Annotated in this window: 49 protein-coding genes (2 of these 49 cut by a window edge); 17 read left to right on the plus strand and 32 right to left on the minus strand. The window is 31.6% G+C overall.

What is annotated here, in order from left to right; genetic code table 11:
• From Q9969_RS09275 to Q9969_RS09400, 26 genes are all read right to left on the minus strand, one after another.
• On the minus strand, positions 1–1,154 hold the 5' portion of the coding sequence (locus tag Q9969_RS09275; protein WP_305557086.1) for a hypothetical protein. The gene continues 385 nt to the left of window position 1, outside the view; 1,154 of the gene's 1,539 nt are visible here — the first part of the coding sequence; the start codon lies at positions 1,152–1,154; the stop codon falls past the left edge of the window.
• Positions 1,155–1,172: 18 nt separating this feature from the next.
• Complete coding sequence (locus Q9969_RS09280) at positions 1,173–2,114, minus strand: glycosyltransferase family 2 protein (RefSeq protein ID WP_305557089.1); 942 nt, start codon at positions 2,112–2,114, stop codon at positions 1,173–1,175.
• 428 nt (positions 2,115–2,542) lie between these two features.
• Positions 2,543–3,139, minus strand: coding sequence for a transposase (locus Q9969_RS09285; RefSeq protein ID WP_305557091.1), 597 nt, complete (start codon positions 3,137–3,139; stop codon positions 2,543–2,545).
• Positions 3,140–3,720: 581 nt separating this feature from the next.
• The gene (locus Q9969_RS09290; RefSeq protein WP_305512559.1) at positions 3,721–4,716 is read right to left on the minus strand and encodes an NAD-dependent epimerase/dehydratase family protein; all 996 of its coding nucleotides are present in this window, start codon (positions 4,714–4,716) and stop codon (positions 3,721–3,723) included.
• Positions 4,717–4,732: 16 nt separating this feature from the next.
• Positions 4,733–5,368 carry a CBS domain-containing protein gene (locus Q9969_RS09295; protein ID WP_305557093.1) on the minus strand — a complete coding sequence of 212 codons (636 nt, stop codon included), beginning with the start codon at positions 5,366–5,368 and terminating at the stop codon, positions 4,733–4,735.
• 14 nt (positions 5,369–5,382) lie between these two features.
• Complete coding sequence (locus Q9969_RS09300; protein ID WP_305512555.1) at positions 5,383–6,213, minus strand: 4Fe-4S binding protein; 831 nt, start codon at positions 6,211–6,213, stop codon at positions 5,383–5,385.
• A 26-nt stretch (positions 6,214–6,239) separates the two neighbouring features.
• Positions 6,240–7,199, minus strand: a complete 960-nt coding sequence (locus Q9969_RS09305; RefSeq protein WP_305557095.1) for a carbohydrate kinase family protein — start codon at positions 7,197–7,199, stop codon at positions 6,240–6,242.
• A 10-nt stretch (positions 7,200–7,209) separates the two neighbouring features.
• Positions 7,210–8,100, minus strand: coding sequence for a formylmethanofuran--tetrahydromethanopterin N-formyltransferase (locus Q9969_RS09310; RefSeq protein ID WP_305557097.1), 891 nt, complete (start codon positions 8,098–8,100; stop codon positions 7,210–7,212).
• 9 nt (positions 8,101–8,109) lie between these two features.
• Positions 8,110–9,153, minus strand: a complete 1,044-nt coding sequence (locus Q9969_RS09315) for a hypothetical protein (protein WP_305557099.1) — start codon at positions 9,151–9,153, stop codon at positions 8,110–8,112.
• Between the two features lie 3 nt (positions 9,154–9,156).
• Positions 9,157–10,527 (minus strand): 4Fe-4S binding protein, encoded by a 1,371-nt coding sequence (locus Q9969_RS09320; RefSeq protein ID WP_342766071.1) that lies wholly within the window; start codon positions 10,525–10,527, stop codon positions 9,157–9,159.
• Positions 10,524–11,552, minus strand: a complete 1,029-nt coding sequence (locus tag Q9969_RS09325) for a 4Fe-4S binding protein (protein ID WP_305512545.1) — start codon at positions 11,550–11,552, stop codon at positions 10,524–10,526. The genes Q9969_RS09320 and Q9969_RS09325 overlap by 4 nt, the downstream gene beginning before the upstream one ends.
• The gene (locus Q9969_RS09330; RefSeq protein ID WP_305557103.1) at positions 11,553–12,677 is read right to left on the minus strand and encodes a nickel-dependent hydrogenase large subunit; all 1,125 of its coding nucleotides are present in this window, start codon (positions 12,675–12,677) and stop codon (positions 11,553–11,555) included. It abuts the gene before it with no gap.
• Positions 12,674–13,123 (minus strand): NADH-quinone oxidoreductase subunit B family protein, encoded by a 450-nt coding sequence (locus Q9969_RS09335; protein ID WP_292792156.1) that lies wholly within the window; start codon positions 13,121–13,123, stop codon positions 12,674–12,676. Before Q9969_RS09335 ends, Q9969_RS09330 begins: the two co-directional genes overlap by 4 nt.
• Positions 13,124–13,165: 42 nt before the next feature.
• A complete protein-coding gene (locus tag Q9969_RS09340) occupies positions 13,166–13,567 on the minus strand; it encodes a DUF1959 family protein (protein ID WP_305557105.1) in 402 nt (133 codons plus the stop codon).
• Positions 13,564–13,872, minus strand: coding sequence for an energy-converting hydrogenase subunit EhaL family protein (locus Q9969_RS09345; RefSeq protein WP_305512535.1), 309 nt, complete (start codon positions 13,870–13,872; stop codon positions 13,564–13,566). The genes Q9969_RS09340 and Q9969_RS09345 overlap by 4 nt, the downstream gene beginning before the upstream one ends.
• 7 nt (positions 13,873–13,879) lie before the next feature.
• Entirely contained in the window at positions 13,880–14,134 is a 255-nt protein-coding gene (locus Q9969_RS09350; RefSeq protein ID WP_305557107.1) for a hypothetical protein, read from the minus strand.
• Positions 14,131–15,003, minus strand: a complete 873-nt coding sequence (locus Q9969_RS09355; RefSeq protein WP_305512532.1) for an NADH-quinone oxidoreductase subunit H — start codon at positions 15,001–15,003, stop codon at positions 14,131–14,133. Before Q9969_RS09355 ends, Q9969_RS09350 begins: the two co-directional genes overlap by 4 nt.
• 9 nt (positions 15,004–15,012) lie before the next feature.
• Positions 15,013–15,228 (minus strand): DUF788 domain-containing protein, encoded by a 216-nt coding sequence (locus Q9969_RS09360; protein ID WP_305557109.1) that lies wholly within the window; start codon positions 15,226–15,228, stop codon positions 15,013–15,015.
• Between the two features lie 5 nt (positions 15,229–15,233).
• The gene (locus Q9969_RS09365) at positions 15,234–15,905 is read right to left on the minus strand and encodes a hypothetical protein (protein WP_305512528.1); all 672 of its coding nucleotides are present in this window, start codon (positions 15,903–15,905) and stop codon (positions 15,234–15,236) included.
• Positions 15,906–15,913: 8 nt separating this feature from the next.
• On the minus strand, positions 15,914–16,597 hold the full coding sequence (locus Q9969_RS09370; RefSeq protein WP_305557111.1) for an EhaG family protein: 684 nt from the start codon (positions 16,595–16,597) through the stop codon (positions 15,914–15,916).
• On the minus strand, positions 16,597–17,190 hold the full coding sequence (locus Q9969_RS09375; protein WP_305557113.1) for an EhaF family protein: 594 nt from the start codon (positions 17,188–17,190) through the stop codon (positions 16,597–16,599). The genes Q9969_RS09370 and Q9969_RS09375 overlap by 1 nt, the downstream gene beginning before the upstream one ends.
• Positions 17,187–17,447, minus strand: a complete 261-nt coding sequence (locus Q9969_RS09380; RefSeq protein WP_305557115.1) for a DUF2107 family protein — start codon at positions 17,445–17,447, stop codon at positions 17,187–17,189. Before Q9969_RS09380 ends, Q9969_RS09375 begins: the two co-directional genes overlap by 4 nt.
• Entirely contained in the window at positions 17,440–17,709 is a 270-nt protein-coding gene (locus tag Q9969_RS09385; RefSeq protein WP_305557117.1) for an EhaD family protein, read from the minus strand. The genes Q9969_RS09380 and Q9969_RS09385 overlap by 8 nt, the downstream gene beginning before the upstream one ends.
• 6 nt (positions 17,710–17,715) lie before the next feature.
• Entirely contained in the window at positions 17,716–17,964 is a 249-nt protein-coding gene (locus Q9969_RS09390; protein WP_305512515.1) for a DUF2109 domain-containing protein, read from the minus strand.
• Positions 17,965–17,968: 4 nt separating this feature from the next.
• Positions 17,969–18,466, minus strand: coding sequence for a hypothetical protein (locus tag Q9969_RS09395; protein WP_305557119.1), 498 nt, complete (start codon positions 18,464–18,466; stop codon positions 17,969–17,971).
• Positions 18,459–18,848 (minus strand): energy-converting hydrogenase A subunit A EhaA, encoded by a 390-nt coding sequence (locus Q9969_RS09400; protein WP_305512511.1) that lies wholly within the window; start codon positions 18,846–18,848, stop codon positions 18,459–18,461. Before Q9969_RS09400 ends, Q9969_RS09395 begins: the two co-directional genes overlap by 8 nt.
• A gap of 114 nt (positions 18,849–18,962) precedes the next feature.
• Between Q9969_RS09400 and Q9969_RS09405 the strand changes: the two genes are divergently transcribed.
• Both Q9969_RS09405 and Q9969_RS09410 read left to right on the plus strand, forming a co-directional pair.
• A complete protein-coding gene (locus Q9969_RS09405; RefSeq protein WP_305557122.1) occupies positions 18,963–19,895 on the plus strand; it encodes an NAD-dependent epimerase/dehydratase family protein in 933 nt (310 codons plus the stop codon).
• 9 nt (positions 19,896–19,904) lie between these two features.
• Positions 19,905–20,714 carry a type II CAAX endopeptidase family protein gene (locus tag Q9969_RS09410; protein WP_305512508.1) on the plus strand — a complete coding sequence of 270 codons (810 nt, stop codon included), beginning with the start codon at positions 19,905–19,907 and terminating at the stop codon, positions 20,712–20,714.
• 14 nt (positions 20,715–20,728) lie between these two features.
• Here the strand turns inward: Q9969_RS09410 and Q9969_RS09415 are convergent, their stop codons facing one another.
• Positions 20,729–21,100 carry a hypothetical protein gene (locus Q9969_RS09415; RefSeq protein ID WP_305557125.1) on the minus strand — a complete coding sequence of 124 codons (372 nt, stop codon included), beginning with the start codon at positions 21,098–21,100 and terminating at the stop codon, positions 20,729–20,731.
• 226 nt (positions 21,101–21,326) lie between these two features.
• Here Q9969_RS09415 and Q9969_RS09420 point away from each other — a divergent pair, with 226 nt between their 5' ends.
• From Q9969_RS09420 to gatE, 7 genes are read left to right on the plus strand one after another with little or no spacing between them, the layout of a single operon-like run.
• Positions 21,327–21,878, plus strand: coding sequence for a cupin domain-containing protein (locus tag Q9969_RS09420; RefSeq protein WP_305512504.1), 552 nt, complete (start codon positions 21,327–21,329; stop codon positions 21,876–21,878).
• A 19-nt stretch (positions 21,879–21,897) separates the two neighbouring features.
• Positions 21,898–23,565 (plus strand): AMP-binding protein, encoded by a 1,668-nt coding sequence (locus tag Q9969_RS09425; protein ID WP_305557128.1) that lies wholly within the window; start codon positions 21,898–21,900, stop codon positions 23,563–23,565.
• Between the two features lie 13 nt (positions 23,566–23,578).
• Positions 23,579–23,863 (plus strand): 4Fe-4S dicluster domain-containing protein, encoded by a 285-nt coding sequence (locus Q9969_RS09430; protein ID WP_305557131.1) that lies wholly within the window; start codon positions 23,579–23,581, stop codon positions 23,861–23,863.
• Entirely contained in the window at positions 23,864–24,979 is a 1,116-nt protein-coding gene (locus tag Q9969_RS09435; protein WP_305557134.1) for a 3-methyl-2-oxobutanoate dehydrogenase subunit VorB, read from the plus strand.
• Positions 24,980–24,991: 12 nt separating this feature from the next.
• Entirely contained in the window at positions 24,992–26,437 is a 1,446-nt protein-coding gene (locus Q9969_RS09440) for a 2-oxoacid:acceptor oxidoreductase family protein (RefSeq protein WP_305557137.1), read from the plus strand.
• A 10-nt stretch (positions 26,438–26,447) separates the two neighbouring features.
• Entirely contained in the window at positions 26,448–27,758 is a 1,311-nt protein-coding gene (gene gatD, locus Q9969_RS09445; RefSeq protein WP_305557141.1) for a Glu-tRNA(Gln) amidotransferase subunit GatD, read from the plus strand.
• A gap of 12 nt (positions 27,759–27,770) precedes the next feature.
• Entirely contained in the window at positions 27,771–29,636 is a 1,866-nt protein-coding gene (gene gatE / locus Q9969_RS09450) for a Glu-tRNA(Gln) amidotransferase subunit GatE (RefSeq protein WP_305557144.1), read from the plus strand.
• A gap of 236 nt (positions 29,637–29,872) precedes the next feature.
• Here gatE and Q9969_RS09455 read toward each other — a convergent pair whose 3' ends face one another.
• From Q9969_RS09455 to Q9969_RS09470, 4 genes are read right to left on the minus strand one after another with little or no spacing between them, the layout of a single operon-like run.
• Positions 29,873–30,145, minus strand: a complete 273-nt coding sequence (locus Q9969_RS09455; protein WP_305557147.1) for a transposase — start codon at positions 30,143–30,145, stop codon at positions 29,873–29,875.
• 20 nt (positions 30,146–30,165) lie between these two features.
• Complete coding sequence (locus tag Q9969_RS09460) at positions 30,166–30,675, minus strand: hypothetical protein (RefSeq protein ID WP_305557149.1); 510 nt, start codon at positions 30,673–30,675, stop codon at positions 30,166–30,168.
• A complete protein-coding gene (locus Q9969_RS09465) occupies positions 30,662–31,201 on the minus strand; it encodes a hypothetical protein (protein WP_305557152.1) in 540 nt (179 codons plus the stop codon). Before Q9969_RS09465 ends, Q9969_RS09460 begins: the two co-directional genes overlap by 14 nt.
• Positions 31,162–31,374 carry a hypothetical protein gene (locus Q9969_RS09470; RefSeq protein WP_305557155.1) on the minus strand — a complete coding sequence of 71 codons (213 nt, stop codon included), beginning with the start codon at positions 31,372–31,374 and terminating at the stop codon, positions 31,162–31,164. The genes Q9969_RS09465 and Q9969_RS09470 overlap by 40 nt, the downstream gene beginning before the upstream one ends.
• Before the next feature lie 374 nt (positions 31,375–31,748).
• Between Q9969_RS09470 and Q9969_RS09475 the strand changes: the two genes are divergently transcribed.
• The 8 genes from Q9969_RS09475 to Q9969_RS09510 all read left to right on the plus strand — a co-directional run bounded on the left by Q9969_RS09475 (position 31,749) and on the right by Q9969_RS09510 (position 41,982).
• Positions 31,749–34,727, plus strand: coding sequence for a hypothetical protein (locus Q9969_RS09475; RefSeq protein ID WP_305557159.1), 2,979 nt, complete (start codon positions 31,749–31,751; stop codon positions 34,725–34,727).
• A 146-nt stretch (positions 34,728–34,873) separates the two neighbouring features.
• Complete coding sequence (locus Q9969_RS09480) at positions 34,874–35,221, plus strand: hypothetical protein (RefSeq protein WP_305557163.1); 348 nt, start codon at positions 34,874–34,876, stop codon at positions 35,219–35,221.
• 1,481 nt (positions 35,222–36,702) lie between these two features.
• The gene (trxB, locus tag Q9969_RS09485) at positions 36,703–37,617 is read left to right on the plus strand and encodes a thioredoxin-disulfide reductase (protein ID WP_305557166.1); all 915 of its coding nucleotides are present in this window, start codon (positions 36,703–36,705) and stop codon (positions 37,615–37,617) included.
• Between the two features lie 440 nt (positions 37,618–38,057).
• Positions 38,058–38,615, plus strand: coding sequence for a GMP synthase subunit A (locus Q9969_RS09490; RefSeq protein WP_305557169.1), 558 nt, complete (start codon positions 38,058–38,060; stop codon positions 38,613–38,615).
• A gap of 8 nt (positions 38,616–38,623) precedes the next feature.
• Positions 38,624–38,884, plus strand: a complete 261-nt coding sequence (locus Q9969_RS09495; RefSeq protein ID WP_305512565.1) for a hypothetical protein — start codon at positions 38,624–38,626, stop codon at positions 38,882–38,884.
• A 1-nt stretch (position 38,885) separates the two neighbouring features.
• The gene (gene guaA / locus Q9969_RS09500) at positions 38,886–39,812 is read left to right on the plus strand and encodes a glutamine-hydrolyzing GMP synthase (protein WP_305557172.1); all 927 of its coding nucleotides are present in this window, start codon (positions 38,886–38,888) and stop codon (positions 39,810–39,812) included.
• 48 nt (positions 39,813–39,860) lie between these two features.
• Positions 39,861–41,042, plus strand: coding sequence for a hypothetical protein (locus tag Q9969_RS09505; protein WP_305512568.1), 1,182 nt, complete (start codon positions 39,861–39,863; stop codon positions 41,040–41,042).
• Complete coding sequence (locus tag Q9969_RS09510) at positions 41,035–41,982, plus strand: DegT/DnrJ/EryC1/StrS family aminotransferase (RefSeq protein WP_305557175.1); 948 nt, start codon at positions 41,035–41,037, stop codon at positions 41,980–41,982. The genes Q9969_RS09505 and Q9969_RS09510 overlap by 8 nt, the downstream gene beginning before the upstream one ends.
• On the opposite strand, the gene cgi121 is transcribed toward Q9969_RS09510, so the two are convergent.
• On the minus strand, positions 41,966–42,329 hold the 3' portion of the coding sequence (gene cgi121, locus Q9969_RS09515) for a KEOPS complex subunit Cgi121 (protein WP_305557178.1). It continues 137 nt past the right edge of the window; 364 of the gene's 501 nt are visible here — the last part of the coding sequence; the start codon falls outside the window, past its right edge — the gene reads right to left on this strand; its stop codon occupies positions 41,966–41,968. The two genes, Q9969_RS09510 and cgi121, sit on opposite strands and share 17 nt — an antisense overlap.

The following is a 42,329-nucleotide window of genomic DNA, read 5'->3' on the forward strand; positions in this document are numbered from 1 at the left end:
ACTCCACCTATGGATAAAATTAATATAACTATTAGAACCATTATGATATTTTTATTATTATCTATTTTTCCTATTGATATAGCAAATACCAACCATAAAACACCAATTGATGGTAAAAGATATCTATCAATAATTATAGGTTGAGAAATTAATGAAAACCCAATTCCAATAAATATTACACCTAAAAATACACAAATTCCGGTTATAATATAAAAGTTTTCATCTTTTTTATTTTTTTTGTATTGAAAAATTACTAAAGATAAAATAATAATTAAACAAAATATTGCAAGACCATTGTCACTATATGAATTAGTTATCGCAAAAATAAAAAAGTTAATAGTTTCATCAACACCTATCGGTTTTATCCAAAAACTATCATTTACATTAATCATCTGTTGTAATAATATTGGAATCCAAGGAATATATAATATTATTAATGCAATAACCGAAATTATCCATTTCTTAAACTCATTTTCTCTTAATTTAGGTACAATATTATTTATTTTTCCTTTAATATCAATTCCACCATTATCTTTATTTATTTCATCATCTTTAATAAATAAAATGTATACTAATAACAGAAAATAAATTATACTTGAAGATAATGCTACAAAATAATGAGTATATGCCCCTAAAATTGTGAATAATGTAAGAAGTACCCAAGATTTTTTATTGGATTTCAACATGACATCTTTTAAATATATAAAAGACAACACAAAAAATAATAATGCCCAACTATACATTCTCATTATCATATAATTTATAAAAAAATCAGACATTACTCCTATAACAAATATAAAAATCCCTGCTGTAAACCAATCATAATCTTCTCTTATTTTTGTTCCAGAAATAATTAATAATATGAAATAAGGAATTACTGAAACAAATTTTGAAACAAAAATACTTTTTAATGGAATTTGTAATAAACTTACAATTTTTATTGAAAATTTTAATATTATATAATAAAGTGGAGGGTGAACATCACTAGAAGTGATTGATATTAATTGAAATATTGATGTATTAACTAATCCTAATGTAAAATATTCATCATACATGACAAAAGGATGTTTTATCAAATAAACCATAAAACTTAATATAATCAGACTTATTAAAAATAAACTTATCCCTACCCAATCTTTTTTAATCTTAATCATAATTTTCCCATTATATATTTAATTACTCTTAAAATTTTTTTCTTTAACTAAATAAATCGGCCTTTTTTTAGTTTCAATATAGGTTTTTTCCAAATATTTACCTAATATTCCAATAGATAACAATTGAATACCGCCTAATAATAAAATAACACATATTAAAGAAGTCCAACCTTGAACAGCATCACCAAAAACTAAATTTTTAAATACAACAACACCTATTAAAATAAAAGAAATTATTGAACATAAAATGCCCATAAATGTTGAAATTGATAAAGGAAGGGTTGTAAAAGCAACGATAGCCTCTATGGAATATTTAAATAGTGACCAAAATGACCAGCTTGTCTCACCATTTATCCTTTCAATATTTTCATATTCAAGCCATTTATTTTTAAAACCGACCCATTGAAATATTCCCTTAGAAAAACGATTATATTCATTTAATTCCAGAACAGAATTAACAACTTGTCTTTTCATCATCCTATAATCTCTTGCACCATCGACCAAATCCACGTCTGAAAAACTCATTAATTTATAAAATAATCTTGCAAAAAATGACCTGATAATGGGTTCTCCCTTTCTTGAAACTCGTCTAGTAGCTACACAATCAAAATCTGAATCCTCAAGAATACTTATCATTTCAGGAAGTAAACTTGGAGGATCTTGTAAGTCCACATCCATTATAACTACATAATCCCCAGAACTATTTACAAGACCTGCATATAACGCAGATTCTTTCCCAAAATTTCTTGAAAATGAAATGAACTTAACATTGTTATCTTGTTTAGATAAAGTTTTAATATTTGATAAAGTATTATCACTTGAACCATCATCTACAAAAATAAACTCATAATTAATTTCATTATTAGAAAAATTATCTAAAATATGAGTTGTTTCCTCATAAAAATCAAAAATAGCGTTTTCTTCATTAAAACATGGAACGATAACACTAATAAGAAACATGATGCATCACAAAATTAACCTTTATAAAAATATTACATTTTAATATTTTACTTCATCATATTTATAATTATAGTTTTACTTTCATTTTTTGATGGTTTTTGGGTTTGTCTCTTCCAAAAACTTGTGTGATTTGAATTTCCACTAGTTTTTGAATCACGAAATTTTTTCTTTATTTTAAAAACCTTGTAGAAACCATCCTTTAAAATATTTGTAATGCTCTGTAAATGTTGTATAATACTTTTTTGAGTTTTGTTTCCTTATTTTGGAGTGATGTACTTCTACTATAGTTTCCACCGCCAAATCTTCATTTTATTACAAAAATAACACTTTCTACATTCATTCTTCGTGCGTAAACATCGTGCCAGAAGATTGTAGCGCCGTTTAGTCTGTAATGTCCTGTTTTTGCTCGTGTTTTTAATGGTATTTGGTCATGCTCCTAATTCTTCGTTAATGCATTTTTTTATGGGTTCTGTATCGTATGCTCTGTCTGCTAGGGTGTAGTGTGGTTTGTATGATTTTAATTGTCTTATTGATGCTATTGCGAATTGTGTATCGTATTTTGGACCTCGATTTGCTGCGTAATTTAAGATCATTCTTGTGTCGACATCGATTGCAATATGTTTTTTAATGTAACTTTTTCTGCATTTTCCCCTTATTTTTGCGTAATAATGGTCAGCATAGTCACTTGTGTGGCCAGTTCCATCCATTGCAGCCAATTCACAATCTATTGGATGTATAAATAATATTAAATTGTTTAATTCTTTCAATTTTGTGGCTGACATTCGGACAAAGAATTTCTGGATTGTTGTGTAATGTGGTAACTTTGTAAGTTTTAGAAATTTGGTTATTTTATCAGAAACGTCTAAAAACTCAATTATTTCACGATATGTTGATTTTAAGTAAGTTTTCATTAATAAAATAGTAAATAATTGTGGTTGATTATAAATATGATTGCTATAATCACTGGAATACCTTGGAAATATCCCTCTTGCATAGTTAAATGTTAATTCAACAAAATCAAGCAATTTATTTTGGTTTTAACCAATTTTAAATAGTTTTTCCCCATTTGTTTTTCCATTAATCTCAAGTCCAAAATGTTTAAATGTCTAGAATTCAAATAGTAATATGGAGAATAGTTTATTTTACTATACATATTAATAATTATTCTCCATTCTACTATTTATAACTTTCCATCATGTTTTTTGATTAATAGCAAGTATTATTTCAAGTGTAAAAAAATTAAAGCAATAAAATCGCTTAAACTCTAAATTTAAGCATTCTTGAAAAAATTTTTTGCGAAGAACAAAATCAAGTGTAAACCAAAAAGAAGAATAAAATATTAAAATCAAAAATAAAGAGAAAATATGAATTATCTGACAAAATAAGCAAATATTAACGATATTCACTCAAATTTTGACATGGTTTCTACAAGGTTAAAAATTAAAAATCAGTACCAAATCGGACACTTCCAATTTATAAATAGAATCCCCCAAAACTTAACTTTCTAGTAATGCTGAAACAAAGGGGAGATTTAAAAATAACAAAATTATGAAAAAAATTTTTCTTTTAAATGCATAGATTCGCATGGACATTTAATCACAAAAAATTAAAATTCAGTTGACTCTTGAATATTGTCCCAATTTTCACAGAACCACTCATGAGTCCTTTCAAGTCCCTCGTCAAATGAAACTTTAGGAGAGTATCCTAAGATATCTTTTGCTTTATCAATTGAAGATAATAACTTAGTTTTTGCATCCCAATCACGACGGGCAACATAATTAATACCTGCTTCGTTTCCAGTTAATGTATTTACCCTGTTAGCCATGTCGATTACTTTGTGATCTTTACCTGAACCTAAATTGATAGCTTCACCTATAGCTTCTTCTTCAATGCCCATAGCAACCAAACCATTACAGATATCATCGACAAAAGTCCAATCCCTTGTTTCTGAGCCATCTCCAGTAATTGGTAAAGCTTGCCCATTTTTAGACCAGTACATAAAGTTTGGAATAACGTTTCTGTATTTACCTGGAACTTCACCAGGACCAAATACATTAAAGAATCTTGCATTTACAATGTCCATATCATATAAGTTATGGAAATAATTAGTATAAAGTTCTCCTAAGAGTTTTGTTACCTGATAAGGAGTGTGAAGTGAAATTGAAATATCGTGTTCTTGGAATGGCATTTTAGAGTCAAGGCCATAAACACCACATCCAGATGAAGAGTAAACAAACCTATCAACACCAGTAAGTTGTGCATATTGAAGTACTTTTAAAATTCCAATACCGTTAACCATTAAATCTTTTTCAGGATTATCAACACTGTTTTGATTTGCAAAGTGGGCCGCTAAATGATATACGTAATCTGGTTTTTGTTTAAATACTCTTTTTAAAACAGCATCATCTAAAATATCCCCTTGGATAAACTCAATATTATCTCTAGAAGGAATATTCCATTCATATGCAGATGAAAGATTATCCAAAATAATTACTTTTTCAGCACCTAAGTCTGAAAATTTACGGGTTAGATTACTTCCAACACAACCTGCCCCACCAGTTACAAGGATTGTTTTATCTTGATATTCCATATATTCTTTCATAATTATCACTTTAAATTTATTTTTTAGCTCTGCCAACTCTGCGAGCAATAACCATTTCTCCAACGGAAATTAACCCTGCAAAGAATTTTTCAAGTCCTCCTGTTGCCCAAATTGCTTCACCAAATGTAGAACTCATAATATTAGCTTCATATTCTTTAGGGGAAACTTTTTGGCCAGTTGTCTTTTTAGATACTAAAGCAGATGCCAACATTAATTCATCCCAAGTTACTCCCTTGAGTTGGTTTTGCATCGCCTTATATAAACTTTCAACTTTAATGTCATATAAATCTGATAGCAACACCACAATATCACAAGAACGAATCATACCTATTACCTGATTATCATCATTCAATACAGGAACTGTAACAAATTTATTGTTTGCAGTTAAAATTACTGCTTTTCTTGCAGGATCATCTTCATGAACTGTAGAAACTTGATCAGAACTATTCATTACTTCTGAAATTTTTTCATTACCTTCCCTTAGACCTTTTGTAATGTCAAATGCTGTAATCCATCCAATTAATTGTTGTTTATCATTTACAACAGGACAAGTAAACCGTCTAACTTCCTCCATAGCTTTTGAAGCTTCAACAACACTATCATTAGCGTTTAAGTATACGAAATTTTTATCCATCAATTCTTTTGCTTTCATAAACAGACACCTTTTTATTCAATTTCAACTCTTTTAAGCGCTCCTACCGGACAATGATTAGTACATTCAACACATCTTATACATTTATCATTGTCTAAAACAACTTTACCATCCACTAATTCAATAGCGCCTGTTGGACAATTCTCTTCACATAAATAACAATTTACACAAGATTCATGATTTACCTCAATGAATCTGGAATGTAAGACTGGTCCGATATATCTGTCTAACTCAATTGCAAAGTCATTTAGTGAGATTTCCCGACAAGCACCACATCCTATACACATTTTTTCATTGATATAGGGATATAATTCATCTTCAATTAACTCAATTCCCCAATCAATATCTAAATTTTCAAAGAATTCTTTAAATTCAAGAGTAAATGCATTTGTAGGACATAAGTTTGCACAATCATCCCAATTATTATCATCGACTGAATAATCAATTGAAATACTGTTCATACGAACTACTCTATGGGCACAACTGACATTTATTAAATCATATTCAATTACTTCCCTTTCATCTTCATGATTATAACTAATCTTATTATCAATCAGTTTAATTGCTGAAACAGGACAAGTTTGAACACAAATTTCACATTTAACACATTTTTCAGTTATTTTAGCCATTCTAAAAATATTAGCTGGTTCGATTGCATTAACTGGACATTCTCCAACACAGGTATTACACCTTACACATCTAGGTGAAACAGCAAATATTTCTTCATCTGCACTAAAATCGTCTAGTGCAAACTGAAAATCATCACCATCATCATCTAACTCAACAGATTTTAAAAGAACTTCACGTTCTAAGTTTTTTACCTGTTTTATAAAAGATACATTCATTTTAATACCAACTAAATAATTTATTCTTATAATTGTATATGATTTTCATTATTTAAAAAAAATTCCTCTAAATCTTTTAAAGTAGGAAATTTTTCCATTCCAAATCCTTCAATAGATTTACTAGCTACCCAATTTCCGATATTGCATGATTTTTCCAAATCATATCCTTTTAAATATGAATATAAGAATCCGCTGTTGAAACTGTCTCCAGCACCAGTGGTATCGACAACATCGCATTTAAATGATTCAACTTCACATTCTCTTGAATTGTTAATTGCAAATGCTCCTTTTGATCCTCTTTTTACAACAACAGTCTCTATTCCCATGTCTAAAAATCCAATAGCCAATTTTTTTAAAGGATCTTTATTATTATTACATAATAATCGCAATTCTGATTCATTTATCAGTAATATATTAGTTCTCTCAAGTATGGGCTTTAATTCGTCAAACCCTTTTTTAACATACAGCATTCCAGGATCAAAACTTAATATGCATTCATCATTGAGTTTTTCTAATAGATCTATTTGAGCTTTAAATGAATCTCCAACAAAGGAAGTATAATGCATTATTTTACATCTCATAATGTTTAACGGATTAATCTCACCAATTTTTATTTCATCATTAACCCCTGGGTCAATGTAGAGACCACGATTACCTTCCCCATCGACAAAACCTAAGCATTTTCCAGTTGATCCTGTTTCTGAGTAGATTAAATTATTAGTGTAAACTCCATTTACAGCTAAATGATACTCCATTAAATCCCCATCCGCATCTTCGGCAATTTTACCGATAATTGAAGTTGAACAACCTAAACGGGCAAGACCAACAATAGTGTTAGTTGCTGATCCCCCCGGAGTGTCAGTTTCACTTTTAATAAAACTTTCCCCATCTTTTGAGACTATATTCTCTACTGAATAGAGCTTATCTACATTTAACGCTCCAAATCCGATAATTTCAGCGTTTAAATCATTGTCAAAAATTTCCATCTTTAAAACCTTACTTTAAAATATCTAATAGATTAATATTTTTATCTCCAAGTTTACCATCAAAGTTGCCTGCAGATATTCCCATTACACCATCAAATTCTAAAGCAGCATCAATACCTGCTTTGACAGCTTCATTCATGGATTTTTCATCAATTGCATTTATTACAACTTCAGGAATATACTTGACACCTTCTGGAACTTTAGATTCATCACCTAAACGTTCTTTTAGAGAAGGACAATAAACATGATTTGTAGTCGGACCGATTTCTGGATAATTGGTTTCTGGTTTTGAAGCGGCAGAACATATATCGAATGGTGTTGTTGCTCCTTCCACATTCATGATAGCTTCAATAATGGCATCACCAGCATCCAAGACTGCTTCTTGAGTTTTGCATAAATACCAGAAATTACCTCCCATAGTTCCATCATTTATTTTAAATTTGTCTTCAATCTGAAAATCCGGTACAGCAATTGGCACATTAATCATTTTTCTTCCATATTCTTCAACAACCCATTCATATCCATCGCCACAGTGCCCTACAATCCCCATCATTTCAATATATCCATCACTTGGCTTATCCGAGTAGTCGAAAATGCGTGTGAATGGTTTAACTAGTACATCTTGTCTCAATCTATAAGATAGTTCAAATGCAAATTTGTCTACATCGTTGCCACCTAACCAGTATTGTACAATTGCTCCAAATCTATTATCTGGAGTCTGTGATTCATCTAAAAATCCTTCTACTCCACCTTCCACTCTTCCAATAACTGCACTTGGAGTTGAAGTTGAGTCATATGCCGCTCTTTTTACAATAGCTTCATTAGGGCCTGTAATTAAGGCTCTTACATATTTTCCTTGAAATGCTTCAAAGAATGTGTCTTGCACGTTATCATAATTCATTTTATACACCTAACCTAATCCACCTATATCTTGACCGCGAATATTATTTCTCATCTCTTTACTGGCTTTTAATAACTCCCCATAGTTTTCGTCAGTTATTATCTGAATTATTGGATAGTTTTTAGTAAATGCCGTGAAAAACTTATTTTTAATATCCGCATTGATATTATAGTCATCGAATAGTTTTTTTAAATCTTTTGAAAAATTATAATCCTTAATAAATTGTAAAACTTTATTTTTATCATATTCTGCATAAATATTTGCAATTACTGCGGTTGTTACAGCACTTGGAGATATTATTGCAATTTCAGCTGCTTTTAAAGGATATTCATTACCATTGAATGATATGCTGATGCCATTGTTTTTGCAAGCGAAATCTAGCGGTTCTACATCGGTAATGCTATCACCAATATAAAGTATTTCATTGGCATTAATGTTGTCTTTTTCAATAATCTTATCAATAGCTAATTTTTTTCCTTGACCGCCAACAACTTCTATATCTTTGATTTTCTCATAAATTCCCATTTTTAGAATTTGATTAAATAAAATATCATCGAATAACTCATAATCTTCCGGATTAGTTAAAATTAAATCTTTAAATTCGATGATTTTTTGAACTTCCTCTTTATTTAATTCCAATCCATCCACATCAACATTTGTATAATATGTATTTTCAAAAGGAACTTCCATATAATCAGAAACTGCTTTAATATATTGACCGTAACTTGTGCTTACAATATATGTATTCATAGCTTCTTTCAAATAATTTAATAGGAATCTTGAGTCGGGAACAGCGCAAATATTATTCTGTGAAAAATCAATGAAATCATCATTAGTAAGATTTTCAACTACAAAGAACGGTAAAATTAACTTCAAAGTGTTGCCCGCTTTATAATTTTCCTTTTTAACTATATCTACTAAATAATCGTCATATGAACTAAGGATTTTAAATAATTCCCCACCATCCTGAATGAAATTAACTGCCAGTTCATAAGCGTTGTCATTTAAGGTCAGTGGACCTTCACAATCGGTAATAAATGATTTTTCGAACATGATTCACCTAAAGTTAACTATCCTAATTGCATCTAGCGGACAAATTGCTTCGCAAGTTCTACAATAAATACATTTTTCACTGTCAAAATCTATTTTATCATCTTCAGTTAATGATAAAGCCTCGACTGCACAATTTTTAACACAAATTCCACAAGCCTGACATTTATCATCTGCAAGTGAAAAGTCCCCAATTCTTTGCTTGTATAAATAAGACCTTGCATAGTATAAGTCTTGATCTTTACTGTAGAAGTAATCATCATATGCTCCAATAGCATCAAATTGACATGTTTCAACACATTTTCCACAGTATATGCAATTATTGTTGATTGTAATTGGATTTGGACCATTTAATTCAATTGCATTAACCGGACAAACATTGTAACATTCCCCGCAAGCTATGCATTTTTTATCATAAACCTCAATATTCCTATCCATTAGATAAGATCCAACTAATTTTGTGAATTTATCAATTTCTATACGAGTATCTAAACTAATCTTTAACTCTCGCTCCATCATGTCATTAACTTTACATTCAATGAAATGCTCAAAGCTTTGATCATTGAATTCTAAAGCAGTATCTTTTCCTACTTTTTCTAAAACTTTATTTAAGCTAATTAAATCTAGAGACAATTTTTTAACATCATAGTCTATGATGCTGGATACGATATCATAAGATTTGATTTCACTATACATTCTGTAAGCTTTTTTACGTGAAGAATACTTTATAGCTGTTGAAGGGCAAGAATGCATACATTCCTCACATCTTGCACAATATCCTGGGTTGATATAAGGCAGTTTATTGGTTTTGCCTACATTAATAGCTCCCATTGACGGACATACTCTTGTACAGGTCATACAGCCAATACACTTATTTTGGTCAACAACAATGGCCTTACCTCCTTTAACTGTTTTAGGAAGCAATTCCCCATATTTAATCGCATCAGTGGGACATACTCTAAAACAATATCCGCATCTAACACATGTATCCTTATCAATTTTACTGTGAGGTTCATGTTTTCCGTCGGATACAATATGAATTGAACCATTTTTACATGCCTGAACGCATGCTCCACATGCTTTACAAAGCTTAGTGTTAATGTTTGGAACATTTTCTTTTAAAGGAGGATCCATATTTACATCAAGAGATATTGCATCATAAGGACAAGCATTGCGACACAATACACAACCAAAGCAAGTATTTCTTAATTTAATAAGACCATCGCTTTCATCAAGATAAATTGCATCAATAGGGCATGATTGAAGGCACGGTTTATCAATACATGCCATGCACCTAGTTTGGTCAACAATATAATCCACATCAACATGCCTTAGTGGTCTTGGTGTTTTAGTAAAACTATCAATCATAACACTCACTCCATAAATAGCTCACCATTTAGATTAGATGCCTTTACTGTAACGTGAATATTTTCACCATCATCAAGTGAAAACTTAGCAATGAAGTACTTAATTACTGAAAAGGGACAAGTTTGGTAACAAATACTGCATCTTAAACATCTATCTTTATCTCTCACAATTGTATCATTTTCTCCATCAAATGAAATACATCCAGTCGGACAATCTGGAATGCATAATTGGCATTTTTTACATTTTGATTTATCCCAATCAATAATTCTGACTTTAAGCCTGTTAACAGCATTAGTTATTATTTCTAGAGATATTTCTTCATCAGGAATTATTTTTAATGCCTTATCCAATATAACTGAAAGCGGCACGTCATACTGTAGAAGCCCATCCTTTTCTAAAGAGCGCAAGTCTTCCTCTTTTGAATTAATGTAATCCTCAAGATAATTTACACACAAAAGTATTATATCCTTTTGATCTTGGAGGTTTTCAATAAATACCCCTTTCATTGCACCATTTACAGGACAAACATTAACACACTCCCCGCAAGAGATGCATTTAAGCTGATCAACAACCACTTTTCCATCATCTAGACCAATAGCTTCAACAGGACATTGCTTCATACATTTTTTACATTTAATACATAAATAATCATCAACAATGTATTGCCTTTTTGATGGAATAATATTGAATTCCGGTAAAATTAAATGATTCAAACCACACTCTAATGTTTTTGGATCTGTCGGGCAAACTTCAGCACAAAAACCACAACGAATACATGCTCCTGCCGTGATTACAGGATATGTTAAACCTTCACCATCTTCACTGTCTTCATCACGAACTAATTTAATTGCATTTGGCGAAGGGCAAGATACAGTACATGCTCCACAACCGATACAGTATTCTTTATTTACTTTTGGAAAGTCTCTGAAACGTTCCGGTTTTTCAACAATTTCAGGTTCGGATTTTGCATTGGCAAATGCATCTGCCCAAGCTTTTCTAGCAAAATCGTAAATATACCACATTAATGAGGCCATTTACCTCACCTCATCTAAACGTTTTGTAATCGTTTTTCCAGATTCATTTGTTATGGCTACTCTTTCAGCACATGCAACACAAGGATCACATGACGCATAAGTAGATACGGCATCGGCAACTGTTGGAACATCACGAATCATGTATTTTGCACAAGAATCCATATTTGGAATACTTGGAGTTCTAATAGTTATGTTTTTGATTAAATTACCATTAGTTTCAACCATATAGGTAACTTCACCACGTGGAGCTTCATTTTTACGCATTGCATAACCCGATTTAATTTCAGCAGGAGTACGAACTTCACCATCAGGCATATTTTCAATAGCTTGTCTAATTAAACTAATTGATTCTGGAATTTCATCGAATCTTGTTAATGTTCTTGCATAATTGTCCCCTTCCTTACGTCTTATAACTTTAAAATCAAAATAATCATCATATGTGTAATGTCCTATGCGGTAATCTTCCTTTACATCAGATGCTCTTCCAATAGGTCCCACAGACCTTCCTTTAATAGCCTCTTTTTTAGACATATACCCTATGCCTTTGCACCTTAAACCAAGTGCAGAACCTTCTGCAAATAGTGCTCTGACTATATCAAAACGGTCTTCTATCTTTTTAAGATTTTCAAGAATTGGATTAAAATGGCGCTCATCTGCATCCATCCTAACACCACCAACTACATTCCAACCCATATTAACTCTATTACCCGTTAAAAGTTCAATAGCATCCATTGCATACTCCCTTAATTCTAAAACATGCATGAATAATGTTTCATGATCCATTGATTTGAAAAATGTGGAATTTGCAAGTAAATGACTCTGAATCCTATCAAGTTCATTGGTTATAACTCTTAAAAATTGAGCTCTTGGCGGTACAGAAACATCTGAAATTTGTTCGATAGATTCTGCAAATGTTTGTGTGTGTTCATATGAACAAATACCACATACTCTTTCAGATAGATAAATTCCTTTCTGCCAAGTCTTTCCTTCAATTATTTTTTCAATTCCCCTATGCACATAACCATATTCAAGTTCGGCTTTAACAACTCTTTCACCTTCAGTTTGAAGTTTTAATCTGATAGGTTCTTTTAAAGCCGGGTGAATCGGACCAATTGGTACTATCATTTTTGTTCCCTCCCACGATCAGCAATAGCTTGAGGTCCAACAGCTAAAATAGCTTCTAATATTTCATTAGGTCTTGGTGGACATCCTGGAATTTCTGCTGCAACGGGGATGAAATTAGATGCAGGTGCATTTACGTGACCTCCTTCCTGATTAAATACATCTCCAGATATTGGGCAGTTTCCAACTGCTACGGCAATTTTTGGTTCAGGAGCCTTATCATAAATTCTTTTTAAGTTATCCTTCCATTGTTCGGTTACAGCACCTGTTAACAATAGAACATCAGCTTCGCGAGGATTATTGTGAACATATATACCATACTGCTCTAAATCATATCTTGGAGATAATAATGCAACACACTCTACGTCACACCCATTACATCCACCACAATTTACAATACAGACGTGAATTGAGCTTTTTCTCACAACATCCTTAATAGCGTCTAACATCGTACTCCCTCTTTATTTCAATAATATAATATAAAATAAACATCAATATTTAGCTTCTTTTTTTAATAATTCAAATAATTCTAATTGACCTTCTTTTAAGGCATCTTCATAAGATTTTCCATTTTTAATTTTATTTACCATGCTCATTTTGAGATTTTTAGCATCTTCATGAGTGATTAACTCCAAAGTATCGCTGAACCAGCACAATCTCAAATCAGCATTTAATTTCTGATAAATACAAATATCCTGAGCAGATTCAAATGTTGCATGTAATGCTTGTAAATCCGACATATTTAATGAATTAAATAATATTTCTTCTAATTCTTCAGTAGTGCAGTTAAATTCCTTAGAAAGCGGAACTATAATGTCCCTCTGCCAGGCATAACTTCTTATTATTCTAGTCTGCATTAATTTCAATTTAGCATCGTCGTCCATTTCCATCATCCTATACTACTCATTTTCAATAATGCATATGCAATAATACCTAAAATTAATCCAGCTGCAGTTTCTTTTCTACCATATCCCGGCCTTTCACCCATTACAAATCCTGCAAGGAGAAAACCTACAGCCGATAAAATAATATTGCCTGAATTAAATCCTAAAACCCATCCTACAGTTGAAATTATGGCAAATGGAGTATTGAACCCGGTTACTGCTACAAATGGTTCAGCATGCTTACTATAACTGTAAAGTAAACCAATAATTGATCCTGCTGCAAATGTAAGTAAATAAATCATATAATCAAACATAATATCCCTACATCACCCTATAAAGCAATATAAATGAACAGATTATTGCCATGAACGTTATTATAAAACATAATTTCTCCATACTTTCTATTTTATGTGAAAAATTGCCTTTTGCTTGGAATAAAAACACAGCCAGGATAATTCCCATAATTACAATAGGAGCAAGGACAGCTGAGTGCAAAAATGTTGCAAGTAAAGCAACGAATATCACGCCAACAGCAACCAATGCGGTCAAATACACAAATACATCTTCACTATTCATACTACCATTCCTGAAAATATCATTACTATAGTTCCAAAGAAGCAAATTGCTCCAATGGTAATTTGAGTCATGACTGAATGATTTGGACTTAATAATGGAGTAGTTGCATTAATAAATCCGGTGACAAATGAAATCACAACCATTCCAATCAAATATCCCACAGCATCCAATGGACCGAAGAATATTGTTAAAAATACCCAAAGCAATACATACCATGCAATTGATTCGGAAAATAACATGAATCCTCTTAAGAATCCAAAGTGCTCAGTTTCAAATCCAGATATTAAAACTTTATCTTTAGTTATTCCAAATGGAGAGTATGGGGATTTTGTAATAATCAACATGAAAAACATTAAGGCCGCAAGTGGAATTGAAAATACTAAAGGGCCATGAACAGATTGGTAAGTAATTATTTCCCCAATATTCATTGAACCTGTCATCAAGTAAACGAATATAATGGCTGCGAATAATGGGAGTTCAGTTGCCGCTGAAAGTACAGCCCTTACACAACTTAATTTACCATATGGCGAACCGGAACTTGACCCGGCGTTATGCTCAACAATTTTGTAAACTGCATAAACGCCAAATAATATTAATAATGAATCATGAGCCACAGGTCCCGCAATAACACCAACAACCCAAATCAAAGCTAATATAAACACAATACCGACATAGAAAACTTTAGATGTAGTTTTTGGAATTGCTGTTTCCTTAAAGAAAAATTTTAATGAATGTATCAATTGCTGGACAATAGGCGGTCCTGGACGTTTCTGTACACGTGCCATTACTTTCCTATGCAAACCTAGAAGCAAACTCCCTGCTAGAAATGCAATAATAACTTGAATTAATATTTCTGCCATTAAATTCATAATACCACTCTAATACCCAGTAAATGGTTCTTTAACCCTTTCATCCGCATCTTCAGGTTTTGGTTTGGCCATAGTTAATAAACCAAGAGATAAAACCCATAATGGAATACCAAATATAGCTACAGTATAAACTACCCATGCATCGAAGTTGATTATCAAGCATGAAAGAATAGCTATTGATGATAATGCCAATAATATAATACACACGATTTTTTGATTTATCATACTCTCTACCACAATACCAATAATAATATTTCAACAGCCCTTACAATAATAAACAATGAACTTAAGTGGATAATGACGATGAATGGAGATCCAGCAGTCCTGAACATCTCCGCTTTACTTGCAAAGAACGGTGCCACTCCACTTTCACCCAGAATACCAATCAACATCAATATTGCACCAAATACGACCATCGGACTTGCAGGCATTTGAGATAAAACCGCAAGAGACAATGTTCCAGTTGCAGCAAGAATAATAGCCGCACCACCAAATAACGGTAAACTACACATCATAGCTATTAATCCATAATTAAATGCAGAGTTCAGTACAGTAGTTTGCTTAACCGCCGATACGATACCAATGTTTAAAATACCTACTAACGCCATGAATAATGTGAAGTTAAATAAATCCCCAGTAATCATTGCTCCTGCAGATGCAATACCGCAAATAATTGATAAAAATCTTCTTTGTTTAAATTCTTTAGGACCTACTTTTACCTCAGTATTATTTAAATAATGCATAGTAGCTTCGATTTGAGTTTCGGGTTTACTTAATGCAATTAATAAGGTAAAACCAAGTAAAACTGCAAACAAGAACAAATTAAATGGAGTTAAATATAATACGATATCTCCAAGTGGAATTATTCCAAGTAAATTTCCCCCTAATGTAACGAAATCCATTTTCTCACCTACTCATTATCAATATCTTCCCTCATAAGCAGACCTATTAAACCTACTTTTGAAGCTACTTTTAATAATAATCCGCATGCCGCTAAAAATAAACTTAATATCCAATATTGCGGAGCTACAAAGAATAATAAAAAACCAATTATCCATATACACCATGCAATACCTGAAACTCCAGCAACACCATCCAACACCAAAACAGGAAGACCTCTTGCTTTTTTAGATAATGCATACAATACAATTCCTCCGCCAGCTACTGCTCCTCCAGTAAAACCAGTTAAGAAAATTCCATATACTATTAAGACCAGTGCTATAAAATTGGGTGCAGTAGTCATAATTTCCATGTCTAAAGAGAATTCCTGTGGAAACATTGAAGAAGATTTAGTTAGATTAGCTCTTGGATCTTGTTCTATCTTACGCATTTCTCTTGTAATCAAAATTTCAGAAATAGCCAAGGTTTCAGCCAACTCCACTACCAAACCTGGCAAGATTAATGCTTCTGCAAGATCGGTTCCAACAGCAGAAACAACAAATATCATAGCAAGACCTACAATGTCAGTTAATATAAGAATGTGCAATTCTTTTCTTTTCATTGCTATAGCCATGGTAGCTATAAAACCAACTATTAAACCAGCATAAATTGCAGGCAAATACATATCAACAAAAACATGAGGAACAAAAAGCATTAATTATCCCTCCTCATTTGTTTTTTTCTTGCTTTATCATCGTTTGCCTTGACTTCATAAGCTACCTGTGCAGAACCATTTACTGCACGAGCAACATCTTTTTTAATCTCTTCAGCATCATTTTTTCTATTCATCGTATAATTAATAGATAACCATGAAGCAATGATAAATGACATCATCAGGATACTAGATTCAAGTATAGTATCGAAACCTCTTGTATAATACAATATTTCATCTATAAGTCCACCTGGAGATGAATATATTGATGTGCCAAAGTAAGGAGATATTGATGATATCCACTCTGCCAGCGGTGACATATACCCAGTAATCATTCCCAAACTAGCTGCATTTTCAGGATATTGAGGATTTATCTCACCTGCTTCCTTTAGTGGTTCTCCACCTCTATCATAAGGCGCTAAAGATAATCCATCATCAATTTGCTCTTGTGGAGCAGGCCTAACATATAATTGATCTGGATTTAATGCTAATGGCACAATTAAACCGATTATTAAAATAATTCCAAGGCCAAATGCAAAAAGACGAGGAATATATTTCGGGTCTGCCAATTTATTCCATAAAACTCCAATCCTCATACATCTGCCCCCATTTCTTCTAAACGAATAATAGCTCTAAATAAAATTAAACTAATAATAACCGTAGTTGCAAGTAATGTTAATAAAGCTAAAACATGATTATAACATAATAAAACTAAACAAACACCAATGGATGCCACTTCAGTATTGAATGTCCTAACAATTGGATCATTAACTCCAGGACCCCAAGCAGTTGCAATACTTCCAACAATTGCAAGAAAGATTCCGAAGTAGAAAAATAATGAAACACTAACCATTAACATCACCATTTAAAAGTTTCTTTTCTCTAATCTCCTTAATTTTAACAATAGATAAAATAAATACTACAGTTGATAAAGGGCCTGCCAGTGCTGCAAATAAAGCAACATCCAAATATCTAAATAATACCACAGCCAAAAAAAATCCTGCATCAAGTATTGAAAACATTATGACCTTATCCAATGGTTTTTTCACAAATATTATGCCGAATGCGCCAATAATCATTAAAGCTATTGCAATAATTGATACTACAATCTCCATCTTTTCTCACTCCAATAGTATCTCATCATCTAGTCTTTTTAAAGTATGAGCAATAGCATTAGCACTAATTGTTGAGCAAATAAAGAATGCTGCAGCAACAATAAGGGCAAATGGAGTATTAATTAATAATGCAATAATTGCAGAAACCCCAAAACCTATAACATTTATATATAACAATCTTTCAGCCCTATTTTTTGCTACCAAAGCTCTTAATGCTACAAATATGACTATACCCCCAATAATTTCAACATACATATAATCACTCTCTAGCATGCCTATTGAATTTTTCGGCTATTTTTCCTAAAACTACTGAGATTTTAACTTGACTAATGCCCATTATGGTGAAAATAGAAATAACCATTCCAACAATGAACATTTCCGGAGTTAATCCAATGAAAGATGTTAAAAATATTATTGCAGTAGCAGTTAAACAGCCAGTAGTTCCGGCATAACCCGGATCAGCACATAACCTATTTCCAATAAACACTAAAAATGCCGCCATAATCCCTCCGGGAATTCCTAAAAGCAAATATCCAATAGAAGCCATTAATGTGCCGGCAGATGCATCTGGAGAACATAAAATGTTTCCCTGGAAGAATCCACCAGCAATATCCCCTCCTCTTTTTTCGACATCTTGTCCAACTATTCTAGCTCCTTTAACGCCAGGTTGCTCAGGAAGTCCAAAATATGCATCTACAATTACAAAATTCAACCAACAAAGAATTGAAGCAATTATTATCCCAATTACCTCATTCACCAATATCCTCCCCTGCATCTTCATCTAGAGGTTTTGGAAATACAAAATCAAATAAATATTTCACAAATAAAGCTGATAAAACACCTATAATAATTGCTAAAACTAAACCATTATAGATAAAAGTATAATTTAAAACAAAAAATAATGAAAGAATACCCATAGCAATTATAGGAGTCGGATATATTGCACTTACATCAAAAGAGTACCTATATGGTTTGCTAGGTAGTAATGGTAACTTTAAAATTAAAGCTACAACAATAGAACAAATAATAGCTACAATATATGCTAATATAATGTCCACTGATGACAGGCTTATACTGCTAAACCCATAAACATTACCATATGAAGCAAAATATATGGCATTAAACACAAAATCAAACATATTATTAGACTCCTCTTAATATAATATATATAAATATAAAAATATATAAATATTGTGACTCAAAAATTATATATAATTGCTTTAATGTAACAAAAGTTAATTAAGGGTGGCTTAATGAAAAATAAAAATATTATGATAACAGGTGGACTGGGATTTATTGGCTCACACATCGCAGATGAGCTAATAAAGAATAATAAAGTTTGTATCGTTGATAATCTATCTACTGGAAAAATTAATAATTTAAAATGCAGGGAAAATGAAAATTTAAAAATAGTTAAAAAAAATTTAAATGACGTTAACTTAAATGATTTACTTAATGGAACTGATTATATATTCCATTTAGCTGCCATGGCAAGTGTTCCATTAAGTGTGGACAATCCAATTGAATGTTGTCAAAGCAATGTTAATGCCACCGTTAAACTTTTAGACGCTGCCGCTAAAAATAATGTTAAAAAAGTTATATTTTCCTCATCATCTGCAGTATATGGTCAAAATAGAAATATGCCCCTAAATGAAACAGAAAATCCAATGCCCACCTCCCCATATGCCGCATCTAAAGCAAGTTGTGAATTATTTTTAAAGGCATTTTATGAAAGTTATGGACTTGAATATGTATCTTTAAGATATTTTAATATTTTTGGACCAAGACAAAATAAAAACTCACAATATGCTGCTGTAATCCCCAATTTCATTAGTGTCCTCCTTGAAGGAGGGCAACCTGTAATTTATGGCGATGGAGAACAAACAAGAGATTTTGTTTATGTTAAAAACATTGTTAAGGCAAACATTTCAGCATCAGAATCTGATTTCAATGGAATTGTTAATATTGCTTCTGGTAAAAAGACTACAATAAACCAGTTATATGAAATAATTAAGGAAACACTTAATAGTGACATAGAACCAAAATACCTTCCTGAAAGACAAGGAGATATTAAACACTCATTAGCTGATGTAGGCAATATGGAAAAAATTGGTTTGCAAATTGATACTGATGATTTCGAGTCTCAACTCATAAAAACTATTAATTGGTTTAAAACTATTTTATAAAATGATATTATGGATAGAAGTGTTAGAAATTTTAATGTTCGTTTAAGGACTATTAGAATAAGGGAACTGATTATTGGAATTATAATAACCTTAATCGTAAGTGGAATATTAATATGGATATTCCCAGCAATTTATGAATCTGATGATTTATATTTCATTGTAGTGTTATTGATTGGAGCATTACTATTTGTTTGGGCTTTAAGAGGTTCAACTGGGATTGATAGGAACTTTGAAAATATATTTGAAGATAGCAATAAAAAAGAAATACTTTATGTTTTTGCAATAAATCTTCTCTTTGCATTTTTATTTACATTACTTATATCCTTACTGGACATGTTGATTGGATTCAATAATCCTACATGGACTTCAATTTTAGATATTGAAAGTGCAAAAATGGATTCCAGTGTGATTATTCTTGATGCAATTGCTTCAATAATTTTTGCCCCAGTTATGGAAGAATTAATATTTAGAGGAGTATTATTTAATAGATTAAAAATTAGAACAGGTGTTGTTCCCGCCATGCTGATATCCTCATTCATATTTGGAATTGGACATGATTTTGGAGGGATAACAAGTGCATTTTTATTTGGAATATGCATGTGTATTTTATACTTAAAAACAGATAATATTTTAATTCCAATGAGTGTGCATTTTATCAATAATGTTGTTGCAACATTATTAAATTTAACAAGTTTCGATGTTGTAACCACCCAAATTCCCTGGATTATTCCAACTATAATCGTTTCTCTTATTGGAACATTTTATCTAATAAAATACATTATTAAAGAAACCAGCAAACTGAAAAAGCAATATGCATGAAAAAAAAGAATTAATTAGTGGAATCCGCATCCACTACAACTTTTACATTTTTCTTCTTCTAAAGGATCATATTTTTTATCTTCTTGTAAAGTAGCTGAGATAAAATATTGGTCAGATTCATCTTTATTTTTTAAAACAGGTGAAATTCCTTTAAAATTACATTTTATATCGCCAGTTCCACCAATATCCACTAAAATTGGTTCACCTAATTTAAATTTTTTAAAGTATGCTTCAACCTCATCTTTTAATGCTCCAGGTACTCTGAAATTAAAAGACAACATATTATTTTCCTTCATTTTTAAACCAACATATTTTTGGTCAATTTCATAGTTTAGACCTAACTGTTTTTTAAAAATTACATTAGTACCTATCTCATCAGATGACATTTTATACTCCTTTAAATTATTAATAATAAGAATTATAGTTTGAAGTATATAAAACTTTCCAAAATTATTCAATGTAAAGTACTTTTAAAAAAATTTTGTTTAAGTAATTTTTAATGATTTATCATGATTATTCATAAACTTTATATAATTTTAAAATTAAAAAATAATATATTATAATAATATATATTATAATGAAAAAATCAGTTAGAGAAATAGGTGTTTATAAATGAATGAATACAACAAGGATATTGGAAATCGGATTAGAGAATTAAGAGAATTGTCAGACATTACTATTAAAGAAATTGCTGAAGAATTAAATATCAAAGAAGAAACTTACATCCAATATGAAAACGCTGAAGTAGACATTCCTGCAAGTTTTTTGTATGAACTTGCCCACATTTTCAAAGTTGATTTAGGATTACTATTAACTGGTGAAGAAAGTAGAATGAGTATATTTGACGTTACTCGGGCAAATAAAGGAGTTTCAATAGATAGAAGAAAAGAATATACTCATCAAAACCTATGTTCTAAGTTCATTAACAAAAAAGCCGAAACGTTCCTTGTGGTTGTGGATCCTGAGAAAAATCCGGTGCCTTCACTAAATTCACACCCAGGACAAGAATTCAATTATGTCCTAGAAGGTTCCTTAAAAATCTATATACACAATAATGAAATCGTGCTTAATGAAGGAGATTCAATATTCTTCGATTCCACACATAGACATGCAATGGTTGCACTTAACGACAAACCTGCTAAATTTTTAGCAATTATCATATAACAATTACGGAGTACCTTAAATGACATCATTAATAGGAAATTTTGTAGAAAGAGTTGATTTTAACTCTTACGAGGACTTTTATAAAAATTTTAAACTTACATACAATGAAGATTACAATTTTGGATTTGATGTTGTAGACAAATACGCTGAAATCGATCCAGACAAAATAGCATTAATTTGGACTAATGATAAAGAGGAAACACATACTTTCACATTTAAAGATATGAAAGAATATTCTAACAAAACTGCAAACTTATTTAAGGGTCTAGGCATTGAAAAAGGTGATTGTGTAATGCTTACACTTAAAAATAGGTATGAATTTTGGTTCTGCATGGTTGCATTGCACAAAATTGGAGCAATAGCCATTCCAGGAACACACATGCTGAAACTTCATGATATTGATTTTAGAATAAAAGAAGCTAATGTTAAAATGGTTGTTTCAGTAGAAGAAGATTCGCTACTGCCAGATTATGAAGAAGCAATGAAAGAATTAGAAATTGATTTGCCCAAACTAGTTATAGAAACTGAAAGAGACGGCTGGATTAACTTTAACAAAGCTATTGAAAAAGAAAGTGATGTGTTTGAAAGACCAACTGGTGAAGATAAAACTTATGCAGAAGAAATATTCTTAATTTACTTTACATCCGGAACTAGCGGAATGCCAAAAATGGTTTCACACAAACACACTTACTCATTGGGACATATTCCTACCGCCAAATATTGGCACAATGTTATCGAAGATGGAATCCATCATACCGCAGCAGATACCGGTTGGGGAAAAGCTGTTTGGGGAAATCTTTATGGACAGTGGATTAGCGGAACCGGAATATTCATCTATGATTATGACAGATTTAACGGAATTAAATTACTTGAAAAGATCATTGAAAATAAAGTAGACACATTTTGCGCTCCACCAACAATCTATAGATTTATAATTAAAGAAAACATTAAAGGATACGATTTATCAAACTTAAAATATGTAACAACTGCTGGAGAGCCATTACCTCCGGAAGTATCTGAAAGATTCCATGACCTTTCAGGTTTGAGAATCAAAGAAGGATTCGGTCAAACTGAAACCACTTTATCAATAGGCACATTCATATGGTTAGATGCAAAAGTAGGTTCAATTGGTAAGCCTTCTCCTTTGTTTGACTTGCATTTGCTTGATGAAAATCATGAAAATGTAGACCTTGGAGACAAAGGAGAACTTTGTTTTAAAATAAATGATGGGCCAAATCCTGGTTTATTTAAAGATTATGTTAACGATGAGGAAAAATACAAAAAACAAATCCATGACGGATACTACCACTGCGGAGACACCGCATGGGTGGATGAAGATGGATATGTCCATTTTGTTGGAAGAAATGATGATATTATTAAATCATCAGGTTATCGTATTGGACCTTATGAAGTAGAAAGTGCAGTATTATCTCACAAAGCAGTTTCAAACTGTGCAATTACTGCTTATCCTGATGAAGTCAGAGGTCAAATTGTAAAAGCAACAATAATATTGCAGCCTGGCTTTGAAGCATCAGAAAAACTTACAAAAGACATACAAAATCATGTTAAAAAAGTAACTGCTCCTTATAAATACCCTAGAATGATTGAATATGTTGATGAAATTCCAGAAACAATCAGCGGAAAAATAAGAAGAGTAGACATTAGAGAAAACGATAATAAAAATTAAATTAGATGATATAATGACAGAAGAGATATCATATCCTGTTATCAATAAAGAAATTTGCAAAGGTTGTATGAGGTGTATAGTTGGATGTCCTCAAAATGCAATATTACTTAGTGAAGAGATGAATAATGCAGGATATCAGTTTGCTTACTATAGTGGAAGTGGTTGTACAGGATGTAAAGATTGTTACTTTACATGCCCTGAACCATTAGCATTAGAAGTACATCAAATAAAAAGAATTATTGATGACAAAATTGGAAAAATGATTAAAGCTAAAGTAGCCAATAAAGGAGGAAAGTAAATGAGTAATCAAATGGTAAAAGGAAACACCGCAGTTATTGTTGGTGCAATGTATGCTGGTTGCGATTGTTTTTTCGGATACCCCATCACTCCTGCAAGTGAAATTTTACATGAGGCATCAAAATACTTCCCAATGGTTGGAAGAAAATTTGTTCAGGCTGAAAGTGAAGAAGCATCAATAAACATGGTTTATGGTGCATCAGGTACTGGACATAGAGTTATGACCGCTTCATCAGGACCGGGCATAAGCTTAATGCAAGAAGGTTTTACTTACCTGGCGGGAGCTGAATTACCTGCTGTTATTGTCGATATTATGAGAGCAGGACCCGGACTTGGAAATATTGGACCTGAACAAGGGGATTACAATCAAATCGTTAAAGGTGGAGGGCACGGAAACTACAAAAATATAGTTTTAGCTCCAAACAGCGTTCAAGAAATGTGTGATTTAACAATGAAGGCATTTGAGTTGGCTGATAAATGGAGAAATCCAGTTGTAGTATTAGCTGATGGTACCCTTGGACAAATGGCAGAACCATTAGTATTCCCAAGTGAAGCCATCAAACCAGAAATTGATGAATCATGGACTGTAAGAGGAAATAAAAACACAATGGAAAACGTAATTACTTCAATTTTCAATGATTTTGACCAACTGGAAGATTTCAACTTTGAGCTTCAAGAAAAATACGCTAAAATCGAAGCTGAAGAAGTTATTATTGACGAATATCAAGTTGATGACGCTGAAATCGTTTTGGTATCTTATGGTATCAGCAGCAGAATTGCAAGATCCGCGGTTGATAAAAGCCGTGAAAAAGGTTTGAAAGTTGGACTTTTAAGACCAATTACATTATCACCTTTCCCTAGTGAAAGAATTAAGGAATTTTCAGACAAGGGAGTTAGTTTCATCTCTGTTGAAATGAGTAATGGGCAATTATTAGCTGATGTTCAATTTGCAGCTTTAAGAAAAGAAGGCACCTGTATCGTCAATAGAATGGGCGGTAACTTACTTGAACTTAAACATGTGCTTGCAAAAATCTATGAAATAGCTGGCGTTGAAGATGAAAGCATAGATACTTCAAAAAGAAGTAATGAAAAGGCCAGTCCAAATATTATTGATTAAGGATGTGGAAGAATGAATGAAAAAGAATTTAATGATAAAGATTACGAATTACAAATACGCAGAAATCCACAATCCCTTTTAGAAGAATATCCTAGAAAAGGAACAAATATTGAATCAACCCATTACTGTGCGGGATGTGGACATGGAATTATCCATAAATTAATTGCTGAGTGTATGGACGAACTTGGAATCCAAGAGAGATGCGTAATGATTTCTCCGGTAGGTTGTTCAGTATATGCATACTTCTACTTTAATTGTGGAAATTTTCAGACAGCTCATGGAAGAGCACCTGCAGTAGCTACTGGCATTTCAAGAGCTGAAGATAATTCAATTGTAATGAGTTACCAAGGGGATGGAGACTTGGCTTCCATTGGTTTAAATGAAACCCTTCAAGCTGCAAATCGTGGGGAAAAGATGGTAGTGTTTTTCGTGAACAACACCGTTTACGGAATGACCGGTGGGCAAATGGCTCCAACAACATTAATCGGTGAAAAAACAGTTACTTGCCAAACTGGAAGAGATCCTAATTATGCAGGACACCCCACTCATATGTGCGAATTAATTAACACTTTAAAGGCACCAGTATTTATTGAAAGAGTTTCTCTTGCTAATCCTTTAAAAATTAGACTTGCCAAATTTGCAATTAAACAAGCATTGACTGTCCAAAAAGAAGGAAAAGGATATTCATTTGTTGAAATTTTATCACCTTGCCCAACTAACTTAAAACAGGATGTAAGCAGTGCGCAGGAATTTATTGAAAAAGAAATGGAAAAAGAATTCCCTGTTAAAAACTTCAGAAATGACCTATACAGAAAAGACCCTATTGAAAGACCTGTAAGTGATTTTAGCACTGAATCATTAGATAAGATATTTAATGTAAATAGAGGTGAGGATTCAGGATATGCAGATGATGACATTAAACCATTAAGCATTAAAGTAAGTGGTTTTGGCGGTCAAGGCGTTTTAAGTGCAGGTTTAACAATATCTCAAGCTGCTTGTGCTGAAGGAAAACATGTTTCATGGTATCCTAGTTACGGACCGGAACAAAGAGGAGGAAAATCCAATTGTTCAGTTGTAATATCTAATGAAACCATTGGAACACCTGTTGTTGATGATATTGATATTCTCATTGCATTAAACAAACCTTCATTAGAACAATTCTCAAAAGATGTTAAAGTAGGGGGAACAATACTTTACGATTCAAAAATTGGAGAGTTCGAAACTGATAAAGACATTAATGTTATTGCAATGCCTTGTGTTGATATAGCTGAAGAACACGGAAATGCAAGAACTGCAAACACAGCACTTTTAGGTGCATTAAGTGAATTAAGCAATGTTTTAAAACGTGAATCTTATGAAAATGCTATTCGTGAAATGTTTGTATCTAAGCCAAAAGTTATTGATGTGAATATTGCTGTGCTCAAAGCAGGTGCAGAATGGATTAAAAATAATTCTTAAGTGTGATTTAATGACATATAAAGAAAATGCAACAGAATATATAGAAAATTACGGTTTAAGTATAGGGGACACCATTAAGGTCAATAAAGAAGATATCGCATATACCGGCATTTTGCTTGATAGACCTGAAGATGGTGATGACGGATATTTGGTTTTGAAATTATCAAGCGGATACAATATTGGCATAGCTATCAAAGATACTACTGCAGAGCTTGTTGAAAAAGGGGATAAACCTAAGATTGGTTATGATGAAGAGGAAATTCCAAATGATCCATCTAAGCAAAACATTTCAATCATATCAACTGGAGGAACAGTATCATCCGTTATTGATTACAGAACTGGAGCAGTACATCCTAAATTCACTGCATCAGATCTTGTAAAAGCAAATCCGGAATTATTAGACTATGCCAATTACAATGTAAAAGCATTATATAATATTTTAAGTGAAAATATGAAACCTGAATACTGGGTTAAAGCTGGAAAAGAAATAGCTAATGATATTTCTAACGGCAGCGACGGCGTTGTAATAGCTCATGGTACTGATACGATGCATTACACTTCAGCTGCATTAAGTTTTATGTTAAAAACCCCAGTTCCCATTATTATCACAGGTGCGCAAAGAAGTTCTGATAGGCCTTCAAGTGATGCCAATATCAACTTAATTGATTCAGTAGTTGCTGCCAAATCAGATATTGCAGAAGTTTGTGTTTGCATGCATGGAAGTTTAAATGATGAGTTCACTTACCTCCACAATGGTACGAAAGTCCGTAAGATGCACACTTCAAGAAGAGACACATTCAGAAGTATCAATGCTCAGCCAATAGCTAAAGTTCAAAATAAACAAGTTAACATTAACCCTGATTATCATTATACAAAACGTGGAGACAATGAACTTGAATTAAATACTGCTATTGAAGAAAAAGTTGGATTTATTAAGAGTTTCCCCGGAATATCTGAAGAATACATTGAATATCACATTGACAGGGGATATAAGGGTTTAGTTATTGAAGGAACCGGACTTGGACATGTTCCAAATAACTTAGTTAACTCATTTAAAAGAGCACAAGAGGAAAATATTCCTGTAATTATGACTTCCCAATGTCTTTATGGTCGAGTTAACATGAATGTTTACTCAACAGGACGTGAAATACTTGATGCAGGAGTGATTTCAGCTCTCGATATGACTCCCGAAACCACATACGTCAAATTATGTTGGGCATTAGGTCAAAGTGATGATTACAATAATGTTAAAAAGATAATGCAAACCAATATTGCAGGCGAGTTTTCCGAAAAATCATCAATTAAGGATTTCTTAAATTAAGGTTGTGTTAATATGGATTATGAAAAATTAGGATTGAAAATGGGACTTGAAATTCACCAACAATTAAACAGTCAACATAAATTATTCTGCCATTGTAAAACAGAACTTGTTGATGATGAATTTAGTGAACTTGTTCAGAGAAAATTAAGACCAACACAATCAGAGCTTGGAGAAATCGACAGAGCCGCACTTCAAGAATCTTTAAGAGGACTTAATTTCAAATATGAAAACTTTGAAAAACATACTTGTCTTGTTGAAAACGATGATGAGCCTCCTCACAGTTTAAATGAAGAAGCATTGGATATTTGTATTGTTATTGCTTGTTTAATGAACATGCATATTGTTGATGAATTTCATACTATGCGTAAACAAGTAATTGACGGAAGTAACACAGGAGGATTTCAAAGAACCGGAATGGTTGCAACTGATGGCTACTTAGATACCCCATATGGCAGAGTAGTTATCGAAAGCCTTGGTTTAGAAGAAGATGCTGCAAGAAGAGTTGAAACCAAAGACGGATTTACCGAATTTAGATTAGACCGTTTAGGAATCCCATTAGCAGAAATTACAACAGACCCCTCAATGCATCACCCAGACCAAGTAAGGGAAGTTGCATATATGCTTGGTCAAATCTTAAGAAGCACCAACGTCAAAAGAGGTCTTGGAACAATCAGACAAGATTTGAACATATCTATTGCAGAAGGTGCACGTGTAGAGATTAAAGGTGTGCAAGACTTGGATTTGATGGCCGAAATTGTTAATCGTGAAGTTCAAAGACAATTAGCATTAATTGACATTAAAAAACAATTAATTAAAAGAAATGCGGAAGTTTTAGAAGAGATTTACAATTTAGATGAATTGTTCAAAGATACTGAATCTAAAATCTTAAAATCCGCTGAAACAATTAAAGCAGTTGTTTTAAAAGGATATGGTGGTTTAATTGGTGTTGAAGTCCAACCGGGCAGAAGATTCGGTACTGAAATTGCCAGTTATGCTAAAAAACGTGGAGTTTCAGGTATTTTCCATTCTGATGAACTTCCGGCCTACGGAATTACCCAAGATGAAGTTGACAGAGCAAATGATTTCCTGAATATTGGTAAAGATGATGCATTTATTATTGTAGCTCACGACGAAGATATTGCAATATCTGCATTAGAAGAGGTTAAAAGAAGAGCTGAGTTAGGTTTAGATGGTGTTGTTGAAGAAACACGTAAAGCACTTGATGACGGTAACACCGAATACATGAGACCTCTTCCAACTGCAAACAGAATGTATCTTGAAACTGACATTCCATTATTTAAAATTACAAATGACAGAATCAAACCTATTTTGGATAATTTACCTGAACTACCTGATGTTAAACAAGCTAGAATTACTGAAGAGTATAATTTAAGTGAAGATTTAGCAACACAACTTGTTAAAAGACAAGAAGCTGATATGTTTGAAGACATCCTGGCTGATGTTAAGGTAGATGCAACTCCTGTTGCTTCACTTCTTGCATATGATTTACGTGAAATCAAAAGAGAAGGATATGACATTGGAGTTTTAAGTCTCAATCACTTTAAAGATATTTTTACTCTCTTAGCTGAAGGCAAAATTGCAAAAGACAGTGTTCGTAAATTAACAATCGAAACCATCAACACTCCGGATGTGGAAATTGGGGAAATTGCTGAGAAAAACAATCTAGTCATGATGAGTGATGAAGATGTCGGCAACATTATCGCTGATATTGTTGCTCAAAATGAAGGAATGGTAAAAGAACGTCAAATGGGAGCTATGGGTCCTTTAATGGGGATATGTATGAAAAAACTTAAAGGAAAAGCTGATGGCGGACTTGTTAATAAAATTGTACGTGAAGAAATTCAAAAATTAATTTAATGAAACTCATATGAGTTTCCAATTAATATTTTCTTTATTTCTAAATCTTCAGAATATATGTTGTTTCATCAACAAATAAAAGAATGTATTTTTGAGTTATTTTTGCTTTTGTAATATTTTTTTTAAGATTTCCTCTTTGTTTTCTGGAGATTCCTTAAAAAGAAATCAAGATGTGTCGAAATAAAAATTTTTTTAGAAGTAGAGTGTCCGCCAAAAATGATTTTTGAGTGTGGATTCTAGTAAATGGTCACATCAAGCTTTAATTGGTGTGTAGTGGATATACTTTCACAAAAATCAACAATATCTTCTTTATTATTTTGTTCTCCTTGAATAAGATTATATAATCTTTTTATATTGTATGCTAGTGCATCTAGGTTGAGTCTTTCTCCGGTTTTTACCATTCCGATTACTATTTCTTGTTCTACATGGTATTGTTCTTTGAATATTCCGAATGGTCCTTCTACACTTGGTCTTTTTTTGAATTCTTCTTTATATTCTTCTTTTTCCATTTTGAAGAACATTGCTCTTTCTAATCTGCCCCACCGTTTTCTGTGATGGTTTTATGTGTTTGTTTGTCTGTTAAGCAGGATTTTCTGTGAATGCAGTATTTACATGCAGTATAATTGTTGTAGAGTCTTTTTATTTTGTCGGGTTTGTCTGGTTCTTCGTTTGGTTGTGTGTATTCTTTGTAGAAGTACATTGGTTGTCCTGATTGGCACATAAATAAGTCTAGGTCGGATATGTAGTAAAAGTGGTCTTTATGGAATTGGTTTGGATTTAATTTGCCTATTTTTTCTTTGGATTGTTTTCTTGTTGGTATTAATCCATCTATTCCTTTGTTTACAAAGTATGATAGGCTTATTTGATTTAAATATATTGTATCTGCACTCATGTGTTTTGGTACTTTTCCTATGTTGTTTATTGCTTTGTCAGCTACTTCTGGTAGTTGGTAATGGTCTGTAGGGTTTTGTGTGACGTTTAATGCGCAGATTAGTTTGGTGTCGTAATCGACTGCAGATTGGATATTATAAGCAACCATGGAAGTTTCCTTTTTTGCCTTTCATCATGCGTGCTTCAATATCATTCATTGGTATTTTATCCTGTCCTGTGAATTTGAATTGAGTTCTGATGTCATATAATATTTCTAATTTTTCATCATTGGACATTTCCTTGTCATTTAGTATTTTTTGAGCTGGTTTATTGAGTTTTTCAAGCTTTTTAAGGTCAACTTCCAGTCCTTTGTAGAACTGGACCAGCAAATTGGTTTCTTTTTTGCTGATCATATTTTGGTTAGAATTGAATGCTTTTTTGATGGTCCCATCGACTACAACATGATTAAATTCAGTGAATCCTTTTTTTACGGCCATTTTTAATGTCATTTGAAGCAATACTTCATAATAACGTCCAAATTCATCACGATACCTTTGAATTGAACGTTCAGAGGGTTTAATTCTATCACAAACGAATTTATATATGTCATGGTACTTTGTCATTTCTGCAATGACTCTAGCACTTTCAATATGGTCTATTTTTGCATAAGCACAAGTAATTTTAACATGGAACATGGAGGATATGAAGGCCTACCGCCTTTTTTCTTATTCTCTTTAATTCCCAAAATCGGATAAAATTCTTCAATAAAATCAACCACAAAACGAGAAATATGATTCTCTGGAACATTAAAATCATAAGTCCTAATGCCTAATTCAGCCTGATTCTTAATAACTTTCTTACTAACCATAAATAACCAACACATAATAACTCATATCTAATATAAAATATGTACATCATAGTATATAAATATTACTATTCTAAAAATGACTAAAATCAAATATAAATAAATCATTATAATCCATATTAAAAATTATTAATAATAAATAATTAAAATTAAATTCTAATTAATTTAATGAAAAAAATTAACAAAACAAGAAAATTATAACGCAGTTATAAAAAATTCAAAATAAAAAAAATTAGTTTTGGCGGACACCCAATACGGCTATTAAAACAACTATTGTAATTGGAGGCGGAGGTGCAATCTACACTAGAGGAACTACGACAATTAAAAACTCTACATTTATAAATAACTTCGCTGATTTATATGGTGGAGCTATTCTAATGGCAGGTGGAGATTTAAACGTGAAACAATCCTACTTTAAAGATAACAAAGTAGGTGCTGAAGGCAGTATGGCTTCTAAAGCTAAAGATATCCAAGTCCAATCTGGCGTATATTATTATAATTTCAATGTTGAATATTCTGTATTTGTATCCTCTACTCAAGAACATTTATTTGTAATGCATAATGGTAATTTAGATTATGCTAATGTAAGTGGAGAATATAATTATTGGGGTTCAAATTCACAAAATGCAAATACAAATATTAAATTCACTAACCAATTAATTATTCAAGCAATCACTCAAACAACTCCAGTTCATGAAGGTGATAATGTTAAAATCAATGTTGAATTTAAAAATAGAGATGTTAATGGCGTAATTTCAACTTTAAAAGAAAATGTACATGAATACACTTTAGATGTATCATCTGGTTTAAATGAAATTTGCCCAGTTGTCACTATTGCTAATAATATCGGACAAATAGATTATCATGCTAAAAATATTGGGGAAGAAACAATCACTATTAGAGGATATACTTACTCATTCAAAGTATTAAAATTAAATAAAGAGAATGCGAACCCTAATATTGTAATTAATTCAGGTTATAGAACCCTCATTGTTGTTAATGTCCCAATTGACTTAGCTAATAATGTTACAATATGTGTAAACGGTATATCTTACTCAAGAGCTAATATTAATGGTAATGTAACCTTAGAAATATACACAATTCCAAATATTTATAATGTTAATGTAAGCTATGAGGGTGATGACAAGTATAATCCATTTTCTAAACTTGATTCATTTAAAGTTGATAAATATGATTCTAATGTAGTTGTTGTGGCTGATAACATTTACAGTGGTGAAAATGCTATTATAAATGTCACTGTTAATCCAGCTACTACCGGTAGTGTAACTATTACAGTTGATGCAAAACAATTCACAAAACAACTCGTGAATGGCTCATGTAGCTTTAATATTTCAGGTTTATACATCAAAGATTATGAAAATAAATTACAAGTTTATAGAGTTATAGCTAAATTCAATGGAAATAATTTATATGATGAAAGTACTGGTATAACTTCATTTAACGTGACTAAAAAACCTACAGAACCGATTATTCCTGAAAAAGAAAAAGGTTATGCTGTTATTTATGTAACTCCTGGTGAAAATTCAAAAATCCTTATTAGAGTTCCATATAACTTAAAAAACAATGTTACAGTTAAAGTTAACGATGTTGAATATTCATTATCTGAAAATGAAGGAAAAGTTGTATTAACTTTTCCAACTAATAAAACAGGTAATTATACCGTCTCTGTAGATTATGCTGGAGATGAGAATGTAACTAATTTCACAGGTTTTGCTACCTTCAAAGTTGATGATTATCTCTGGTTTATTGATGATGTTGCATATAGGTCAATTTATGATGCTGTAGCTGCAGCTAAAACTGGTGATGTTATTAAAGGCACTCCTGGTGTTTATGAAATTTATTCAACAATAGATATTGGTCATAGATATATGCCAATTGAACCATGGTCAGTAAATAAAACTGTTACCATTACTTCACTAAATAGTCAATCAGTCATATTTAAATGTGATTCCCGTAGAATTTTCTTTGTAGATATTGGTTCTGATTTAACCTTGAAAAACTTAATATTTGAAGGAGCAAACCTTAAATATGGTGATGGTGGTGCTGTTGAAAATATGTATGATTCTAACTTAACCATTGAAAATTGTACCTTTAAAAATTTAAGTGCTGATAGAGGTGGAGCAATATTTGTATGGGGCAATACTACTATTAAAGACTCTAAATTTATAAATAATAAAGGTAAACTTGGTGGAGCAATATTTGTCTTAGGTTCATCATCTGTTAGTGGATCATTTATTGTTGACAATGTTGAATTTATAAATAACACAGCTACTTCCTTTGGTGGTGCACTCTATTTCGAGGGTTCAAACTGTTATGATGGATTTATTAAAAATTCAAAATTCATAGATAACGTTGGAAACTGGAGAGGTGGAGCAATTTATCTTTCATATTCCAACATGACCATTGATAACACAATTTTCAATGGTAATAAAGCTATTAGTGAAAATTATGAAGTAGAAATTAAAGAAGGTGTAGTAACTGGTCCTTGTGGATGTATAATTGATACTAGTGATGTAGTTGTTAGAAATGCAACAGCACATATTGATGCGGTAGGTGGAGCAATTTATGTATCTAATTATGCCAATGAATTTATTTCAAACTCTCAATTTAATAAGAATGTTGCTGAGTTTGGTGGTGCTTTGGGATTAAGCAATTCTATCACTGGAATTACATCTAATGGTGTTACAACATGGACTACTCATTGGACTACAATCAATAACTGTACATTTAAAGAAAATGAAGCTAACATTTCTGCTGGTGCAATTTACATTGGTTATAGTGGAGTGCCATATGTAAACATATCAAATTCAGAATTTGATTCAAATGTAGCTCCAGATAGTTCTGCAATATTAAATGATTTTGGAGCATTAAATATTAATAATACTGAATTTAAAAATCATGTAAATAAAAATGGCACATTAATTACAACATTCGGTACTTTAAACATGATAGAAGAATTTAATGCGGTAACTGTAATTGAAAATTCAAGATTTATAAATAATAAAGTTGAAAGTGATATTTACCAATCGAACCAATGGACTGTTTTAAATTTAACTGATTCTATTTTTGATGGTGAAAACACAATATTAACTAATAGAGGTTTAACAACATTATCTAATGTTAGCGAAATCAATAAAATTAGTTCAAAACCCGCTATTGTTAATTATGGAACACTAAGATTATTTGAATATTCATTTTTAAGTTCTGTTTATAATAATGGAACATTAACTGGATATAAAAATTCAAGTGATATGCCTAATAGTAAAGTTCCAACTAAATTTTCATTTAGTAATACTAAACTTGTTTATACAAAAATGGTGGAAAACAACTTATAATTACTTTAAAAGACAGTAACAATAAAATTGTTTCAGACGCTAACATTGTAGTTACATTAAATAACAAAGTTTATAAATTAACTACAAATAAGAAAGGACAAGTTTCAATACTGGCCAATATTGTTCCAAAAACCTACAATATTAAATTGAGTTTTGCTGGAAACGATGAATACAACAGTGTTTCTTCTTCTGTTAAAATTGTTGTGAAAAAAGCTACTCCTAAATTAACTATATCTAATAAACCTTTTAAAGTTAAAGCAAAATATAAGAAAATAACTGCTACTTTGAAAAATAATAAAGGTAAGGCTCTTAAAAAGGCTAGAATTACTTTAAAAATAAAAGGCAAAATTTACAAGGCTAAAACCAATAAAAGAGGTGTTGCTACATTTAAAGTAAAAGTTAATAAAAAAGGAACTTATAATGCTATAGTTAAATTTGGCGGAAGTAACTACTATAAATCACTTACAAAAAAAGTAAAAGTTAAAATTAAATAGAGATTAATTTCTCTATTATTCTCTTTTTGTGCGACAAGCAATTATCTTTTAAATTTTGTTATACGGGCTCATTTTTTTTGAGAGTTTTATGTCAGTACAACTATTAATATATTGTTAACCTTGCTATATGGATTATTCTCACTTGAAACTGCATCACTGACAACAGTAGGGAATTGCATGATAGTTTAAATTCTAATCTAATCATTACACAGATATTGTCTTTATTTGAGATGATATTTGATTGATGGCGAGAGAAAGACTAGCATGGTTAATGTTAAATGAACTTATATAAGCATCGTTAAGAAAGTCGACAGACAAAAGGTGTTGGAAAAACTGTCGTTAATACACATAGGCCATACAGATTAAAAAGGAACATATATCGGTTATAGCCCATAGGCGTATTGATTTAATGGTAGAGGCTAAACTCAAGCTGTATCTGACAGAAGATGAACTTGGTAAGTCCAGAATTGCCCCATTTCTTTTTTTTTATGATGAGTAGGGTGGCTTTGAGGAAGTCTGATGTTCTTTTCTGGATAAAGGATTCTGAGAAAGCAAAAAGGCCAATTGGTCTAAAAACAGTGAAAAAATGATAAATAATAACTATGACGAATATGCTGATTTCAGAAGGTGCATAACACGAATGATAAAACAAAATGTATCTTTAAATGCGATTGAGGATTGGTTTAAGTAATGAAAACTGGAAAATAAATATAATTTTGATGTTCATTCTGCTGAACTATTCGGAAATTGTATATTATGAATATGATGGGCCAATATGTACTAAATGTGGAAGTTCAATGAACAGTAATGGTTCATATCGAGTCAAACCTAATAAATGGGAGAGAATACGTAAAAAAAGAATATATTTGTCCAAATTGTAATAAAAACAAAAGTCACTAATCTAGAAAATTTCATCAAAAGATATTCCACATTATACCCGTTTTATTTGTGATTTAGGATTTAATCATCAAAGATGCACTTTCCATGCAATGAAAAATCTAATGGACAAAATAATAAAGAAACATAAAGAATAAGAAAACTCAAAGAAGTATTATGTAATATTTGCAGAACAAACCAAATATTAAATGATGATTTCTACAAGGTTCAAATTTTATAAAAATATATTTCTTGATTACCATAAATTTAGGTTTGCCTAAAAAATAGAAAGCTTTATATACTACTTAAGCAAAACTATAAAGTAGAGCTTAAATTTAGGTTTACCTAAATAACTCTCACATTATTAGTCAAATAATAATACTCTCCAAAATTAGAATGTGTTAAATTAGATTTCTCACAATTCTCTAATTTGATACAAGTCGTTAGGAAAATTTAAAAAAATCTGCCAAAATATAATTTTCCTCAATTCAAGGTGTTTAACATGTCGATTAAACACCTGTTATCTCTCTTTTTAGAACCAATTTTCAGATATTAACCTAACTATTTTTAAATTATAATTGCCAATATTAATTTGAGGTTATACCATGGAGAAATATGACATCATTATTATTGGAGCAGGTCCTGGCGGATTAACTGCAGGAATATATGCTGGTCGTCAAGGAACTAAAAACTTGATAATTGATAAAGATATGGCAGGCGGAATTGGTCGTGAAGTTCCTGAAATGGAAAATTACCCTGGTTTTGATAACATTTCAGGTTTAGAGTTAATAGAAAAAATGAAGGCACAAGCTATTAAAAACAATGAACTTCATGAAATGGAAAATGTGGAAGAAATAACAAAAGATGATTCAGAATACCGCTTCACCGTTAAAACCGATAAAGACCAATATCAAACTAAATCTATTATATTGGCAACTGGAAGCTCCCGTAAGCAATTAAATGTAAAAGGTGAAGATGAATTTAAAGGAAAAGGTGTAAGCTATTGTGCAACCTGTGACGGATTCTTCTTTGCTGGAAGGGACATAATCATTGTAGGGGGCGGAAACAGCGCACTTCAAGAAGCAATTTACCTTAAAAATCTAGGAGCCAATGTTACAATCATTCACAGAGGAGATGAATTTAGAGCTCAGAAACAATTAAAGGATCAAATTAAAGAGTCAGGTATAAATTTTATCCTTAATGCAGTTGTAGAAGAAATCAAAGGTGATATTCTTGTTGAATCAGTTACTATAAAAGATACGCAAACCGGTGCGTTAATGAATCTTCCAACTAATGGAATATTTGTAAGCGTAGGTTATATTCCCCATACTGAACTTGCAGAACAACTAGATGTTCAACTAAATGAAACAGGACATATACTCACTGATAAAAATCAAAAAACTAATATTGACTATGTTTATGCTATTGGTGATGTATGTGTTGGATTAAAACAATGGGTTGTTGCATGTGGTGAAGGTGCGGTTGCTGCAACTTCCGTGTTTCTAGACCTTCAAAATTAATTATAATGGCTTTGCAAGTATATGTAAATAAAGAATGCTATAATTAATACAACAAATAAAGGCAATAACCACATAAATACCTGAAGTAATAAAACAAAGCTATTAATATTGCAACTATAATAAATATTAAATCTCTAAGTTCCATGTAATACAAATATATTAACGGTAATATATAAAGTTTAATGAATTATCATCACACTCTCTTTCAAAAACTTTTGTGATAAATAGTTTTTTCGATTAATCTATTCATTTGAAATTTTCAAAATAACTGATTGATTAGCTTTAAATTATAAAATAACTCCAAATATTAAGAAAAAGTTTTTAATAAAAAACTTGCAGATATTTAAATCACCTAAGTTTTTGAAATAGCCAATGCTCAATAAACTATATATAAATACAAACACCAAAAATAATATCATTATATTTTGATGGAGTATAACATGACAATTTTAGTGATTAATAATAAAGGCCAATATAATCATAGAATTCAGAGAAGTTTGCAATACCTCAATATCCCGTCTGAAATAGTTTCAAACACTCTTTCAATAGAAGAAATTGAAGCTAAAAATCCAACTGGATTAATTTTAGGTGGAGGTCCGTCTCTTGAAGATGCTGGAAATAGTGAGGAATACATTAAGCATTTTGACACTCCGATTTTAGGAATTTGTTTAGGCCACCAATTAATTGCAAAAACATATGGTGGCGAAGTCACAACGTCTGACACTGAAAGTTATGCTCAAGTTAAAATTAATATTAATGATGATGAAAACTTATTTAAAGGACTTGCCCCTGAAATGGATGTTTGGTCTTCACATAAAGATGAAGTAAAAACAATCCCTGATGAATTTAAAGTCTTAGCTAGTTCAAACTTATGCGATGTCGAATCCTTTAAACATGCAAAAAAAGATGTTTACGGAATACAATTCCATCCAGAAGTGCATCATACTCTAAAAGGAGAAATAATATTTAAAAATTTTTACGAAATATGTCAAAAATAGGTGTAATTATGATTGATAACGCTGATGATTTAAGAGATAAAGCAAATGAATTTAAAATTGGATTGAAAAAACAATATGTTACCCTCCCAATCGGTGATGGAGAATATGATTTTAAAATCTCAGGTATTGGTGCTAAATCTGTAAAATTAGAAAAATTTGTTAAATTTGATGATATCTTTGAAGCTATTGAATCAGGAAATGACAATGGGCTTGAAGCTATGATTAAACAAATTATTGAAGATTACGAAGAAGATGAAGAAGAGGAATAAAATGTTAAGTCCTAAAGAATTTATCGAAGATGCTGTGCAAAAAATTAAAAAACAGATTGGTGATGAAAAAGCTATAATTGCATTGTCTGGTGGAGTAGATAGTTCAGTTTGTTCCGTTCTTGTTCATGAAGCTATTGGAGATAACTTAACTGCGATTTTTGTTGATCATGGTCTTTTAAGAGAAGGGGAAGTTGAACAAGTAACCAATACTTTTAAAGACAGATTAAATTTCAAATTTGTTGATGCCTCTGATGAATTTATGGATGCCCTTGAAGGTGTTGACGATCCAGAAGAAAAAAGAAAAATTATTGGAAAAGTGTTTATTGAGGTATTTGAAAGAGAAGCAAAAAAATACGATGCCAAATACTTAGTTCAAGGCACTATTGCCCCTGATTGGATTGAAACCAAAGGCAAAATCAAATCCCACCACAACTTAGCTCTTCCTAGCGGAATGGTTTTAGAACTTTGTGAACCAATTCGTGATTTATACAAAGATGAAGTAAGAGAAATTGGTGATGAATTAGACTTGCCTGCAACAACTGTTTACAGGCAGCCTTTCCCAGGACCCGGTCTTGGGGTTCGAGTAGTTGGTGAGTTAACCAGAGAAAATGTTGAAATTTGTAGAAAGGCAAATAAAATCGTTTGTGATGAAATTGAAGCTGCAGGCATCGACAAAGATGTATGGCAATACTTTGCTGTTTTAACTGATACTAAAGTTACCGGCGTTAAAGGAGACCGAAGAGACTTTGGATACCTTGTTATAGTTAGAGTGGTTAACTCCATTGATGCAATGACTGCATCTGTTGCAGAACTTCCTTGGGAAGTTGTTCAAACTATTTCAAAAAGAATCACTTCAGAAATTTCTGAAGTTACACATGTTGCCTTATCAGTTAGTGATAAGCCACCTGCAACCATTGAATTCTGTTAAAAAAATACTATTTAATTAGTATTTTTAATTTTTACTTTTTTTAAAACAATGAAAACAACTAAAAATGCATATTTAGCCAAATTAACAGAACAGATTCAAATGAAATCTGTTAAGATTGGAAAAAATCTTGAAGGAACAACACCCCCATCAGTTTTTATTGGTAGATGGTCATATCCTAAAGTTTACGCCGGACCAATGATGAGTTCGCAAATGGGAGATACCTCAATTATGGATTCTCCAGAAGAGTGGATTGGAAAAAATAAAACTCAAGATGAAATCATTAATTACAGAATGAATCTAGTTAGAGGTAAGCAATTAATAAAAATTGATGATTTAGAAAATCCTTTTGTTGAAAAGCTCAGAGATATATCTCTTGCATCCAAATCCATAGATAGTGAAGCTACTTTTGGAAAAAAACCAAGAGGGTCTTTGCTTACAGAAGACAGTATGCCTCATGGTCCAAGTGCTGTTATTGAAAAATTTGATATTGATGCAGTTAGATGGGATAGGCATCTTGAAAAAACATTTTATGATACAGACCTAAAAGCAACAGAAGCTGTTCTGAACCTGCATGATAAAGAGGTTCCTTTCACCGCAATGCAAAAAGCATTCTCAATTGGAGCCATCGGTACTAAAAATAAAAGAAAGCTTGTTCCAACACGTTGGTCAATTACTGCCTGCGATTCAACATTAGCAGATGAATTTTTAAAAGAAGTAAGAAAATTTGAAAGACTGGACTCTTATAGAGTTTATGAATTCGGAGCCCTAAACAATTATTATATTATAATTTTAACCCCAACTGAATGGCAATACGAATGGTATGAAGCATTCATTAAATTAATGAAAAATGAAGAATTAATATTTTCCGATTATGAAACCAATGGCGGTAAAAAGGAATATTCCATTGTTGGAGGATGTTATTATACTGCTAAAATGGCAGTTCTAGATTATTTACTTAAAATTAAAAAACAGTCAGGTTTATTGATACTTAGGGAAGCTTATGATGGATATGTACCATTAGGTGTTTTTAATGTACGTGAAAACATTAAAGAAGCAATGTTAAGACCATATTTAGAGTTTGAAACATTGAAAGATGCTTTAAGATATGCAGGTACAAAGTTAAAAATACCTATTAGCAGATATGTTAAACAAGGAACATTGCTTAATGAAATGCTTCACACAAAACAAACCACATTAGACATGTACTTTAAAAGTGAAAACAATGTTTAAATTTAAAAAACCATCCAATAAAACTTTGGAAGTGATGTGCGAAGTTGCAAAAGGAAATATTGAAAAAAACTATGAAGAAAGTTGTATTGCTAAAATTAAAGAACTGACATGTAAAGAACATGTTAAAATTACTTCTAGTGGAAATAATAGTATTTTTATTGCTCTTGCAGCTATTGAAGGTGATGTAATCATTCCTGATCAAGGCGGATGGCATGGATTTAAACAGATTGCGCGATTTTTAAATAAAAATATCATCACTTTAAAGACTGATGAAGGATTAATTAATACTGAATATATGGATGACCTAAATTACAAAGACAATTCAGCACTGATATTTACAAGTTTTGCGGCATATACTGCCGAGCAAGATGTGAAATCAATTAATAAATATTGCAATGACAGGGATATTTTAACTATTGAAGATGCTTCAGCAGGTATTGGGGACAACAAAAACAAATTAGGTCGGATTTCAAACATCGTTGTTGCCTCTACAGGTTCTCCAAAAATTATTAATGTTGGAGAAGGAGGATTTATCTCAACGAACAACAAAGAGATTTTCAATAAAACATCAATACCTCAAAAATTAAGTAAAACTTCACAAATTGTATGCAGTGGTGTAGATAGTGAAATTGATAATGTTAAAAAAAATTTTGACATGTCATTAAATGCAACAGAGTATGTAAAAAAACATATACCTAATACATTACATTACAAAAAAAGAGGTCTTAATGTAATTATTCCCCATGATAATGCAAAATCAATTTGTTGGAATTTGAAAAAATCACTAAGTACAGATAAAAGTGGATTTATTACAGCCTGTCCAAATTATAATCGTGTGAAACAAAAAGCAATATGTGTAGAAATAAAAAATCTGGATTACAGTTGTCTTAAAAAAGAATATTTAGACATTATAATTGATACAGTTAATAATCAACTGTAAGCTTAGTAATTCTATCAATTATAACCTCTTCAAGAGACATCATCTGAGTTTCAACATCATTTATATCATAGATTTCCATTAAATTTTTCTCATTTGGAATTAAAACATTATTATCTAAATTAAACATTGAAGATAACTCATTAGTGTAATCATTCGAGTTTATTAAAACCGCACATAAATTCATTTCACCCTCTTTTAAACCTAACATTTTAAAAGCTTTTGAAATTTGTCTTTGTGCAGAACATCTTAAAACAATTTCAACACTTATATCATTTGCCAAATTTTCGCCACGATTAAATGCTAAAAATGCCTGATTAACCCCATGAATTATATGATTCTTTGAAACA

The organism is Methanobrevibacter sp. V74 (assembly GCF_963082495.1).
In the GTDB taxonomy this organism is placed as follows: domain Archaea; phylum Methanobacteriota; class Methanobacteria; order Methanobacteriales; family Methanobacteriaceae; genus Methanocatella.

Coding starts and splice junctions, on each gene's coding strand:
- Q9969_RS09280 (WP_305557089.1), bottom strand. CDS start 2,114: ATGTTTCTTATTAGTGTTATCGTTCCATGTTTTAATGAAGAAAACGCT.
- Q9969_RS09290 (WP_305512559.1), bottom strand. CDS start 4,716: ATGAAAGAATATATGGAATATCAAGATAAAACAATCCTTGTAACTGGT.
- Q9969_RS09295 (WP_305557093.1), bottom strand. CDS start 5,368: ATGAAAGCAAAAGAATTGATGGATAAAAATTTCGTATACTTAAACGCT.
- Q9969_RS09300 (WP_305512555.1), bottom strand. CDS start 6,213: ATGAATGTATCTTTTATAAAACAGGTAAAAAACTTAGAACGTGAAGTT.
- Q9969_RS09305 (WP_305557095.1), bottom strand. CDS start 7,199: ATGGAAATTTTTGACAATGATTTAAACGCTGAAATTATCGGATTTGGA.
- Q9969_RS09310 (WP_305557097.1), bottom strand. CDS start 8,100: ATGAATTATGATAACGTGCAAGACACATTCTTTGAAGCATTTCAAGGA.
- Q9969_RS09315 (WP_305557099.1), bottom strand. CDS start 9,153: ATGTTCGAAAAATCATTTATTACCGATTGTGAAGGTCCACTGACCTTA.
- Q9969_RS09325 (WP_305512545.1), bottom strand. CDS start 11,552: ATGGCCTCATTAATGTGGTATATTTACGATTTTGCTAGAAAAGCTTGG.
- Q9969_RS09330 (WP_305557103.1), bottom strand. CDS start 12,677: ATGATAGTACCAATTGGTCCGATTCACCCGGCTTTAAAAGAACCTATC.
- Q9969_RS09335 (WP_292792156.1), bottom strand. CDS start 13,123: ATGTTAGACGCTATTAAGGATGTTGTGAGAAAAAGCTCAATTCACGTC.
- Q9969_RS09340 (WP_305557105.1), bottom strand. CDS start 13,567: ATGATGGAAATGGACGACGATGCTAAATTGAAATTAATGCAGACTAGA.
- Q9969_RS09345 (WP_305512535.1), bottom strand. CDS start 13,872: ATGTTTGATTATATGATTTATTTACTTACATTTGCAGCAGGATCAATT.
- Q9969_RS09350 (WP_305557107.1), bottom strand. CDS start 14,134: ATGAATAGTGAAGATGTATTTGTGTATTTGACCGCATTGGTTGCTGTT.
- Q9969_RS09355 (WP_305512532.1), bottom strand. CDS start 15,003: ATGAATTTAATGGCAGAAATATTAATTCAAGTTATTATTGCATTTCTA.
- Q9969_RS09360 (WP_305557109.1), bottom strand. CDS start 15,228: ATGATAAATCAAAAAATCGTGTGTATTATATTATTGGCATTATCATCA.
- Q9969_RS09365 (WP_305512528.1), bottom strand. CDS start 15,905: ATGGATTTCGTTACATTAGGGGGAAATTTACTTGGAATAATTCCACTT.
- Q9969_RS09370 (WP_305557111.1), bottom strand. CDS start 16,597: ATGCTTTTTGTTCCTCATGTTTTTGTTGATATGTATTTGCCTGCAATT.
- Q9969_RS09375 (WP_305557113.1), bottom strand. CDS start 17,190: ATGAGGATTGGAGTTTTATGGAATAAATTGGCAGACCCGAAATATATT.
- Q9969_RS09380 (WP_305557115.1), bottom strand. CDS start 17,447: ATGGTTAGTGTTTCATTATTTTTCTACTTCGGAATCTTTCTTGCAATT.
- Q9969_RS09385 (WP_305557117.1), bottom strand. CDS start 17,709: ATGGAGATTGTAGTATCAATTATTGCAATAGCTTTAATGATTATTGGC.
- Q9969_RS09390 (WP_305512515.1), bottom strand. CDS start 17,964: ATGTATGTTGAAATTATTGGGGGTATAGTCATATTTGTAGCATTAAGA.
- Q9969_RS09400 (WP_305512511.1), bottom strand. CDS start 18,848: ATGTTTGATTTTGTGTTTAATGCCATATATTTTGCTTCATATGGTAAT.
- Q9969_RS09405 (WP_305557122.1), top strand. CDS start 18,963: ATGAAAAATAAAAATATTATGATAACAGGTGGACTGGGATTTATTGGC.
- Q9969_RS09410 (WP_305512508.1), top strand. CDS start 19,905: ATGGATAGAAGTGTTAGAAATTTTAATGTTCGTTTAAGGACTATTAGA.
- Q9969_RS09415 (WP_305557125.1), bottom strand. CDS start 21,100: ATGTCATCTGATGAGATAGGTACTAATGTAATTTTTAAAAAACAGTTA.
- Q9969_RS09420 (WP_305512504.1), top strand. CDS start 21,327: ATGAATGAATACAACAAGGATATTGGAAATCGGATTAGAGAATTAAGA.
- Q9969_RS09425 (WP_305557128.1), top strand. CDS start 21,898: ATGACATCATTAATAGGAAATTTTGTAGAAAGAGTTGATTTTAACTCT.
- Q9969_RS09430 (WP_305557131.1), top strand. CDS start 23,579: ATGACAGAAGAGATATCATATCCTGTTATCAATAAAGAAATTTGCAAA.
- Q9969_RS09435 (WP_305557134.1), top strand. CDS start 23,864: ATGAGTAATCAAATGGTAAAAGGAAACACCGCAGTTATTGTTGGTGCA.
- Q9969_RS09440 (WP_305557137.1), top strand. CDS start 24,992: ATGAATGAAAAAGAATTTAATGATAAAGATTACGAATTACAAATACGC.
- gatD (WP_305557141.1), top strand. CDS start 26,448: ATGACATATAAAGAAAATGCAACAGAATATATAGAAAATTACGGTTTA.
- gatE (WP_305557144.1), top strand. CDS start 27,771: ATGGATTATGAAAAATTAGGATTGAAAATGGGACTTGAAATTCACCAA.
- Q9969_RS09455 (WP_305557147.1), bottom strand. CDS start 30,145: ATGGAAAAAGAAGAATATAAAGAAGAATTCAAAAAAAGACCAAGTGTA.
- Q9969_RS09460 (WP_305557149.1), bottom strand. CDS start 30,675: ATGGTTGCTTATAATATCCAATCTGCAGTCGATTACGACACCAAACTA.
- Q9969_RS09465 (WP_305557152.1), bottom strand. CDS start 31,201: ATGTTCCATGTTAAAATTACTTGTGCTTATGCAAAAATAGACCATATT.
- Q9969_RS09470 (WP_305557155.1), bottom strand. CDS start 31,374: ATGGTTAGTAAGAAAGTTATTAAGAATCAGGCTGAATTAGGCATTAGG.
- Q9969_RS09475 (WP_305557159.1), top strand. CDS start 31,749: ATGGCAGGTGGAGATTTAAACGTGAAACAATCCTACTTTAAAGATAAC.
- trxB (WP_305557166.1), top strand. CDS start 36,703: ATGGAGAAATATGACATCATTATTATTGGAGCAGGTCCTGGCGGATTA.
- Q9969_RS09490 (WP_305557169.1), top strand. CDS start 38,058: ATGACAATTTTAGTGATTAATAATAAAGGCCAATATAATCATAGAATT.
- Q9969_RS09495 (WP_305512565.1), top strand. CDS start 38,624: ATGATTGATAACGCTGATGATTTAAGAGATAAAGCAAATGAATTTAAA.
- guaA (WP_305557172.1), top strand. CDS start 38,886: ATGTTAAGTCCTAAAGAATTTATCGAAGATGCTGTGCAAAAAATTAAA.
- Q9969_RS09505 (WP_305512568.1), top strand. CDS start 39,861: ATGAAAACAACTAAAAATGCATATTTAGCCAAATTAACAGAACAGATT.
- Q9969_RS09510 (WP_305557175.1), top strand. CDS start 41,035: ATGTTTAAATTTAAAAAACCATCCAATAAAACTTTGGAAGTGATGTGC.